40 protein-coding genes are annotated in these 42,349 nt (G+C 68.4%); 17 read left to right on the top strand and 23 right to left on the bottom strand.

Annotation, left to right across the window (positions count from 1 at the left end):
• From ACK5F2_RS17590 to acnA, 17 genes are all read right to left on the bottom strand, one after another.
• On the bottom strand, positions 1-835 hold an 835-nt coding region (locus ACK5F2_RS17590), incomplete at its 3' end, for a contractile injection system tape measure protein (protein ID WP_409867043.1).
• Complete coding sequence (locus tag ACK5F2_RS17585; protein WP_409867040.1) at positions 832-3,303, bottom strand: hypothetical protein; 2,472 nt, start codon at positions 3,301-3,303, stop codon at positions 832-834. The genes ACK5F2_RS17585 and ACK5F2_RS17590, both read right to left, overlap by 4 nt.
• Complete coding sequence (locus tag ACK5F2_RS17580; RefSeq protein WP_409867038.1) at positions 3,300-4,097, bottom strand: hypothetical protein; 798 nt, start codon at positions 4,095-4,097, stop codon at positions 3,300-3,302. The genes ACK5F2_RS17585 and ACK5F2_RS17580 overlap by 4 nt, the downstream gene beginning before the upstream one ends.
• The gene (locus ACK5F2_RS17575) at positions 4,094-7,921 is read right to left on the bottom strand and encodes a hypothetical protein (protein ID WP_409867036.1); all 3,828 of its coding nucleotides are present in this window, start codon (positions 7,919-7,921) and stop codon (positions 4,094-4,096) included. Before ACK5F2_RS17575 ends, ACK5F2_RS17580 begins: the two co-directional genes overlap by 4 nt.
• On the bottom strand, positions 7,921-8,328 hold the full coding sequence (locus ACK5F2_RS17570; protein ID WP_409867034.1) for a GPW/gp25 family protein: 408 nt from the start codon (positions 8,326-8,328) through the stop codon (positions 7,921-7,923). Before ACK5F2_RS17570 ends, ACK5F2_RS17575 begins: the two co-directional genes overlap by 1 nt.
• A 2-nt stretch (positions 8,329-8,330) precedes the next feature.
• A complete protein-coding gene (locus tag ACK5F2_RS17565; protein ID WP_409846089.1) occupies positions 8,331-8,630 on the bottom strand; it encodes a PAAR domain-containing protein in 300 nt (99 codons plus the stop codon).
• Positions 8,631-8,644: 14 nt separating this feature from the next.
• Complete coding sequence (gene vgrG / locus ACK5F2_RS17560; protein ID WP_409867032.1) at positions 8,645-10,429, bottom strand: type VI secretion system tip protein VgrG; 1,785 nt, start codon at positions 10,427-10,429, stop codon at positions 8,645-8,647.
• Positions 10,430-10,441: 12 nt separating this feature from the next.
• Positions 10,442-11,137, bottom strand: coding sequence for a peptidoglycan-binding protein (locus ACK5F2_RS17555; protein ID WP_409867030.1), 696 nt, complete (start codon positions 11,135-11,137; stop codon positions 10,442-10,444).
• A 1-nt stretch (position 11,138) separates the two neighbouring features.
• Positions 11,139-11,336: a DUF5908 family protein gene (locus ACK5F2_RS17550; protein ID WP_409867027.1), complete on the bottom strand. Its 198-nt coding sequence runs from the start codon at positions 11,334-11,336 to the stop codon at positions 11,139-11,141.
• Positions 11,337-11,350: 14 nt separating this feature from the next.
• Positions 11,351-11,839, bottom strand: a complete 489-nt coding sequence (locus tag ACK5F2_RS17545) for a phage tail protein (RefSeq protein ID WP_409867024.1) — start codon at positions 11,837-11,839, stop codon at positions 11,351-11,353.
• 32 nt (positions 11,840-11,871) lie between these two features.
• Positions 11,872-12,330, bottom strand: coding sequence for a phage tail protein (locus ACK5F2_RS17540; protein WP_133602717.1), 459 nt, complete (start codon positions 12,328-12,330; stop codon positions 11,872-11,874).
• A 38-nt stretch (positions 12,331-12,368) separates the two neighbouring features.
• Entirely contained in the window at positions 12,369-13,988 is a 1,620-nt protein-coding gene (locus ACK5F2_RS17535) for a phage tail sheath family protein (protein ID WP_409867022.1), read from the bottom strand.
• A gap of 18 nt (positions 13,989-14,006) precedes the next feature.
• Positions 14,007-14,699, bottom strand: coding sequence for a hypothetical protein (locus tag ACK5F2_RS17530; RefSeq protein WP_409867019.1), 693 nt, complete (start codon positions 14,697-14,699; stop codon positions 14,007-14,009).
• Complete coding sequence (locus ACK5F2_RS17525) at positions 14,696-15,271, bottom strand: DUF4255 domain-containing protein (RefSeq protein WP_409867016.1); 576 nt, start codon at positions 15,269-15,271, stop codon at positions 14,696-14,698. Before ACK5F2_RS17525 ends, ACK5F2_RS17530 begins: the two co-directional genes overlap by 4 nt.
• A gap of 81 nt (positions 15,272-15,352) precedes the next feature.
• Positions 15,353-16,078 carry a response regulator transcription factor gene (locus ACK5F2_RS17520; RefSeq protein WP_409867014.1) on the bottom strand — a complete coding sequence of 242 codons (726 nt, stop codon included), beginning with the start codon at positions 16,076-16,078 and terminating at the stop codon, positions 15,353-15,355.
• Positions 16,075-16,752 (bottom strand): sensor histidine kinase, encoded by a 678-nt coding sequence (locus tag ACK5F2_RS17515; RefSeq protein WP_409867012.1) that lies wholly within the window; start codon positions 16,750-16,752, stop codon positions 16,075-16,077. Before ACK5F2_RS17515 ends, ACK5F2_RS17520 begins: the two co-directional genes overlap by 4 nt.
• A 160-nt stretch (positions 16,753-16,912) precedes the next feature.
• Complete coding sequence (acnA, locus tag ACK5F2_RS17510) at positions 16,913-19,648, bottom strand: aconitate hydratase AcnA (RefSeq protein ID WP_409867010.1); 2,736 nt, start codon at positions 19,646-19,648, stop codon at positions 16,913-16,915.
• Positions 19,649-19,828: 180 nt separating this feature from the next.
• Between acnA and ACK5F2_RS17505 the strand changes: the two genes are divergently transcribed.
• From ACK5F2_RS17505 to ACK5F2_RS17480, 6 genes are all read left to right on the top strand, one after another.
• On the top strand, positions 19,829-20,473 hold the full coding sequence (locus ACK5F2_RS17505; protein WP_409867009.1) for a TetR/AcrR family transcriptional regulator: 645 nt from the start codon (positions 19,829-19,831) through the stop codon (positions 20,471-20,473).
• Positions 20,474-20,511: 38 nt separating this feature from the next.
• Positions 20,512-21,066 carry a YbaK/EbsC family protein gene (locus ACK5F2_RS17500; protein WP_409867006.1) on the top strand — a complete coding sequence of 185 codons (555 nt, stop codon included), beginning with the start codon at positions 20,512-20,514 and terminating at the stop codon, positions 21,064-21,066.
• The gene (locus ACK5F2_RS17495) at positions 21,063-21,302 is read left to right on the top strand and encodes a DUF1289 domain-containing protein (protein WP_409867004.1); all 240 of its coding nucleotides are present in this window, start codon (positions 21,063-21,065) and stop codon (positions 21,300-21,302) included. The genes ACK5F2_RS17500 and ACK5F2_RS17495 overlap by 4 nt, the downstream gene beginning before the upstream one ends.
• 28 nt (positions 21,303-21,330) lie before the next feature.
• Complete coding sequence (locus ACK5F2_RS17490; protein WP_409867002.1) at positions 21,331-21,981, top strand: 2-hydroxychromene-2-carboxylate isomerase; 651 nt, start codon at positions 21,331-21,333, stop codon at positions 21,979-21,981.
• Between the two features lie 194 nt (positions 21,982-22,175).
• Positions 22,176-23,867: an MFS transporter gene (locus ACK5F2_RS17485; protein WP_409867001.1), complete on the top strand. Its 1,692-nt coding sequence runs from the start codon at positions 22,176-22,178 to the stop codon at positions 23,865-23,867.
• Positions 23,868-24,083: 216 nt separating this feature from the next.
• A complete protein-coding gene (locus tag ACK5F2_RS17480; RefSeq protein WP_409866998.1) occupies positions 24,084-24,293 on the top strand; it encodes a hypothetical protein in 210 nt (69 codons plus the stop codon).
• A gap of 63 nt (positions 24,294-24,356) precedes the next feature.
• Here ACK5F2_RS17480 and ACK5F2_RS17475 read toward each other — a convergent pair whose 3' ends face one another.
• The 3 genes from ACK5F2_RS17475 to ACK5F2_RS17465 form a co-directional block, all read right to left on the bottom strand.
• Positions 24,357-25,937, bottom strand: a complete 1,581-nt coding sequence (locus tag ACK5F2_RS17475) for a sensor histidine kinase (RefSeq protein WP_409866996.1) — start codon at positions 25,935-25,937, stop codon at positions 24,357-24,359.
• A 201-nt stretch (positions 25,938-26,138) separates the two neighbouring features.
• Positions 26,139-26,978, bottom strand: coding sequence for a universal stress protein (locus ACK5F2_RS17470; protein WP_409866994.1), 840 nt, complete (start codon positions 26,976-26,978; stop codon positions 26,139-26,141).
• Between the two features lie 85 nt (positions 26,979-27,063).
• Positions 27,064-27,516 (bottom strand): Hsp20/alpha crystallin family protein, encoded by a 453-nt coding sequence (locus tag ACK5F2_RS17465; RefSeq protein WP_409866992.1) that lies wholly within the window; start codon positions 27,514-27,516, stop codon positions 27,064-27,066.
• A gap of 213 nt (positions 27,517-27,729) precedes the next feature.
• Between ACK5F2_RS17465 and ACK5F2_RS17460 the strand changes: the two genes are divergently transcribed.
• From ACK5F2_RS17460 to ACK5F2_RS17440, 5 genes are read left to right on the top strand one after another with little or no spacing between them, the layout of a single operon-like run.
• Positions 27,730-28,341 (top strand): thermostable hemolysin, encoded by a 612-nt coding sequence (locus tag ACK5F2_RS17460; RefSeq protein WP_409867045.1) that lies wholly within the window; start codon positions 27,730-27,732, stop codon positions 28,339-28,341.
• Positions 28,338-29,819: an AMP-binding protein gene (locus ACK5F2_RS17455; RefSeq protein ID WP_409866989.1), complete on the top strand. Its 1,482-nt coding sequence runs from the start codon at positions 28,338-28,340 to the stop codon at positions 29,817-29,819. The genes ACK5F2_RS17460 and ACK5F2_RS17455 overlap by 4 nt, the downstream gene beginning before the upstream one ends.
• 24 nt (positions 29,820-29,843) lie before the next feature.
• The gene (locus ACK5F2_RS17450; RefSeq protein ID WP_409866986.1) at positions 29,844-30,524 is read left to right on the top strand and encodes a TenA family transcriptional regulator; all 681 of its coding nucleotides are present in this window, start codon (positions 29,844-29,846) and stop codon (positions 30,522-30,524) included.
• Entirely contained in the window at positions 30,521-31,345 is an 825-nt protein-coding gene (locus tag ACK5F2_RS17445) for an SDR family oxidoreductase (RefSeq protein WP_409866984.1), read from the top strand. The genes ACK5F2_RS17450 and ACK5F2_RS17445 overlap by 4 nt, the downstream gene beginning before the upstream one ends.
• Positions 31,346-31,369: 24 nt before the next feature.
• Positions 31,370-32,020 (top strand): tetratricopeptide repeat protein, encoded by a 651-nt coding sequence (locus ACK5F2_RS17440; RefSeq protein WP_409866983.1) that lies wholly within the window; start codon positions 31,370-31,372, stop codon positions 32,018-32,020.
• A 34-nt stretch (positions 32,021-32,054) separates the two neighbouring features.
• On the opposite strand, the gene ACK5F2_RS17435 is transcribed toward ACK5F2_RS17440, so the two are convergent.
• From ACK5F2_RS17435 to ACK5F2_RS17425, 3 genes are all read right to left on the bottom strand, one after another.
• On the bottom strand, positions 32,055-33,410 hold the full coding sequence (locus ACK5F2_RS17435; RefSeq protein ID WP_409866980.1) for an ATP-binding protein: 1,356 nt from the start codon (positions 33,408-33,410) through the stop codon (positions 32,055-32,057).
• Complete coding sequence (locus ACK5F2_RS17430) at positions 33,407-34,099, bottom strand: response regulator (protein ID WP_409866977.1); 693 nt, start codon at positions 34,097-34,099, stop codon at positions 33,407-33,409. Before ACK5F2_RS17430 ends, ACK5F2_RS17435 begins: the two co-directional genes overlap by 4 nt.
• A gap of 101 nt (positions 34,100-34,200) precedes the next feature.
• On the bottom strand, positions 34,201-35,256 hold the full coding sequence (locus ACK5F2_RS17425) for a diguanylate cyclase (RefSeq protein ID WP_409866975.1): 1,056 nt from the start codon (positions 35,254-35,256) through the stop codon (positions 34,201-34,203).
• Between the two features lie 229 nt (positions 35,257-35,485).
• Here ACK5F2_RS17425 and ACK5F2_RS17420 point away from each other — a divergent pair, with 229 nt between their 5' ends.
• The 6 genes from ACK5F2_RS17420 to ACK5F2_RS17395 all read left to right on the top strand — a co-directional run bounded on the left by ACK5F2_RS17420 (position 35,486) and on the right by ACK5F2_RS17395 (position 42,303).
• Complete coding sequence (locus ACK5F2_RS17420) at positions 35,486-36,703, top strand: NAD(P)H-dependent flavin oxidoreductase (protein ID WP_409866973.1); 1,218 nt, start codon at positions 35,486-35,488, stop codon at positions 36,701-36,703.
• A 216-nt stretch (positions 36,704-36,919) separates the two neighbouring features.
• The gene (locus tag ACK5F2_RS17415) at positions 36,920-37,636 is read left to right on the top strand and encodes a cobalt ABC transporter substrate-binding protein (protein ID WP_409866971.1); all 717 of its coding nucleotides are present in this window, start codon (positions 36,920-36,922) and stop codon (positions 37,634-37,636) included.
• Positions 37,637-37,814: 178 nt separating this feature from the next.
• Entirely contained in the window at positions 37,815-38,150 is a 336-nt protein-coding gene (locus ACK5F2_RS17410) for a DUF3649 domain-containing protein (RefSeq protein WP_409866969.1), read from the top strand.
• A gap of 47 nt (positions 38,151-38,197) precedes the next feature.
• The gene (locus ACK5F2_RS17405) at positions 38,198-40,348 is read left to right on the top strand and encodes a TonB-dependent siderophore receptor (protein WP_409866968.1); all 2,151 of its coding nucleotides are present in this window, start codon (positions 38,198-38,200) and stop codon (positions 40,346-40,348) included.
• 2 nt (positions 40,349-40,350) lie between these two features.
• The gene (locus tag ACK5F2_RS17400) at positions 40,351-41,967 is read left to right on the top strand and encodes a PepSY-associated TM helix domain-containing protein (protein ID WP_409866966.1); all 1,617 of its coding nucleotides are present in this window, start codon (positions 40,351-40,353) and stop codon (positions 41,965-41,967) included.
• 3 nt (positions 41,968-41,970) lie between these two features.
• Entirely contained in the window at positions 41,971-42,303 is a 333-nt protein-coding gene (locus ACK5F2_RS17395) for a DUF3325 domain-containing protein (RefSeq protein WP_409866963.1), read from the top strand.
• Positions 42,304-42,349 lie beyond the last annotated feature (46 nt).

Here is a 42,349-nt window from a genome sequence, read left to right as displayed (position 1 = left end):
CTACCAGGCCGGCCAGCTGCGCCAACGCCTGCGGGTGACGGCCCTGCGCGCACTCTGGGGGCTGCGCGGCCCTTCCACCAGCCAGGTCTTGGCGCAGCGCTGTGAAGAGCGCCTCGCGCCAGGCCTGGCTGGTGGAAGGGCCGCGCAGCCCCCAGAGTGCGCGCAGGGCCGTCACCCGCAGGCGTTGGCGCAGCTGGCCGGCCTGGTAGGCGCCGAGGCGGCCGCTGTGCTGCAGCGGAGCGAGCCAGGCCTCGTCCAAGTGCGTGAGGCCCTGGGCCAGGTCGGGCTGCCGGGCGGCGAGCAGGGCCTGCAGACCCTGCGGCGGGCTGATGCGGCTCAGGCGCTCCAGCACCTGGCCAGCGTCAGGCAAGGCCTGCAGCCGACGCCAGAGCAAGGCCCCCTGCCGTCGCGCCAGGCTCTCCAGCCACAGCGACAGCCGCAAGCTGCCGGGCCCCGAGGCCATGGACCAGGGCAGGCTGCCGTGCTGCAGGAAGTGCAGGAACTGCGTCAGCTCCAGGGCCGAGGTCTTGAGGGGCGGTCCGGATTGCGGCAGGGCCCGGGCCAAGGCCAAGGCCAGCGCCTGCTCGAGCCGGGTCCGCCAGCGCTCCGGTGCATCGTCCAGGTTCAGTCGCCCCAGGTGCAGCTCCAGGCGCTCCAGCCGCAGCACTTGCTGGGGCGGTGTCAGACGGTCCAGCAGGGGGCCGAGCAGGGGCAGGAGCAGCTCATGCAGGCAGCGGCCCTGCTGATCTGCGCTCACGCACGCGCCGTTCCGGCTGCTCAGGCTGAGGCTCAGCGTTTCGATGCGATGAGCCTGGAGGGCGGGCAGCAGTTTCATGCCGGCTCCTTGGCGTGCTCTTGCCGCAGCCAGGCGCTCAATGCGGCGGCGCGCTCGTCGACCCGCCGCTGCGCGCCCGCGACGGCCTCGTCATCCAGCAAGGCCTGGCAATAGGCCCGCTTGGAGAGCAACCAGGCCAGCCACAGGCTTTCGAAGCGCTGCATTCCGGTGGCGTCCACCCAGAGCAGGCGGCAGCGCAGCTGCGCCGGGGCGGCTTCCTGGACACGCAGCCTGGCCAGGGCCCGCAGGCGGGGATCGGCGCAGCGTGCGGTCCAGCCGGGCAGGACGATGCTCAGCCGGTGCATGAAGAAGTCGTCCAGCGTCCGGGGCGAATCCGCCCCGTCGGTGGGGCGCAGCAGCAGATGCTCGACCAGGTGCAGGCCCTCGCTGTGCTGCTGCAGGCGGCACAGGCTCTGGTGCAGCGCCACGGCCCGGGTCCAGGCACTGGCCTCGTCTGCAAACTCGCCCAGCGACCACAGCCGCCCTTCAGCGTCGGGCCCCAGCCTCAGGCGGCACAGGCCCTTTTGTCGCTGGCAGCGAAAGGCCTCGGGCCGTACGGCAGCCCGCCAGAGGGCCGCATCATCGGCCGCCTCTCCCAGCCAAGCCTGCAGATCGGGCAGGGACGCAGGTTCGGCGGCATGGTCCGGGCTGGGAATGTCACGCGACAGGGGCTGCCAGTGGCCTGGCGGGTCGGGCTCCTGATGGCCGGCGGCATGGGGCGGCTCCAGCGGCAAGCGGCCGCTGACCTGAAGCCACTGGCTCAGGCGCGGGCCGGCCAGCAGTTGCAGCTGCAAGGCCAGCCGCCGCTGCAAAGGGGCGGCCTGGGTCAGCGAGCGTTCAGGCCCGGGGCGGCTGTAGTCAAAGCCGGCCTGCCGGTTCCCCGTGAACTCGGCGATCTGCTGGGCGTAGCGGCGCTTGCAGTCAAGCTGCTGCAAGGCCCAGGCCCGGGGAGCCAGGTAGCGTGGCACATCCTGCAGCGGCCCGAAGTCCAGGGCCTCGCCGTGCAGGGCCAGCAATTGGTCCAGTGCGCGGCCGCGTCGCTCGGCAGCGTCATCCTGGGCGTCCAGCAGGCCGGGTGAATCGGCGGCGGTCTCGGCCAGCCAGCTCAAGCCAGGCAGCTGTGTCGCGTCCAGCGGTTCCTGCCAGTAGCTGCGGGCCGAGGCGTTATGCAGGTCGTACAGCTTGGCGAGATGCCGCCGCTGGGCCCGCAGCTGGGCCAGTGGCTGTTCGAGCAGGGCCAGGTAGCCGGCCCACTGCTTGGTCTGGCCGGGTGGCGGGCGCCGCACCTGGTCATGGGTCCAGCGCAAGGCCTGGGGCTCGCGATACAGATCGGGGAGATGCTGGCAGGCCGGCACATAGCGTCCCGGCCTGCCTTCGTCAGCGAGCCGCGGGGCGGGCGGAATTTCGGTCCGGCCAGTCGCCGGCGCCGAGCGGCGCGCCAGGTCGCCGCTGCGGGCGCCGGAGCGTTCGCGGCGCAGGTCCTGCAGCAGCAGGAGCAGCTCGGCATGGGCCAGGGGCAGTCGTGCCCCGCTGCGTTCCACGACCCAGTCGGCGAGGTCCTGCCGCTGCTCCGGCCAGTGCAGACGCAGACCCCAGTCCTCGCCGCGCCAGGGCAGGCTGTCGCTCGGCGCTGTGGTCGGCTCGGTTTCGTGCGCGTTTGCGGTGCCGAGCTCATGCAGGCGCAGCAACTCGATGCTGCGCAGGCCCGGCAGGCATCGCAGGCTGCGCATCAGATCGCTGAGGTGCAGCTGATCGGCCCGAACGCGGAGCAACTCATCCGCTTCCAGGGACAGCGGCAGGGCAGCGATGTAGCGCTCGCTGGCCAGCATCAAGGGCGGCAGGACCTCGCTGAGCTCGGCGTCTTCCTGCAGCACCAGGTGCAGCTGCAGGCGCACCCAGCGGGGACGCAGCAAGCGCGGCAGGCTCCACAGGTCCTCGCCCAGATTGCGCTGCTGCCAGTAACGTTGGGCCAGATTCGCGGCCAGCCGCCGCCGCGCAGAGTCCCCGGCCTGGTCCGGGCCCAGCTGGCGCCAGGCCCACAAGCCCAGGGGCCGGCCCCGCGCGTCCAGCAGGGCGGCCAGATCGGCGTGTCGTGGGGCGGGGCGCTGTTCGTGCAGCCAGGCCAGCTGGTCCAGCTCGCTGCAAGGCCGGCCGGTCCGGACCTGTTCGGGGGGCAGCAGGGCGTAATGGTGGGCCGACTGCGCGCTGGCAAGCCCAGGGTCGTCCGGGTCCAGGCCAAGCAGGGCTGGCACACTGTCGCGCGCGGCATAGACCTCCTCCGTCAGGGCGTAGACCAGTGATTCCAGCAGGCTGACGCCCGGATCGTGCAGGTTGTAGTCGGTCCAGAGCTCGCCGCTGGCCTGTTGTACCCAGTCCAGCGCCTGCTGCCGCAGGCTGGCAAAGCCCAGCGCTTCGTCCTGGGCCTCGGGAGGCAGGCGCGGGATGCGCTGCAGGCTCGGACCCGTCACGGCGTTGCCTCCTGTCGGGGTTGGCTGTCGGCCATCGTCGGGTCGGTCCAGAGCTGGGTGAGCTGAACCTGGATGCGCTGGCCAGGCCCGAAGTCGCAGCCGCTGCGGATCTGCAGCCGGTACTCGGCCTCGCGGCCGTGGCTGCCGCACCAACGCAGTTCCAGGCGGTCGCAGCGCCGGCCCCACCAGGACCGGGTCTGGCGTATGCCGCGCCGTTGCTTGAACCAGGCCAGCAGACCGCCGCCGGGGTTGTAGGTGTTGAGCGCCACGGCATGCAGCAGGCTGAAGTGACCACTGCCCTGGCGACCAGCGCCGGCCATCACCTCGAAGCCCTGGCAGCCGTGCAGGTCCGGCGTGATGTCCTGCCATTCGCCATTGGCCAGCACGTCGGGGCGCTCTTCGTCCTTCCAGCGGCCGCGCCGGGCTTCGCAGGCCACGGTTCCACCCACATCCAGCAGATCGCGGGGTTTGGGCTTGCCGATGCCCACGCGCTGCTGCGCATCCAGGCTCAGCAACGCGGGTGTGCTCTCGCCGCTGCCGATCTGCAACTGGTCCTCGGTGCGGCCGAGCTGCACGCGCCAGAGCACATCGCCGGGTTTCTGATCGCGGTAGAAACTGATCAGGGCATCGTGTCCCATGGCCGCGTAGATCTCGTCCCCATGCTCGACGCTCTTGCAGAAGCCTTCGTCGTGCATGTTCAGCATGGAGTCGATCAGATCGACGAAATGGCCTTCGGTGGGCATTTCGCCCGCCTTGAAGTAGTTGCGCAGGGTTTCCCGGTTGCGGCTGCTCATGGGCGTGCTCCCGGCGCTGGCGTGCCGCCCTGGCCGATGATGAAGCTGCCACCCAGCCTGAGCAGACCCAGTCCCGTAGATCGGGCTCGTCCATCCTGGGTAGGCTCCTGCAGCTCCAGCAGATGCCCGCGCATGGGCAGGGCCAGGCTGCAGGCTCGGGCGGGTCTCAGCTCATGCTGTCGGGTATGGAAGCTGTCCGCCAGAAGATAGCGCCCGGCATCGCTGTGGGTGATGTGCAGCAAGGAGAGTCCTTGCACCGCCTCGACCCCGTCCTGCGCCCGCAACAAGGCCTCGACATCGTCCACGCGCACCCGCCAGTCGAAGCGTGCCGTGATGCCCCCGGCTCGCCAGGGTGACAGATAGTCTCGCAGACACTGATTGAGCTCGCGCAGGCGCTCACCGGTCTGCAGCCCTGGGCTCAGGCGCAGACGGCAGCGCACCTGGATGCGCTCATAGGCTGGGTTGCGAACCCGCAGCTGCAGGGCGGGCGGGCAGCGCTGGCGCAGGAAGTCGCGGATGCGTCCCAGGGTGGCGGCATCCAGGCGAGGCGCTTCGGTGCCGTCTACTTCCTGACCGGGGGCCAGTGCTGGAACCACCACCACGGTACACAGGCTCTCCCCCTTGTCCTCGGCGGGCAGGCAGATCAGCTTGAACACCTCCGGGAAGGCCTGCAGCACCAGACGTTCGAAATCCCAGGCGTTGAGCGCGCGGTCCCGGTGGCGCAGCAGCTCGCAGGCCCGCAGGCGCAGGGCGCGCTCGTCTTCGGCATCGCGGGCATCGAAACCGGGCTGCGTCTGCAGCACCTGGACCAGGCCGGGGATGGCCGGTGCCGCGGTCTGCACGCTGAGCGCTGGCAGCGGCAGGGCCTCGGCGCTGTCGGGGCTGCGGCGGGCGCTGATGGCCTGGGCCCAGACACCTTGCAGGGGGGCCAAGCGTGGCAGGCGGCCGCGGCCGGACAGACAGAGCCAGAAGAGGGCACCCGTGTCCTGGGCCCCGGGCGGCATGCGCCCTTCCAAGGCGGGACAGCCGCGACGCAAGCCCGCGGGCAGGTCCAGCATGATGATGCCGGTGCGCAGCAGGCCCTCGGTCTGGTCCAGCAGCACGCGGTAGGGCTCCAGGGACTGCCAGCCTTTGTGGGTCCAAGCCGCCCAGGCGAGCTGGGGCCGTTGATCGTCCAGCGCCTCTTCGGCCTGGCTGGGATCCAGCTGGAAGAGCAGGCTGAGCAGGCTGTCGGCCTCGCGCCCTTGCAGGCCGATGTAGAGCTGGCCATCACCGGGCCATAGGGGCGCGAGCGCTGGACTTGCCTCGCCGGGCGAGGGCTGCAAGGCGCTGCGACCGAAGGGGCCGATTTCGATCAGCTGGGTTTGCTGGGCTTGCATGGCGGCGGCGTCAGCGCGGCCGCCGTCCGCGGAGCGCAGTTCGGCCGCGGCAGCGCCTCGGTCCAGCACGCCCGGCACCGGGATCCGGGTGGCCGCGCTGTAGTGCAGGCTGATGCTGTCCAGCATGGGCGTGTAGGGCGCCTGGGGCAGCTCCCGCGGCCGCAGGCGCCAGCCACGGCGGGCGTTGTGGCTCAGCACCTCGGTGAGCAGGGGCGGGTAGAGCGCATGCCCGAAGGCGGGTGCCGTGAGCTGTAAACGGAAAAAACCCTGGCGGCTGCCGGCCCCGTAGTCCGCCTGGGCGGCGAGCTGGGCGGCACTGAGCACCTGGGGCCGGTGCAGGCGCAGCAGCTGGGCGTCACCCAGGTCCAGCTCACAGTCGCCGACGCCGGCTTCGGCATCTCCTACCCTGTCGCTGATCGGGAAGAGCGGTCGCTGGGGGGCTTCGCGCCAGCGGCCATCGCTGAGCACGGCGCGCCGCACCTGGAAACGCTGCGGCAGCCAGGGACCCTCGGGGTAGGCACGGTAATGATGTGCCAGGCCTTCGGCCGGCAGCCCCGCCCAGTGCATCTGCAGGCGCAGGCTTTGCAGCGGTTTGCTCATCAGTTCGGGGCTGCTGAACATCAGGTAGGACGAGGCGTCGGGCAGGGGACCGAAAGGGGCGAAGGGTTTGCTCGCGTCCAGGCGCCCGAGCTGGTTGTAGAGCCGCAGCTCTTTCAGCCCCCGCACCTCGACGCGAAGCTGCAGGGCCTGCAGGCGCAACTGCTGCAGCAGGCCCAGTCCGAAGATGCGGCTGCGCCGGCTCAGACACAGCTGGAGCACCGGCTGCTCAGGCCAGGCGGGGCCGTGCAGGGCGGGGCTGCAGGCCTGGATCGCCGGGTGCTCCGGACGCAGGCGCAGGCTCAGCTTCAGGCCGCCGCGGGCGCCGCGCTGCACATGAACCTCGTCCAGGGCCAGCCAGCCCTGGCTGCCGCTCAGCCGGGCCTGCCAGAGGCCGCGGAAGACGCGGTCGAACACCAGGTCACGCTCAGGCGGCTGATTGCCGGCCAGCAGGCTCAGCGGATCGTCCACATCCAGCCTGTGTCCGGAGGGCAGGAGCCGGCGGGTGCGGCGACGCAAGGCCGCCAGCATCGCAGGGTCGGGCTCTTCCTGGTCGCTGGCGCAGAGCCAGCAGGCGAAGATCTGGCCCAGCAGCACGGGCAGGCGGCTGCGGTCCCGGCAGCGCAGGGCTTGTTCCATCAGGGGGCTGAGTCCGGGCGCTGGCACGCCCGGCATGCACAGGGCCATGTCCAGATCGATGCGACGCTCCCCCCCGGCCAGGGCAAGCAGGGGCGAGGCCAGGGCCAGACCGATCTCGGCATCGGGGGCGCTGCCGCCACCCAGCACCGGCCAACTCGCGCAGCGAGGCAGGGCGGCCTGTTCGGGGGTGGGCGCTTCCATGAGATTGGCGCGGGCGCGGCTGGGATAACCCAGCTGATGCTCGGGCGAGATCATGGGATCGTGCTCCAGGCACAGGCTGGCCAGGCGGGCCACCTGCATATGTCCCACATCCAGACCCTGCTCGGCCAGCATGCTGCGGCTGCGGCCATCGGCCGTCTGGCCGGCCTGGAAGCGACTGCCTGGCAGGATGCGCACGGGCCGGGCGTAGCGCGGATCCCGGCGCAGCAGCAGGTGCACGCGGTCGCAGCGTGCTGGCAGGGGCCGGAATTGCAGGCGATCGTGGTAGTAGTGCTGGATCAGGCGCTCACCGAACTCGTTGAGCGGGGCGCGCGCCTGATCGATCAGGCGCAGCAGGCCCAACAGCAGGCCCATGGCGGGCTCGTGCATGCCGCCGCCCAAGCTGTCCGGCAGACACTGGCGGGCCAGGGCCGAGGCCTCGTCGTGCAGGCGGCTCAGGCCGGTCCGGAGCTCGCGCAGGCGTCGCGGCAGGAGTTCAACACCGGGCCGCTCCAGCGCGGCCTCCGGCGCCACCCTCCAGGCCGGGTGGCGCAGCCTTTGAGCGCCCTCACCATCCGGGAACAAGGGGTGGAGAGCCTCCAGCAGCGGGGCCAGGTGACTGGTGATGCGGGAACTCAGCAGGCTCTGCAGCGCCGGCTCGCCCTCCAGGCCCATCAGAAAGTCGTCCAGGCGGGCGGCAAGTGCCAGGCAGTGTCGCCACTGCTGTCGGTGGCCGCTGCCCGCGCCGGCATCCGGGGCCGCGTGTCGCGTGCTCAGCGCTGCGGCAGCCGCCAGTTCGGCCAGGAGCAGGCTGGGATCGCGCCGCAAAATGGGCGCCCAGCTGCCACGGATCTGGCCCGCCTCGTTCACGAAGGCCAGACGCTCGGCCAGATCCAGGCTCAGGGCCAGGCGCTGGGCCAGGGTCCACTCGTCGGGACGAAGGCTCTGGCCGTCGGGAGCGCTGGCCTGACGATCCTGCTGAGCGGTGCCACTGCGGCTGAGGTCTTGCATCAGCGCGCCTCCACCGCCTGGCTGGCCTGGTCCAGGTAGAGGGGATAGACGAGGTTGTGCCGGGTGTTGGTGCTGCGGATGCGGTAGTGCAGCCGCAGCTCCAGACGGGCCAGCTCGTCCTCGGCGATGCGGGCATCGATGTGCTCCAGCTCCACCCGCGGCTCATAGAAGAGCAGGGCCTTGGACAGCATGTCCTTGATAGCGGTGAGGGTCTGCTCGTCGGCCGTCTCGAACACCATGCGGTGCAGATGCGTGCCATAGCCCGCCTGCATCACGCGCTCGCCGCAGCGGGTGGCCAGCAGGATTCGCAGGCTCTCGGCGACATCGTCCTCGTTTTCCACCATCAGGACCCGGCCCTGCTCATCGAAACGGGGTGGGAAACTCCAGCCACGGCCCAGGAAACTCATCATCAGCCTCCGATGAGGACGGTGAAACAGCCCAGCACGATGCTGCCGCCATGGGCCGTGGGGTCGCCGATGCGCGCAGCCGGTTTGCTGCCGATCAGCACGGTGGTAGAGCCCATCACGATGGTGTCCGGCGGACCGACGCATACGGCGTTGTCCCCCACTACGGCGGCTGGCAGCTTGCCGATCAGCACGCTGGGCACACCGGGGCCGATGACCGGCCCGCCCACATGCGGGATGGGCGGCAGACCCGGCGTCTGCATGGGGCAGCTGTGCATATCGGTCAGGCGGGCGGCGGGGGGCATGGCGAGAGCTCCGTTCAGTTGATCATCACCAAGGCGCCCTTGACCGTGGTCTGGCCCGAGGCCGAGAGCTCGGCGCTGGCCGAACCCTTGGCGCTCAGGGCCATCTGGGCCTCGCAGCTGATGTTGAGTGCACTGGCCTTGAAGTCGGCCTGCGACTTGAGCGTGATGGCATTGACCGCCTCCAGTGAAATGCCCCCCTTGGCACTGAGCTTGATGTCATTGGGGCTGTCGAGCGCAATGCCCTCGCTGCTGAGCTTGATGCTGTTGCCGTGCTGATCCTTGATCAGGATGCTCTGGTCCTTGTCGTCCAGCACCAGCTGGTTCTTGGCGGGCGTCGTCAGCGTGATGATCTTGTCGGCCTCGTTGAACTCGAAGCGGTGCTTGCAGCGGGTCACCAGGGCCTTGGTGTCGTTCTCGGCGGCCAGGGCGTAGGGCGGCGTTCGTGCGCTGCTGTAGAGACTGCCCAGCACCACGGGGTGGCAGGGGTCGTCGTTGAGATAGCCCAGCAGCACCTCGTCGCCCACCTCGGGCAGGAAGAATGCGCCGAAGCCGCTGGAGGCGTGGAACTGCAGCAGGCGGGCCCAGACGCCTTCAGTCTCGCATTGCCAGGTGGGCAGGCTGACCTGGATCTTGTTCTGGCCCTCGGGATCACCATCAAGCTTGATCACCTTGCCGATCTGCAAGCCGCCGACGCCGGGCAGCAGACCTGCCCCCGGCGGGGCCTGCACATCGCCGCGCTGGGTGTGCAGCTCTGGATCCAGTCCGAACTCGGCCAGGCAGATCCAGTTGCCGTCGACCAGCTGGTGCTCGACCGCGCTCAGATAGACATCGCCCGAGAAGCGCGTGCCCACGCCGCTGAGCGCGACGACGACCCCGGGCTTAGCCAGGGCCGTGCCCTGGAAGCTCATGCGCCCCCGCACCCGGGCCAGGGCCGCGCGCAGCTGGGTCGCCTTGGCCCAGGCCTCCAGGGCCGCCTGTTCCTGCGGCGCACTGCTTTGCAGCTGCAGGATCGCGGGGCTGGCCACCGCCGACAGGGCGGCGCCATCAAGATTGCCCTGGCTGCCGACTGCCGTGCTGGCGCTGCTGGCGCTCTGCAGCAGGGCCTGGCTCGACAGGCTCCAGGAGGCGGCCTGCACCGCCTGCCATTGGCTGCGTGCATCGATGTCGGCCTGGAAATCCATCAGCTCATCGCCCCAGGCGACGCTCAGGGCAGCGCCGCCAGCCTCCGGCGGGGCGATATGCACCGCGCCGTCATCTACACGCACCACCATGCCCAGGGCTTGTGCGCGGGCCAGCATGAAATCCCAGTCGCTGCAGTAGTACTGCACCAGCTCCTTGTGACTGATGTCACTGGCCTGGACCGTGGCGCTCAGCCCGGCCCGCTCGATCAGCGCCTGGATGATGTCGCTGTCCTTCTGGTCCACATAGTTGGCGCTGCGCCGGCCCAGGGTCATCTTGCAGGCGGCATCGCGGCACTCCAGGACCAGGCGGGCGTCGTTGCCGGCGCTGATCTTGAGGCCATGGCGTACCAGCAGGCCGGCGAAGATCTGTGTGTCCTGGTCGCCATAGCCCGCGCGGATGGCGAGCTTGGCACCCGGCTTGAACAGCGTGGCGTCGCTTTGGGGCATCTTGCCCTCGGGCATGTCCCCGTCGGCCAGCACGATGCGGGCCCATGGCACGCTGTTCAGCGCCTTGCGGATCGTGACGCTGATCAGGGGCAGGCCCTCCTGGTCCTCACCGTCGCAGCTGAGCACCAGGCGCAGCGCGCCGTCGCTCTGATCACTGGGCTTGCTGGCCATGCGTAGGCGTCCTCAGGCCAGGGGCGGAAAGTGCAGGCGCAGGCCCGGCTGAAGCCGTCGGAACTCGCGCAGGCCGTTGAAGCGGGCCACCTGCGGGTAGTAGCGGCTGTCGCCATAGATGCGCAGGCACAGCAAGGGCAGGGTGTCGCCGGCGCAGACCTCCACGGTGTGACTGAGGTCGGGGGAGCTGCGATTGGCCGAGAGCTGGGCGTACTTGGTGGTGGCAAAGCCCAGGAAGCTCAGGTCCGACTTGGCCCGCAGCGGTGCGCCGCTGGGCTTGAACAGGGTGTAGCGTGTGCTGATGTTCTGCAGCCGGCCATAGAACAGCAGGGTGCCCCAGAGAATCTGTACGTGATAGGGCTCGTGCTTCTCGCCGTTGTAGTCGTAGATGATGCGGCTCAGGGCTTCGAGCTGGCCGCTTACGTCGGCCGGCGCCTCATTACCCGAGGGCACGGGCACCACGCCGGTTCCGTCGAAGCTCAGGCTGAAGCTGATCTTGTCCGGCTCCATGGCCGAGAAGCGCACAGGGTTGCCGGTCTGGCCCAGGGTGGGGCGGCGGTTGTAGCAGATGCGTCGCTCGTGGTTGAACTCCGAGGGGTTGATGACCATCTTGTAGTTGCGCTTGTCTTCCACATAGACCTTGCCGTCGCTGCCGATGCTGCAGCGGGTGATGGTCATGGCCTGCTTGGTGCCGTTGGCGGTGGCCATCTCAGCGTTCCCTCATCTGCTGCAGCTGCTCCTGCATCCAGAGCTTGCACTCGGCCAGGATGTCCTGCTTGAGCCGCTCGCGCTCGCCACCGGCCTCGCAGAAGTCTTCGTCCTCATCGCGGTCGTCGTCGAACCCGTCGTCGGTACGCCCTTGGGCGATCTCGGCGTCCAGCAGCAGTTGTCGAATCTCGAGCGGCATGGCGGATGCTTCCTTCAGCTGGGACTGCCCAGGGTCTGATAAGCCAGTTCGATGGTCTCGATGGCCGCCTCGTTCTTGTTTGATCCGAAGGCGTCCACCTCCCAGCGCACCGGGTAGGCGTTGCGGCACCACCAGACCAGCAGGGGCTGGCCGGCGGCATTGATCAGCTGAACCTTGACGCTGGCCAGCTTGATCGGTTCGGCAAAGCCGCCCTCCAGCACCTTGGCACACCAGGTGAGCAGGGGGGAGTTGCGATTGACCAGGGCCCGCTTGAGACTGAGCCGCCGCGCCTGCGGCTGTGTCGGGAGCTGGTGACGAAAGCGGTTCTCACCGCCTTCCTGCAACTCCTCGGTGTCCAGCTGGCTGCCCAGGCCCGATACCTCCTGAAAGGCCAGTTGCAGCGGACCGTTCTGCTCCGGCAGGCCCATGAACTCCACCTTGAAGGCGAAGGCCACCGGCAGATCGGCGCTGCCGCTGGTGGGGCTGGGGGCGCGGGTGGCCACGTGGCACCTTCGCAGGAGACCGCTGCCGCCGCTCAGGCGTTGGCGATGGTCAGGCCCTCGTGGGCGATCTCGATGGTCTCGACCGCCACCTCATTGCCCTCGGCCTTCAGATCGGTGCCGGTGATCTTGGTGGGCCAGGCATTGCTGAGGGTCCAGACCATGGTGGGCTTGCCGGCCTCGTCCAGCAGACTGATCGTGACGGGCACCCGCTTGATGGTGTTCATCTTGATCTTGTTGAACCAGTCCCAGAACTTGTTGTCCGACTTGAAGACGCCTTTCTTCATCGTGACATTGCCGTACTTCTTCAGCCCTGGCATCTTGGTGGGCGCGAAGATGGGACTGTCGCCATGCCGGTACTCGATGGGTTGCGCCTCCACATCGAGGCCAGAGACCTCTTCGAAGGACAGGACGGCCGAGTCCCATTTCACCTGGAAGTAGAACTTGGGCAGGGGCCAGACATTGGTCGATTGCTTGGAGCCGTCATCAGCCATGTGATTTCTCCAGTAGGTGGTTTTTGCTGTTCAGTGCCTCAGGACTTGGGCATCTGCTGCTGGAAGGTGATCTCGATGAATTCGGCCGGCCGCACCATGGCCACCAGGACCGTGACACGCAGAATGCCTTCGAGAATGTCGTCGGGCGTCATGGTCTCGCCCAGGCCCACATGGACGCTGAAGGCGTCCTCGGGGACGGCGCCCATCAGGCCGCCGCGCTTCCACACACTGGTGAGGAAGTTGCTGATCATGCTCTTGATCGTCACCCAGGTATTGGCCACATTGGGCTCGAAGACCATGGCCTTGGCCGCCAGACGGCAGCTTTCCTCCAGCATGATCATGGTGCGGCGCACATTCACATAGCGCCAGTCCAGGCTGTTGCCATCCAAGGTGCGGGCGCCCCAGACCAGCACGCCCTCGCCGATGAAAGCGCGGATGGCATTGATGCTCTTGCCTTGGGCCGTGACGTTGAGGTCTTCCTGCTGCTCGGCCGAAATGCTCACGGTGGGCGAGATCACGCCAGCCAGGCTCACATTGGCCGGCGCCTTCCACACGCCCCGGGTGTTGTCCACCATGGTGTAGACACCTGCCATGGCGGCGCTGGGGGGCAGGGTGTTGAGCTGGCGGCGTGCCTCGCTCAGCACGGTGTTGAAGACCGAGCTCAGTCGGGTGAGGGTCTTGTTGAGCAGGCTCTTGCGGGCCAGCACGGCGGCATCCAGTTCATCCTTGCTCAAGGGCTTGTCATCGGGCTTGAGCTCGGACTGCACCTGTTTGCTGAAATCGGTGGCAATGCCGTCCACCGCGTCATACAGCGCCTTCAGTCCCGGCTTGGCGTCGGCTGGCGCCGCAGCCTCGAGCTTGAGCTCGGCACGCAGCAGGGTCTGGAGCTGGGCGACGCTGCCGCTGTCGATGTTCTCGAAGCTGAGCTCCTTCTCACCCACCACGGTCGTGTTGAGCCAGGGGTAGTAGGCGGCCGCGAAGTCCAGGAAGTTGATACCCAGGCCATTGCGGAAGTCCGCCACTGGATCGCCCGCGGGAAAGGTGCGCGGCTTGTCGCCGTTCCAGACATCCAGAATCGCCACACGGTTACGCATGGCGTAGCCGCAGTGGGACAGCATGGCCTCCTGCAGGTCATAGCAGACCTCCTTGTCCAGGCGCACCGCTTCCGGGATCAGCAGCATGGTGGGCTCCTGCTCCTTGAGCAGCTCCAGGATGCCGGCCTTGAAGGCGTCGGGGTCGAGGTCGCCGCCGTAGCCGCCCACCGAGACGATGTAGCAGGGGCCACCACCGTTTTGGAAGAAGTGGCGCAGGGCGTTGTAGAGGCCGTAGTTGCCGCCCGCGCTGCCGGCGATCTGGGCGATGGTGAAGCCGGCCTCGCTGTCGGGCTTGTCGGCCGTGGTCAGCGCGCGGAAGTGGCCGTCTTCTTTCTTGGCCGCCTGCGTGATTGAGAACAGGGGCTTGGGTGGGCCGCCGAAGTACTGGTGGTACTCGGCCATGGAGCTGATGCGCCAGGGCTTGAGATTCAGCGGTGTGTTGTGGTTGTCGGCTTTCTCGGTGTAGCCGACGAAGGCCGGCACCGCGGTGGCGACTTCGACCACCGAGTTGGGGAAGGCGTTCTTCTCGACGATGTAGACGCCCGGGGTTTTCATCACTCCCATCGGTTTCTCCTGCTTGGGTCAGCGGCTGACGAAGATTTCCGAGACCGGCGTACCGTCGGGCTCGCGTTGCAGACCGCCAGGGGCGGCCACGGGGAGCCGTGCCATGAGCAGGCGCGGCGGGTGAGCGTTGGCATCCCGCAGCTGGAAGCGCGGGACGGCACGTTCGGCCAAGGGCAGGGCGCTGCCGCTGCGGATGGCCAGGGCGCTGCGACCATCCCCCAGTGCCAGGGGCGTGGCGGCTTCGAACTGCACCAGACCCAAGGGATCATGCAGCTCGGGCTGTTGACCCGACCAGTCGCCCAGCAGCAGGTACTTCCAGATGGTGCGTCGGGCGGCCAGCTGCAGGTGCTGCTGGCGCGTCGGGCTGTGCAGCCAGGCCGTGAAGTCTGCATGCTCGCCCTCAAACAGTGCCAGACTCAGCGTAGGCAAGGCAGCAGCCTCGCGATACAGAAGATGCGCCGGGTCATCGCAGCTCAGACTGAAGTTCAGCGTGGCGGGACGTCTGGCGGCCCAGAGTCTCTGCAGATCACGCTCTTCGCCCAGGACGGCGAGCTCGGTGCCATCGCTGCGGCAAACCAGCCCGTAGGCACGCAGGACAAGCTGGCTTTGTGCATCGGGCAGGAAGCGCAGCAGGCGGGCTCGGCCGTCCGCGTGGTATTCGCTGCCAATCGTGGCGCGGGCCAGAAGGTGGTAGCGATCCATGCGGCTCATGAAAGACCCCGGGTGTCGATTTGCTGCACCCTTGGCAAGCGCAGCTCGATGTGGCTGCCTTCCACGCTCACCATGCGCACCCGGTACAGCACGGATGGCAGGTAGCGGCCGCTGTGTATGCCCCAGAGACTGTGCATCTCGGAGCTGCTCAGGTTCTCGATGTTCAGAATCAGCCGCTCCAGGCCCTCATGCATGCCGGGGCTGTTCTGGTGGTCCAGCACCGGATGGCTCTGGAAGAAGCTGATGGCGCCGGAGAGGAACTTGAGCGCCTCGGGGTAGTTGCTGCCGCTGAAGTTGGCGGCACACATGAGCAGCAGATTCAGGTAAACCGGTGCCGGGCTCTGTAGCGCGGGCGCCGGGCTCAGGCCGGGCGCGTTGCCGGCACGATGTGCCATGCTGTCGCGCTCGACGCCGGCCAGGAAGAGCACCAGCTTGTTGGCGACCAGGGGCACCAGACTGCCGTTGAGCTCGTGCAGATTGGACAGCACGGCCAGGTCCTCGTCGACCTGGAAGCGGCGGCGCAGGTGTTCGTTGAGTTGCCCGGCCAGATGGCTCAGGGCGGCGTCGATCATGGTGCTGGCTCTCCCTGTGATGCTGGGAGAACCTTAGGCCCCGCCGGCCTCAGGCGCCATCGGCCGGCGGCTGAATCCGCCTCAGCAATCTGCTGATGGGGAAAACCCGGGGCGGGTGTCTCGCTGAGGAGGCTCGGCCTCCAGGCTGCTCAGTCCGGCACGCAGCGCAAAGCGGGTCAGCTCCGCAATGCCCTGGATCTGCAGCTTGGCAAACACATGCTCGCGGTGTGTGGCCACGGTCTTGGCGCTCAGATGCAGCTGTTCGGCGATCTGACGGGCGCTGTAGCCCTCGGAAAGCAACCTCACCATCTGGCGCTCGCGGGCGGTGAGTCGCTCAAGCGGTGAGGCGGCCGGCAGGGGGGCGGTGCCCAGGCGCTGCTGCTGGTGCGCCAGCAAGTCCGAAGCCAGTTCGCTGCTGAGGAAGAGCTGGCGGGTCGCCACCCGGCGCACCCCGCGAGCCAGATCCTCGAAGGAGTTGTCTTTCAGCACAAAGCCGCTGGCACCGGCCTCCAGGGCGGCCATGACCTGCTGCAGGTCGCGGTGGGCGGAAAGGCAGAGCAGGCGACAGTCCAGGGCTTCCGAGCGCAGCCGCCGCAGAGCCTCCAGCCCGCTCATGCGGGGCATGGACATGTCCACGATCGCGACATCGGGTTCGAGCTGGCGCGCCAGGCGGACCAATTCCATGCCGTCGCGAGCCTCGGCCAGCAGGTCCAGATCGGGCTCCCGGCGCAGCAGGGCGATCAAACCCTCACGCACGAGATGGTGGTCATCGGCCACCAGCACGCGGATGCTCTGGCCCGGGCTCATGTGCGCAGCGCAGCACTGGTGCGCCAGCGTATGCTGGCCTGCACGCCCAGACCGTCGGCCCGCCAGCGCAAGCGTGCCCCCACAGGGGCCAGGCGACTCCCCAGGCTGGACAGACCGAGACCATGGCCCGAACGGGCTTGGCTCAGGGCCTTGGCCAGTCCCGGCCCGCGATCGGCCACCAGGATCTGGACTTGCTCTGGGTCCCCTCCGTCACCCAGGCGCAGTTCGACCGGCGCGCCGGCTGCATGACGGCAGGCGTTGAGCAGCAATTCGCGGGTGGCAGCCAGCAGCACCTGGGCAATTTCCGGGGCGGGCTGGGCCGGGTTGCCAGAGCGGCTGAAGGCCAGGGGCGTGGCGCTGGCTCGACCCAGCCGCTGGGCGCAGCGCTGCAGCGCCCGTGCCAGATCCTGGCTGCGCGGCCCGCGTCCAGTTTTGGGCACTGCCGCGTCTTGCAGCCGCGCCAGCAGGCCGCGGGTGCTGCTCAGGGCGCCTCCCACCAGACCGCGGGCGCGCTCCAGGGCCTCCGGGTCAGCGCCGTGGCGGGCGTAATCCAGCTGGATCATGGCCAGGCTCAGCAGCTGGGCCAAATCGTCATGCAGGATCTCGATCAGGGGGCCGGCGTCCTGCTTGATGCTGCCGGACAAGCCTTGGTTCGCCATGGGTGGCTGGACCATTTTCTACTCCCTTCGCGGCTGCGCAGTTGGTTGCTGCGGGCCGCAAAGGGTAGAAAGCCCGATCCGGGCTCGTCAAGCTGTCAGAAGCTACTAGTGCAGCCTTGGCGGCTCCCGGTTCGGAATTACGTTGAGACAAGCGGCCTTGAGCCTGGCGGCCTGCTCAGGCTGCCAGCAGCTGTCTCAGCACAAACGGCAGGATGCCGCCGTGGCGGTAGTACTCCACCTCGATGGGCGTGTCGATGCGCAGGATCAGCGCCCGCTCGAAGCGGCTGCCGTCGGCGCGGGTGACCACCAGGGTGGCTTCGCGCTGGGGCTTGAGTTCGCCCTCGAGGCGGATATCGATCAGCTCGTCGCCCTTGAGTCCCAGGCTCTCCCAGCTGTCCCCGGTCTTGAACTGCAGGGGCAGCACGCCCATGCCCACCAGATTGGAGCGGTGGATGCGCTCGAAGCTCTTGGCCACCACGGCCTTGATGCCCAGCAGCTGGGTGCCCTTGGCGGCCCAGTCGCGGCTGGAGCCGGTGCCGTATTCCTCGCCGCCGAAGATCACGGTGGGCACGCCCGCGGCGATGTAGTCCATGGCCGCGTCGTAGATGTAGCGCTTCTCGCCCGAGGGTTGATACAGCGTCCAGCCGCCTTCCTCGCGGCTGCCATCGGCCTTGGGCGGGATCATCAGATTCTTGATGCGCACATTGGCAAAAGTGCCGCGCATCATCACCTCATGGTTGCCGCGGCGTGAGCCGTAGCTGTTGAAGTCGGGCTTGCTCACGCCCTGGGCCAGCAGGTACTGGCCGGCGGGCGAGCTGTCCTTGATGGAGCCGGCCGGCGAGATGTGGTCGGTGGTGATGGAGTCGCCGAACAGGGCCATGATGCGCGCGCCCTGCACGCCGGCGGCCGTGAACACCGGCTCCTGCGTGAAGCCCTGGAAGAAGGGCGGCTGCGCGATGTAAGTGCTCTGGGGCCAGTTGTAGACCTGGCCCTCCACGCCCTTGATGGCCTGCCAGAGCTTGCCCGGCTTCTTGTCCACCTGTTCGTAGTTCTGCTTGAAGGCCTTGGGGTTCATCGCGTACTTCATCAGCGCGTAGACCTCCTCGCTCGTGGGCCAGATGTCGCCCAGGTAGATGGGCTTGCCTTTCTTGCCCAGGCCCACCGGCTGCGTCATCAGGTCCACCGTCACATTGCCGGCGATGGCATAGGCCACCACCAGGGGCGGCGAGGCCAGGAAGTTGGCCTTGAGATTCGGGTGGATGCGGGCCTCGAAGTTGCGGTTGCCCGAGAGCACGGCGGCACAGACCAGGTCGTTGCCCGTGATCACCTCGTTGAGCTCGGGGGCCAGATCACCGGCATTGCCGATGCAGGTGGTGCAGCCGTAGGCGGCGAGGTTGAAGCCGAGCTTTTCCAGATAGGGCAGCAGGCCGGCCTTCTCCAGATACTCGGTCACGATGCGCGAGCCTGGGGCCAGCGAGGTCTTGATATGGGGTTGCACCTTGAGCCCGGCCTCTACCGCCTTCTTGGCCAGCAGGCCCGCGGCCAGCAGCACGCCGGGGTTGGAGGTGTTGGTGCAGGAGGTGATGGCGGCGATCAGCACATCGCCGTTGCGGATGTCCAGGCCGCTCGTGGTCTTGAAGACCTGGCCCAGCTTTTCGGCGGGCTGGTTGAAGCCGTTCTCGGCTACCGGCTTGCTGAAGAGCTCGCTGAACTTGCCGGAGAGATGGCCGATCTCGATGCGGTCCTGCGGGCGCGTGGGGCCGGCCAGGGAGGGCGTCACCGTGCCCAGGTCCAGCTTGATCACGGCGCTGTAGTCGATCTCGCCGGCCTTGGGAATGCCAAAGAGTTCCTGGGCCTTGAAGTAGGCCTCGAAGGCCTCGATCTCCTTGCCCGTGCGGCCGGTGCCGCGGAAGTAGTCCAGGGTCTTGTCGTCCACCGGGAAGAAGCCCATGGTGGCGCCGTACTCGGGGGCCATGTTCGCGATGGTGGCGCGGTCGGGCACCGAGAGGCTTGCCGTGCCCTCGCCGAAGAACTCCACGAACTTGCCCACCACCTTGGCCTGGCGCAGGATCTCGGTGACGGTGAGCACCAGGTCGGTGGCGGTGACGCCCTCGCGCAGGCGGCCGCTGAGCTCGAAGCCCACCACATCGGGCGTCAGGAAGTAGACCGGCTGGCCCAGCATGCCGGCCTCGGCCTCGATGCCGCCCACGCCCCAGCCCACCACGCCGATGCCGTTGATCATGGTGGTGTGGCTGTCCGTGCCCACCAGGCTGTCGGGGTAGTAGACCTGGCCGGCCCTTTTGCCGGTTTTTTTGCCGGTCTTGTGCACGCCGCGGGCCAGATACTCCAGATTGACCTGGTGCACGATGCCGAAGCCCGGGGGCACGACGCCAAAAGTGTCAAAGGCCTGCATGCCCCACTTCATGAACTCGTAGCGCTCGCGGTTGCGCTCGAACTCCAGCTTCATGTTCAGGTCCAGGGCCTTTTTGCTCCCGTAGTGGTCGATCATGACCGAGTGGTCCACCACCAGGTCTACGGGCACCAGGGGTTCGATGGCCTTGGGATTCTTGCCCTGTGCCGCCGCCACATTGCGCATGGCCGCCAGATCGGCCAGCAGGGGCACGCCGGTGAAGTCCTGCAGCACCACGCGGGCCACGACAAAGGGGATCTCCTCGTTGCGCGCGGCATTGGGCGCCCAGTTGGCCAGCTGGGTCACATGCTCGGGCGCAACCTTCTGGCCGTCGCAGTTGCGCAGCACCGACTCCAGCACGATGCGCAGCGAAACCGGCAGGCGCTTCACGTTCGGATGCTGTCGGGCCAGCTCGGGCAGTGAGTAGTAGCTCCCTGTGCGTCCCGACGCGGTCCTGAACTCGCTGAGGGTGCTGGCAAAGGCGTGCTGGCTATTGGGCATGGGCTTCTCCAAACTGGAACGGTGGTGGAGGCAAAGCATGCCTGAAACGCCCGTCCTACTGCTACCGGGGTCTTGAGTCGGGCTCGCCATAATTCGGCCATGTCTCGTAGCAGCGATTCTTCCCCGCGGCGCCGTAGTGCCGAGTCTTTGGCCCAGGGGGCGAACCCGTCGTCGGTCCTGTTGGCATGGGTGCCACCGCCGGCGCCGCGACCTCGCGCGGCCCGCCTGCGCAAGGAGGCCGCCATCTGTGCCGAAGCGGAACGCCAGTTCGCGCAGTACGGTTTCGAGGGTGCGTCGCTTGAAAGCATTGCCGCGGCCTTGGGTCTGAGTCGCCACAACCTGCTGTACTACTACCCCAGCAAGGAACTGCTCTACCGCACCGTGCTGGATGGGGTGCTCGCCGAATGGCTGGCGCGCATGGCGGGCATCGTCTCCGGTGCCGACCCCGAGGCCGCCCTGCGTGAGTACATCGCCGCCAAGCTGCGCTTCTCGCGCGAGCGGCCGGCGGGCTCCCAGGTGTTTGCCCGCGAGGTCATGGCCGGTGCCCCGCGCTTCAGGGACGCGATCGAGGCCCAGGTCCTGCCGGCCCTGAATGCCGATGTGAAGACCTTTGAGCGCTGGGCGCGCGAGAAGCGCATCGCCCGCCTGGACTACCGCCACCTGATGTTCACCATCTGGGCCAGCACCCAGGCCTATGCCGATCTGGCGCCGCAGTTCGCTCTGCTGCTGGGCAAGCCGGCGCTGGAGGAGGGCGACTACGCGGCCGCCGAAGGTCTGATCTGCCAGCTGGTGCTGGGCGGGCTGCTCGTGGGCACGAAGGCCTGAGTCCGGGTGCAGGCTCTTGGCTGCGAGACAATCGCGGCATGCAAGTTCCTCAAGACACCACTGAAGTGACGCCATGCCAGGATGGCCGGCCGCCGGGTTTCCAGCGCGTCAGCGCCGCACTGCAGGCGCTGAACCATGCCCATGCGCCCCTGTGGCTGGAGGTGGCCGCCCGCACATCGCAGGAGGCCGCCGAGGCCCTGGGCGTCAGCCTGGGCCAGATTGCCAAGTCCGTGGTGTTTCGGCGCAAGTCCGATGATCGCGCCGTGCTGGTCATCGCGTCCGGCGACCGGCGCATCGACGAGAAGAAGCTCAAGATCCATACCGGAGCGCTGGCGCGCGCCGATGCCGACTATGTGAAGGCGTGCACCGGCTTTTCCATTGGCGGGGTCTCGCCGCTGGGCTTCGCGCCCGCCGACGGTCTGGACGTGCCGCTTCTCTTTGTCGATCGCGAGCTGTTTCGCTTTGAGGTGATCTGGGCCGCAGCCGGTCATCCCAACGGGGTGTTCAGGATGAGCCCAGCCGAGCTGGAGGCCCTGACGGGCGCGCCCGTGATTGATGTGGTGCAGGCCCAGGTCTCGGAGTTGCTGTCATGAGCGTCAGCTGCCCGCCGCCGAGTCCCAGCCAGGTCAAGTCGCCCTGTATCAATATCTGCCGCATGCACGCGCCCACGGGTCTGTGCGAAGGCTGCGCGCGCACCATCGAGGAGATCGCGGCCTGGTCGCGCGCCGATGATGCGACCCGCCTGGCCATCCTGGCACGCCTGCCCGAACGCCGTATCCAGCTGGTGGAGCAGGGCGTGTTCAGCGCTGCCGAAACCGGCTCGATCTGAGTCCGCCCCTATTCCTCTGCGAGTCGCCATGAAAACCCTGAGCTTCTACTTCGATCCCATCTCGCCCTATGCGGCTCTGGCCTTCGAGCGCCTGCCCGAGGCCCTGGCAGGCTGCAGCTACGAGGTGGAGTACCGCCCGGTGCTCTTTGCCGCCATCCTGCACGCCCTGGGCCAGAAGGGTCCGGCCGAGATCGAGAGCAAGCGCCACTGGACCTACCGCCAGGTGGCTTGGCTGGCACACCAGCAGGGCCAGGTGCTGGATCTGCCGGCCCAGCACCCCTTCAATCCGCTGCCTCTGCTGCGCACGGCCTGGGCCTGCGCTTCGGGGCCTTCGGGCACGCCCAATCGTCTGGTGGTGGAAAAGATCTTTCACCATGTCTGGCGCGCTGCCGGTGCCGACGCCAACGACGCAGCCCGCCTGGAGGCCCTGAGGCAAGACCTGGCCCCTGCGCAGGATCCCGAGAGCGAGCCTGTCAAGCAGCGCCTGCGGGATGCGACCGAGCAGGCCATCCAGCGTGGCGTTTTCGGTGTGCCCACCTTCGAGGTGGATGGCCGCCTGTTCTGGGGGCAGGACGCCCTGCCCATGCTGGCCGCTTACCTGAAGGGTGACCCCTGGTTCGCCAGCGGGGCCTGGGAGGCTGCCGCGGGTGCGCGGCCCGGCGTAGCGCGCCGTCACTGAGCTGCAGTCGCCCCCTGGGGCTTTCCCGCAAGCCTCGCGCCATCTCACATCGAGGAATGGCGGCCTAGGGTTGCTACCGGTTTTGTCAGCCAGCGTTCAGTCTCGCGTCAGAGAGCGGTCAGAGCCGGCGCCCATAGTCTGTTGCAAGGATCACCGGGCGGTGTTCCCCTCACACAAGCAACGGAGACAACACCATGGCGACAGCTACCGCGGTGTCCACCAACACGCCGATGACGGCCGAGGAGAAGAAGGTCATCTTCGCCTCCTCGCTCGGCACCGTGTTCGAGTGGTACGACTTTTATCTCTACGGTTCCCTGGCGGCCATCATCGCCAAGCAGTTCTTCTCGGGACTGGATCCGCAGGCCGCCTTCATCTTTGCGCTGCTGGCCTTTGCCGCGGGCTTCATCGTGCGCCCCTTCGGCGCGCTGGTGTTCGGCCGACTGGGCGACATGATCGGTCGCAAGTACACCTTCCTGGTCACCATCTTGCTGATGGGCCTGTCGACCTTCATCGTCGGCATCCTGCCCACCTATGCCTCCATCGGCGTGGCCGCTCCGGTCATCCTGATCGTGCTGCGCATGCTGCAGGGCCTGGCCCTGGGCGGTGAGTACGGCGGCGCTGCCACCTATGTGGCCGAGCATGCGCCGCATGGCCGCCGTGGCGCCTACACGGCCTGGATCCAGACCACCGCGACCCTGGGTCTGTTCCTGTCCCTGATGGTCATTCTGGGCACCCGTACCGCCATCGGCGAAGAAGCCTTTGCCGACTGGGGCTGGCGCGTTCCCTTCATCGTCTCCATCCTGCTGCTGGGCATCAGCGTCTGGATCCGCTTGTCGATGAACGAGTCGCCTGCCTTCAAGAAGATGAAGGCCGAGGGCAAGACCTCCAAGGCACCGCTGTCCGAGTCCTTCGGTCAGTGGAAGAACCTGAAGATCGTGATCCTGGCCCTGTTCGGTCTGGTGGCCGGTCAGGCCGTGGTCTGGTACTCGGGCCAGTTCTATGCGCTGTTCTTCCTGTCGAACGTGCTCAAGGTTGACGGGCCGACGGCCAACATCCTGGTGGCCGTGTCCCTGATCATTGGCACGCCCTTCTTCGTGGTGTTCGGCACCCTGTCCGACAAGATCGGCCGCAAGCCCATCATCATGGCGGGCCTGCTGCTGGCCATCGTGACCTACTTCCCGCTGTTCAAGGCCCTGACCGAAGCTGCCAACCCCAAGCTGGCGGCAGCTCAGCTCAACGCCAAGATCACCGTGAGCGTGGATCCGGCCCAGTGCTCCTTCCAGGGCAGCCCCATCGCTCGCGATGTGGACTTCACCTCCAGCTGCGATATTGCCAAGCGCTCGCTCGCTCAGCAGTCCGCCAGCTACGAGACCGTGGCGGCACCCGGCACCAATGCCAAGGTGCAGATCGGCGATAAGGTCATCGAGGCGCCCACCGGCGTGCTGACGGCCGGCGGCCACAAGTTCGACGAGGCTTCGGGCAAGGCCATCGCGGCCTTCAAGAAGGAAGTGTCGGAGGCCATGAAGGCCGCCGGCTACCCAGCCAAGGCTGACCCGATCAAGCCGCTGTCGGCCAGCTGGTGGAAGATCGTGGCCATCCTGTCCATCCTGGTCATCTATGTGACCATGGTCTACGGCCCGATCGCGGCCATGCTGGTGGAAATGTTCCCCACCCGCATCCGCTACACCTCCATGAGCCTGCCCTACCACATCGGCAACGGCTGGTTCGGTGGCCTGATGCCCACCATCGCCTTCGCCATGGTGGCCCAGAACGGCAATATCTACTACGGTCTGTGGTACCCGATCATCATTGCCTCCATCACCTTCGTGATCGGCATGCTCTTCGTGCGTGACACCAAGGACGTGGACATCTACGCCAAGGACTGATCCTCGCATCCTGGCGAACGCTTGCCGCGCGAGCGCGGCAGCACAGCAGGGCGGCCCTCGGGCCGCCCTTTTTCATGGCCCGGATCGGGGGGCAGGCGCGCTTGCGCGGGTGCTGAGGCTGTGTGTGAAAGGCGTGCTTGGCTGCATGCCAGCCAGCCTGCCGTCAGCTAGGCGCGCAAGAATTGCCGTCATCAACAAGCAAAGGAGACCCCTGGTATGTGGAAAATTGTGGTTGGCTTCGCCGTCTTTGCAGCCCTGGCCCTGTATGTGCTGAGCATGGGTGGTGATATCGATATGGGCGGTGAGAAGCATGGCATCGACCATCCGCCGGAGGCCGCATCCGCCGCTGCTTCCGCGCCCCAGGCTGCCAGCGCCGTGGCGGCCGCCGCCAGCGCCCTGGCGCCTGCATCCGCAGCTTCCAACTGAGCCCCAAATGAACAAGGCCGGTGGATGAAACCACCGGCCTTGTTGCGGTTCGGGGCCTTGGGTTCAGAGCATGGACTCGCCGGCAGCGCGCTGCGGGGCGATGCGGGGCATGCGTATCAGGGTGCGGGTGCCCACGCCGGGGCTGGACAAGACCTCGATCTGACCGCCCAGCACATTGGTCACGATGTTGTGCACGATGTGCATGCCCAGACCCGAGCCCCCGGTACCCAGCTTGGTCGTGAAGAAGGGATCGAAGATGCGGCGTCGCACCGACTCGTCCATGCCGCGCCCATCGTCCTGCACTTCCAGCTCCACCATCTCGGCGTCATCGGCCACGGGGGCGCAGCGCACGCTGACCTGACCGCTGTCACGCTTCTCGAAGCCGTGCACCAGCGCGTTCATCAGCAGATTGGTGAGCACCTGGCCGAGGGCGCCGGGGTAGGAGTTCATGGCCATGCCGGCCGCCAGCTCGGTCCTGATCTTGAAGGGCGTGTGTTTGAAGCTGGGCTCCACCATGACCAGCACATCCTCGATGACCTGGGCCAGCTCAAAGCTGCGCCGCGAGTCCGTGGTCTGGTCAATGGCCACCTGCTTGAAATCCCGCACCAGATCGGCCGCCTTCTGCACATTGCGGTGCAGGATGTCCTGCCCGCGGCGGGTGTCTCGGGCCAGCTCCTCCAGCAGACTTCGGCGCATGGGTGTCTGGCCGCTGAGCATGGTTTCCAGCTCGCGCCAGCGGTCTTCGAGGGCCGAGACCACGGTCAGTGCATTGCCCAGCGGGGTGTTCAGCTCATGCGCGACACCCGCCACCAAGCGGCCTAGCGAGGCCAGCTTCTCCGATTCCACCAGCTCCCGCTGCGCCGTCTTGAGCGTGGCCAGGGCCTCGGTCAGCTCCGAATTGGTGGTGGTCAGCGCGGCCGTGCGTTCCGCGACCTGCGACTCCAGGGTGTTGGCGTGCTGACGCAACTCATCAAAGGCGGCCAGCAGAGCCTGGCGCATGCGCTCCATGGCCTGGCCGACTCGGGCTATCTCATCATCGCCCTCCAGATCCAGGGTCTTGTCCAGGGACTGGTCCAGGCGGCCCGCCGCCAATCTGGCGGCCGCATGGCTGAGGCGATCCATGGGCTGCAGCACCCGGCGCTGCATCACCAGCAGGATCAGGGCCAGGGACAGGGTCAGGGTCAGGGCGCTGCGCCACAGGGTGCGCAGCATGTCGGCGTTGCGGCGCTCCAGCAGGGGCGCCGCGCTCATGGTGACCGTGATCTGGGCGATCTCGCGCCCATCGCGCATCACGCCGCGGGTCTGGCTCAGTGTCAGCTCCGGTGAGCTGCTGCTGCGCTGGAACTCCAGGAAGGGGCGGGGCGAGGAGGGCTCCATCACCAGCACGGAGACAAAGCGCGGATCATCGACCTGGGCCTTGATCATGGGCTCGGCCAGATCGGGCGAGACCTGCCAGATGGGCTCCGAGAGCGACAGGGCCAGGATCTCCACCACCCGGGCCAGGTCGCGGCGCAAATCGTCCATGGCTTCGCGGCGCTGTGTCTGCAGGTCATACATCAGCACCGCGCCCGTGGGCACCAGCAAACCCACGACCAGGGCCAGCACAACCGCGTTGCGCAGTGAAGATCCGGCCAGACGTTTCATGGCGCAAAAGGCCCGTGGCCAGCGCGGCGCTTACAGGTGGGCAGCAGCATGGCGCTGATTATGGACACAGCACCGCGCCGCACGCCAGTTCTTTGGGTGCCAGGTCTTGAGGAAGCGCGGGCCTGGGAACGGAAAACCACAGCCGCCTTGCGGCGGCGGCTTTGGGCGACCTGGGGTTTCCACCTGTCTTGCGCTCACCGCTCAGTGTGACATCAGTACCGGCATGGTCATGGCATCCAGCATGCCGCGGGTGGCGCCGCCCAGGATGCGCTCGGTCCAGCGGGCACGCCCGTAGGCACCCATCACGATCAGGTCGGCGTCCAGATCGGCGGCGCGTGAGAGCAGCAACTCGCCGACCGCCTGTGTGCCGCCGGTTTGCTCATGGACTTCGGCCGTGACCCCCTGCCACATCAGCCACTGCTGCAGGGCGGACAGCCTCGCCGCCAGCGGCTCGTCCAGGGGGCTCTCGCGCCAGCTGAGCACTTGCACCTGCTCGGCGCGGCGCAGCAGGGGCAGGGCGTCAGCCAGGGCGCGCGCGGCTTCGCGGCTGTCATCCCAGGCGACCAGGGCGCGTCGCCCCAGGCTGTCGCCCGTCCAGGCATAGGGCAGGATCAGGCCAGGGCGCGCGCTGTGCATCAGCACCTGCTCGCTGGCGCTGCGCCGCTGTGCATGACCGGCTCGCTCCGGATCGGACTGCCCCAGGATCACCAGATCGGAGCAATGGGCGTGACGCACCAGGGACTCGGCCACATCGGCGGTGTCCACCACCGCCTCGCAGGACTTGAGCCCCGCTTCCGCACAAGCCTGACGAAAGGCCTGGGCCGTGCTCTGGGCCTGCTCAAGAAGCAGATCCCAGGCCATGGTGTTGAATGACTCCAAGGCGGCCGCGGCCTCAAGGGCCAGGGGCATGCGCAGCAGGCCGGTGGGGGCCAGGCCCACCAGATGGGCTTGCATCAGCTTGGCCAGGGCTATGGCCTGCTGCACGCGCGCGGCACAGGTGGGGGCATCATCCAGGTGGACAAGCAGACTGCGATAGCTCATGAGGACTCTCCCTGCGGCAGTATCCGGGCATCTTGCGGGCCAGCGTGCCCCGGCTGCTTGATACAACGCAAGCGCTAGCGCCACCTCATGGGCGGGCTTGCTGTACGGCGATGGTGCGGCTGCTCGTGGCCTCACGCTTGGGAAGGACCAGGTTCAGCACGCCGTTGTCGTAGCGCGCCTGCACCAGACCGGCGTCGATATCGTGGGCCAGGGAGAAGCCGCGCGTGACCCGACCCTCGCGGCCCTCGCGCAGCAGCACGCGCGCGGCCGCTTGCCCGGCCTCCAAATCGTCCTCATGGGTGGGGATGTCGGCGGCAATATTGACGAAGTTGCGATCAACGGTGACTCGCACACTGTCCTTGTGCGCGCCCGGCAGTTCGGCGCGCACCCGGTAGTCCTGGGCGGTCTCGCAGATGTCTAGGCGTATGCCGTCGCCCAGGGCATCGGCGTCCATGGCCGCGCGCAGGGCCGGCATCAACTGCTGCAGCAGGCCGGGCATGGCCGCGTCCTGAGAGCTGCGGGGCGGATAGGCGCTCATCGTCGGTTCCTCGCTGGCTGCGTCGGGCGCGACGTCCGGTGCCGCGCCCTGGATGAAGTCTATGCAGCGAGACCGCAGCGAGCTTGTCAAGGATCAATCACTGCGGTCACTGCCGCGGCGCTTAAGGCCTTGTTAATCGCCCGGGCTGAGCATTCGCTCCATGGGAGGCCTGTCGGCCCTCCCCAAGGAGTTGTCTTGTTGTTGAATGCCCAGATGCCGGAGCCTCGCCCCAAAGGGTTGGACTTGGCGGCGCAGCTAAGGGTTTGCGGACCTGCAGATCCCGGTCGCGCCGAGCTTGAGACCTTCGTCCAGCGGGTTTTCTCCCAGCGCTATGGCGCGGTAGTGGATGATTTCGCCCCCGTCCTGGTCGGCCTGTACGACCCGCTCGAGGGCCTGGTCGCCGTCGCCGGCTATCGCGGCGCAGCGGGCGGGCCCTTGTTTCTGGAGCGCTATCTCGCGGCGCCCGTCGAAGAGCAGCTGTGGGCTTGCGCCGCCTCACCCCTCGGGCGCGAGGCGATCGTGGAAGTGGCGCATCTGGCAGCCAGTCGCGCGGGCGAGGGGCGCCGTCTGATTGCGCTGCTGGGCCAGCACCTGGCCTTGCAAGGCTTTGAGTGGGTGGTCAGTACCTTGACGGCCGAGCTCCGGCACCTCTTTGTGCGCCTGGGTGTCACACCGCTGGCCCTGGGCGCGGCCGACCCGCAGCGCCTGGGCGAGCTGGCCGCACGCTGGGGCAGCTATTACGAACACCAGCCCGTGGTATTGGCCGGCAATCTGTCGCAGGCCCTGAACCAGCTGGCCCGCAGACTGGCTCGGGAGCGTTCATGAGCAGCTTGCAGATACCGAGCCAAGCTGATGACTGGGCCTGGATCGGGCGCCAGGCCGAGCTGGGGGACGGCGAGCATCTCTTCACGCGTGAGCAGCTGATGGCGGAGGTGCACGCACTGGCGCTCAAGCTGCGCAGCGCCGGCACGCGGGTGCTGGCCACCTTGCTGGACAACGGCCCGGCCTGGGTCATCGCCGACCTGGCCGCGCAGGATCTGGTCCATGTGCCCCTGCCGCTCTTCTTCAGCGCGGCCCAGCGGCAGCATGCGCTGCAGCACTGCGGCGCCGACAGTTTGATCCTGCCCGCGAGCCTGGCCGATGCGATGGGCGGCCTGCCACGGGAGCCCCTGACGCTGGCCGGGCAGGCCCTGTGCTTGCTGCGTCTGCCCGGCCGTGCCCCTCTCATGCCGGAGGGCACGGCCAAGATCACCTTCACCTCCGGCACCACCGGCGCGCCCAAAGGTGTCTGCCTGACGAATGCGGCGATGCATGGCGTCGCGGCCTCGCTGGTGCAGGCGCTGGAGCCTCTGGATCTGCAGCGGCATCTCTGCGCCCTGCCGCTGGCCGTGCTGCTGGAGAACATTGCCGGCGTGCTGGCGCCCCTGCGCCGCGGCGCCACGGTTCTGCTGCCTCCCTTGTCGCAGCTGGGCCTGAGCGGATCCTCGGGCTTTGACGTTCAGCGCTTCGACCAGTGTGTGCGACAGTTCGCGCCGCACCGCCTCATCCTGCTGCCGCAGATGCTGCGCGCCTGGGTGGCCTGGCTGGCGCGCAGCGGCCAGCAGGCGCCGCCTGGCTTGAGGCTGGTGGCCGTGGGGGGCGCCGCGGTGGGCCAAGCGCTGCTGTCCCGGGCTCGGGCCCTGAACATACCGGCCTATGAAGGCTATGGCCTGTCCGAGGGCAGCTCCGTGCAGACGCTGAATCTGCCCTGGGCCGATTGCCCCGGCAGCGCGGGGCGCGCGCTGCCCCATGCCCAGATCCGCATTGCCGGCGATGGCGAGATCGAGTTGCGCGGCAGCCTGTTCAGCGGCTATGTGGGCGAGAGCACGGCCGTGCCCGCATGGTGGCCCAGCGGAGATCTGGGGGAACTGGATGCCCAGGGCTTTTTGCATATCCGTGGCCGCAAGAAGCATGTGCTGATCACGAGCTTCGGGCGCAATGTGTCGCCGGAGTGGGTCGAGACCGCGCTTCGCAGCCAGGACGCGATTGCCCAGGCCGTCGTGTTCGGCGAGGCCATGCCCTCGCTGTGCGCCGTGCTCTGGCCAAGCCATGCTGCCGTGGATGCCGCGGCGCTGGAGGCGGCCGTGGCCGCCGCCAATGCCACATTGCCCGATTACGCCCGCATCGGACGCTGGTGCATGGCCCAGGGCGTCTTCGGGCCCGAGTCCGGACTGGCCACGGCCAATGGCCGGCCGATCCGGGCGCAGATCTGGCACGCCCACCGCGAGTTGCTGGGCGATCTGTCCGACGCCTTTTCTTCCTGACCCCGACCTACGGAGCAAGTTTCCATGAGTTTCCATGCCCGTCTGCTTGCCGAGACCGCGTCCGAGCGCGCGCTCATGCAATCCGTTCCCATCATCCAGGGCTGCCTGCGCGGCGAGGTGTCCCTCGCCAGCTATGTCGCCTTCCTGCGTGAGGCCTTCCATCATGTGCGGCACACCGTACCGCTCTTGCAGGCTTGCAAGGCGGCGCTACCGCCACGTCATGCCTGGCTCAGGGAGGCGCTGGACGAGTACATCGAGGAAGAGGCCGGGCATGAGGAGTGGATCCTGGCGGACATCGCCGCCTGCGGCTGTGACGCGCAGGCTGCGCGCGCCTCGCGCCCCGGCGTGGCGACCGAGCTGATGGTGGCCTATGCCTATGACGGCATCGCGCGCGGCAACCCGCTGAGCTTCTTCGGCATGGTGCTGGTGCTGGAGGGCAGCAGCGTCGCGCTGGCGCTGCTGGCGGCCGAGGCCATCCAGAAGCCGCTCGGCCTGCCCGACGCGGCCTTCACCTACCTCAGGTCGCACGGCACCCTGGATCTCGAACACACCGCCCATTTCCAGCAGCTCATGGACCTGATTGAGGACGAGCGCGACCAGGCCGACATCATCCACGCCGCCAAGCTCTTCTACCGCCTGTATGGCGATGTCTTCAGAAGCCTGCCCTTGCCCCGTGAGACTGAAGTGGCCGAGGTGATGGCATGAAGGCCGAGCAGGCCCGGGTGCTGCTGACGGGCGCCTGCGGCGGCATCGGTCGAGCGTCGGTGGATGTGCTGCTGGCAGCCGGCGCCTCGGTACTGCTGGTCGGACGCGACCCCGTGAAGCTGCAGCAGCTGATGGCGCACTCCGCCCAGCGGCATGAGGGCGCGGCGGCACGGCTGGCCTGGCAGTGCGCGGATCTCCAGTCAGACCAGGACATTGCCGCTCTGGCCGGCGTGGCCGCCGACTGGGGCTGCAATGTGGTGGTGCATGGCGCGGGTGTTCCGGCCTTCGCCCCCCTGCCATCCCTGGATGCCGCGACCCTGCGCGGCCTCATGCAGACCAATCTGCTGGCTCCGATGCTGCTCACCCAGTCCCTGCTGACGCATCTGATGCGCCTGCCCAAGGCGCAGATCATCTGCGTGGGCTCGGCGCTGGGGCGTATCGGCCTACCTGGCTTCAGCGCCTACTGCGCCAGCAAGTTCGGGCTGCGCGGCTTTGCGGAAGCCCTTCGTCGCGAGGTAGCCGATACCGGCGTGCTGGTCCAGTACCTGGGGCCGCGCAGCACGCGCACCGAGTTCAATGATGCCGCGGTCCAGGCCTACAACCAGGCCACCAAGACGGCCATGGATGCACCGGAGCGGGTGGCCCGCGAGCTGCTGAGCTTGCTGGTGCACGAGACGCCGGAGCGCTTCATCGGCTTCCCGGAGGTGCTGGCGGTTCGACTCAACGGCCTGCTCGGCGCAGCCATGGACGGAGCGTTCGTGAAGCACGGCCGCAGCCTGGGGCGGCCGGCCGTGCCGCAGCGGCCTGTCACCAATTCCTGAAACTATTTCATCCAGAGATATCACATGGACAAGTTCAAGGCTGCGCTCCTGATCACGGCCGTGCTGGGCGCATCGCTCAACCCCCTTCAAGCCGCACTGGCCGGTGCGCTGGAGGACGGCATCACTGAAATTCAGCAGGATTGGGCGGTGATCCGCTACCAGACGCCCGCGGCCGAACGTGAGCGTCGTTTCGAGGCCCTGGCGGCCAAGGCGCACAAGCTCAGCGAGAGCCATCCCGGGCGCAGCGAGCCCCTGGTCTGGGAGGGCATCGTCGTGAGCTCCTGGGCCGGCGAGAAGGGCGGGCTGGGGGCCCTGGGCCTGGTCAAGCAGGCCAAGACGCTGTACGAGCACGCGATCAAGATCGATGGGCAGGCCCTGGATGGCTCGGCCTACAACAGCCTGGGGGTGCTCTACTACAAGGTCCCCGGCTGGCCGCTTGGCTTTGGCGACAAGGACAAGGCGCGTGAACTCCTGCAGCGGGCCTTGCAGATCAATCCCAAGGGCATTGACGCCAATTTCTTCTACGGCGAGTTCCTGATCGAGAGCAAGCAGACGGCCGAGGCCGTGAGCTATCTGGAGCGCGCGATGGCGGCGCCGGCCCGCCCGGGCCGTCAGGTCGCGGATACCGGCCGCCGTGAAGAGGCCCGGGCCCTGCTGGAGAAGGCCAGGCACTGAGCGGTGCGGCGGCGGGCGTGCCGGCCGCAGGGCCTCAGGTGGAGCCGTCGCCGGACTGGCGCGGCGGGGCGAGATGCAGGCTGGCGCACACACCCTGGCCGTCAGCGCAAGGGCCGAAGTGCAGCGTCAGCCCATGCAGTTCCGCAATGCGCCGCACGATGGATACGCCGAGTCCGCTGCCGCCTTCGGTCTGCCCGCTGGGCCGGTAGAAGCGCTCCCCCAGGCGCAGCAGCTGCTCTGCAGGCAGCGGCGGCCCCTGGTTCTCAACCCGCAGACCATCGCTCTCGAACGCAAGTCGGACCGCGCAGCCCTGCGGGCCGTAGCGCAGGGCGTTGTCCAGCAGATTGCGCAGCATGACGACCAGCAGATCGGCGTCACCCTGCAGGGGCAGGGCGGCCGCGCCGTCGCCGGGCCAGTCGCACTGCAGCTCGATATGGCGCCGCTCGGCCAGGGGTAGCAGGTCGACCAAGGCCTGCTCCGCCACCTGTCGCCAGTCCACCACGGCACGACGCAGGGGCTCCGCGCCGGACTCCAGTCTGGCCAGCGCCAGCATCTGGTTCACCAGCCTGTCCATGCGTTCCAGACCGCCGCCCAGGCGGGCCTGCGCCTCCAGGCGCTCTTCGTCCGTGCGCGATCGTCTCAGCACATCCCACTGCGCGCGCAGAACGGCCAGGGGCGTGCGCAGCTCATGCGCTGCATCCGCGGTGAAACGGCGCTCGCGCTGAAGCTGGGTGTCTACCCGTTGGAACAAGCCGTTCATCGCGTCCAGCAGCGGCCGCAATTCCTGCGGGGCCCGACCGGCATCCAGGGGCTGCAACTCGTCCGGGCTGCGCCGGCGCCGCTCCGCACTGAGCGTCTGCAAGGGCTGCAGCGCCCGCTTCACGCCCCAGGCGCTCGCCAGCAGAAGCAGGGGCAGCACCATGAGCCAGGGGGCCAGTTGGCTGCTGGTCAGGTTGAACACCATTTCCTGGCGCTCGTAGACGCGCTGCCCCGCGGCCACCAGCCAGGCGCCGTCGAAGGATTGCAGGTAGTAGACCCGCCAGGGCTCGTGTTCCAGCTCGATGTCGGCAAAACCGGCGGACTGGCTCTGACGCGGCAGCAGCACACCCTCCCGATCGCTCATCAGCAGCTGCCCCTGTGCATCCCACACGGCAATGGCGAGATCGCGCACATCGGCCTCGCCCATATCCGTTCCCGGCCTGGGGGCATCGCCCGGCATCTCGGGGCTGCGCAAGGTGGCCTGCACCTGGCGCGCGAGGCGGATCATCTCCGAGTCGTACAGCTCGTTGACCTCGTGCCGCGCCCGGTCCACCGAGATCCACAGCGCCAGTGCCCAGACCAGCGGGGCGCTGAGCAGCAGATAGAGCAGCAGGCGTCGGCGCAGGCTCATCGGGCGGCTTCCGCGCCAGCGTCCGGAAGGCATGTGCCCAGGGCGTAGCCCAGACCCCGGACGGTGCGCACCACGCTCGGTCCCAGCTTGCGGCGCAGATGATGGATATGCACCTCCAGGGCATTGCCCTCCGGGGCCTCGTGGCCCCAGTCGTAGAGCTTGTCCTTCAGGGCTTCCTTGCTCAGCACGCGCTCGGGGTGGCTCATCAAGACCTCAAGCAAGGACAGCTCGCGGCCGGTGAGCTCCACCGACTCACCGTCCCAGCGCACCTGCTTGGCGGCGATGTCGTACTCAAGCAGGCCTTGCTGCCACAGGGTCTGGGCGCGTCCGCTGGCCCGGCGCAGCAGCGCACGCAGCCGGGCCGCCAGCTCGTCGATGGTGATGGGCTTGATCAGGTAATCGTCCGCACCGGCATCCAGGCCGGCAATCCGCTGTTCGATGCCATCTCGTGCGGTGAGCACCAAGACCGGCAGGGTTCGGCCGCGCTGGCGCCAACGTTTGAGCCAAGAAATCCCGTCGCCACCGGGCAGGCCCAGGTCGAGCACCAGGGCGTCGTAGGCGGTGCTGGCCATGGCCGTGTCGGCGCTGGTGCCATCGCGAAACCAGTCTACGGCGTGGCCCAGCTGGCGCAGTCCCAGACTCAGGGCCTCGCCCAGCTGGGCGTCGTCTTCGGTCACTAGGAGGCGCATGGTCGCTGGGTCTTTGTCCTTGCGGCCATCATAGACGGGCGGGCGCGTACCAGTCCTGCATCAGGGCCCCGCGCCAGGGCCCTGCATGAGGGCCTTGTGGATCAGGCCGCGCGCGCTGCCAGTACCGTAACGCAGTTGCGGCCACTGCGCTTGGAGGCGTAGAGCGCCCGGTCGGCACGTTCAAAGAAGTCATTGGCACTTTCGCCGGGGGCCAGCTGGGTGACCCCCAGGGACAGGGTCACGCGTTCCGCCGCCTTCTCCCCATTGGCCCGGCGTATGCTGCTGCTGGCAATGGCGGTACGCAGCTGTTCGGCCAGCTGGCGGGCCTGCAGCAGCGGCGTATCGGGCAGCAGCAGGGCGAACTCCTCGCCGCCCACGCGGGCCGCCAGTCCGGGTTCGCTGATCATGCGCTGCATGCTCTGGGCGACGGCGCGCAGCACCTGATCGCCGAAAGAATGGCCGTAGCTGTCATTGACGCGCTTGAAGAAATCGATATCGCCCAGGACCAGGCACAGCGAGGGCTCCTGCGGGCTTGCCGGGGCTGCATCGCCCGTCAGGCAGCTCGCGAGCCGGCGCTCGAAGGCGCGGCGGTTGGCCAGGCCGGTGAGCGCATCCACCAGTGCCTCGCTGCGGGCCTGGCTGACTTCCTCGCGCAGCGCGGCGATCTCGCCGTGGCTGGCGTCGAGGCGCTGCTGCAGGGTGCTCATGGCCTGGCGCATCTGGCGCGTCTCGTCCATCAGGGACTGCAGTTGCTCACGGGCCCGGGCATTGAGCGTGCTTTCGTCCAGCAGCTGACGACTCCATTCCAAGAGGGACTGGTCGAAGCGCGCGGTGCGATCCCCCGCCTCGGCGGCGGTGCTGGCCATATTGTCCAGAACGCGGCTCAGCCCCTCGCTGACCCGCCGCGCATCCTCGGGGTCCAGCAAGGGCTCGGCCAGGTGCTGACGGTACAGGGCCGCCGTATCGTCTTCCTCCAGGACGCCGCCGTCGCGGGTGCGCTCCTGCACGGCCTGCATCAAGCCCGGGTTGCGGCCGCTCACGAACTCGTACCACACCGCATAGCTGATGGGGTGCAGGGCCGTGCGTTGACGTGTCATCAGGGGCAGGGCCAGCCGCAGGTATTCCGCGCTGCGCGCCATGCTGTCCGGGTATCGCATTGAATCCCTCCTGTGCATAGAGGCCAAGCCCCTTGGGCGCGACCCCCCAGGGTTGCGCCACATGCCTCGCCTCGTTCTTGCACCGCTGTTTCGGCGCATCGGCGGCGGCCTTGATGGTCCGCGGGCCGCCGCCCTGCACGGATCTGCCTCAAGCGTGATTTCCGTCAACGTTTTGGGGGGCGACGCGCCTTAGGGTTCGCCATCCTTGCTCAAGCCGCGAGTGCTGCCCATGTCCCAGAACGCCCGGATCGACCCTCAGATGAATGACTGGCTGGACCGTTCCGGCCTGAGCCCTCTGCGCTTGCGCGGTGGGCGCAGCCTGCTGCCCATCGTGCAGGGCGGCATGGGCGTGGGCGTCAGCGCCCAGAGCCTGGCGGGGGCCGTCGCGGCCTCCGGGGCCATGGGCACCCTGAGCTCGGTGGACCTGAGGCGCCTGCATCCCGATCTGATGGCCCGCTGCGAGGGCCTGCATGCCGGTGAGGAGGCCAAGCGCGTGATCGAGGCCGCCAACCAGCAAGCCCTGGTGCGCGAGATCGCTGGTGCGCGCGAGCGCAGCCAGGGGCGTGGCCTGCTGGCGCTCAATGTGATGCGCGCGCTCAGCGACTATGCGGCCTCGGTGAAGACTGCGCTGCGTGAGGGGATCGATGCCCTGGTCGTGGGCGCAGGCCTGCCCCTGGATCTGCCCGAGCTGGCTCAGGATCACCCCGACACCCTGCTGATCCCTATACTCAGCGACGCCCGGGGGGTGCAGCTCATCGTCAGGAAGTGGGAGCGCAAGCAGCGCCTGCCGGACGCCATCGTGATCGAGCATCCGCGCCTGGCCGGCGGGCATCTGGGGGCGGCCAAGGTCGCCGATCTGAATGACCCGCGCTTTGACTTCGAGCGCGTGATCCCCGAATGCCTGGAGTTCTTCGAGAAGGCCGGCATTGCGGGGCGCATTCCCCTGATTGCCGCCGGGGGCATACGCAGCCATGCCCAGATCCGCCATCTGCAGGGCCTGGGTGCCGCCGCGGTGCAGCTGGGCACGCCCTTTGCCGTGACCGAGGAGGGCGACGCCCATCCCGAGTTCAAGCGCGTGCTGGCCGAGGCCGAGGAAGCGCAGCTGGTGGAGTTCACCAGCGTCGCCGGTCTGCCGGCGCGCGCCGTGGCCACGCCCTGGCTGCGCAACTACCTCAAGGCCGAGCCCCGGCTGCAGGCCGTGGCCCAGGTCAAGGCGCGCTGCACCAAGGCCTTTGATTGCCTGGCCCAGTGCGGCCTGCGCGACGGGCTCAAGGGCTGGGGCCAGTTCTGCATCGACAACCAGCTGGGCGCGGCCCTGCGCGGTGACCTCAGCAAGGGACTGTTCTTTCGCGGTGCAGGCGCCTTGCCCTTCGGCCCTGAGATCCGCACGGTGCGGGAGCTGTTGCAGCGGCTGCTGGAGACCGAGCCCGCGCCGGCCACGGCATGACGGCAATACCTGACCCTCGGGTATTTGCCGACAGCGCAGTTTTGATTACAATGCGAATCATTCGCAAATAGCGGAGCGGACTGCTTCAAGGCAGTCCTCTGCCAGCTTCAGGGTCTGCGGACCCTCCGCCAGCATCCAAGCCCCGACCTCCGAAGTCGGGCCGATGGCGGCGGTCAGCGTTCGCCATCCTCTCAAACCTCGTTAGGATTGCACGCCATGCTGAAGAAGAAGCTGCTGCTCTTGCCCCTGCTGTTGTGGATGGCCGCCCAGGCCCAGGCCCACCAGATCTGGATTGAACAGGACGTCCAAGGTGCGCGCCTGTACCTCGGTGAGTTCGGCGAAAACCTGCGCGAAACCTCGCCGGGCATGCTGGACAAGTTTGTGCAGCCTTCGGCCACCCTGCTCACGGCCAAGGGAGACATTCCCGCCGCGCTGAGCAAGCGCGCCAATGCCTTCGACATCGATGGCCGGGCCATCAGCGGCGAGTCCCTCATCGCCCAGGAAAACGCCTATCCCGGCTGGGAGCGCAAGCAGGGCGACAAGGTCGAGCGCCATGTCTGGATCCCGGCCGCGCGCTGGATCAGCGACTTCGTCGCCCGCCCGGCACGCCTGACCCTGGACCTGGTGCCCACCGGCAAGCCCGGACAGTTCCAGGCCTTCTACAAGCAGCAAGCCCTGCCCGAGGCCAAGGTGCAGGTGTTCACGGCCTCCGGCTGGGGCCGCGAGTTCGTGGCCGACAAGAGCGGCCTGCTGCAGCTGAGCCTGCCCTGGAAGGGCCGCTATGTGCTGGAGCTCAAGCACACCGACAAGCAAGGTGGTGAGCGCAATGGCCAGGCCTGGGACGTGGGGCAGTTCGTCACCACCCTGGGCTTCAGCCTGAGCCAGGGCCTGGAGCCTTTGCCTGCGCTCCCGCCGGCCAAGCCTAGCCCCTGAGGTGGCTTGAGCCCGGCGCCCCGCCGGGCGCTCTTCCCCTGATACCGAACCGCTCCCTGGTCTGATCCGCGCGTGAAGGCCTGAGTGCGAGCCGCGGCATGCCTGTGCGGCGTGTCTTCGGTGTCAGCACCCATCCATCTCGTCTCCGGCGCCTTGCGGCTGCCGGTGGGGCTTGGCCATGTCCAAAACATCTGCGGGCGCTCAGCCGGCCCGCGGCCGATCTGCGGCCGCCTGGCGCTATCGCGGCGCCGTCTTCTCGCGTGCCCTGGCGGCTCTGCTGGGCGGCTATCTGCTGGCTGCCGCGGTGGCGACCGCCTGCGCCGTCCATCTCCCCAGCCTGCTCGGTGCCGCGCGCAGCGAGGCCACCGTGGGTGGCGCCATGCTGGCTTATCTGGTCTATGCCCTTGCCTTCATGGCCGCCTTTGCCTGCCGTAGTGCCTGGCGTGCCTGGGCCTGGATTCTGGGGGCGGCACTGCTGCTGGGGGCCGGCGCGCTGCTGCCGCGCTGGCTCTGAGCCCCGCTTTCCCTTTTTCTTCTTCCACCTACCCCCTGTTCCACACGATGAAAACACCGCATCCCCTGAGCCTGAGTCTCCTGGCCCTGCTGATTGGCACGGCCTGGGCCGACGAGGCCCCACGCGTGGCCGACGCTGCCGAATCCACCAACACCTTGCCGCTGGTGCGCGTGCAGGGCAGCAAGGAAAGCGCCACCGGGCCGGTGCCCGGATTCGTGGCGCGGCGAGCCGGCAGCGGGCTCAAGAGCGACATCCCGCTGATCGAGACGCCGCAGTCCATCGCCGTGGTCACGGCCGACCAGATCGAGGCCCAGGGCGCCACCACCCTGCGCCAGACCGTGGGCTACTCGGCCGGCGTGGTCTCGGCCTATTTCGACAGCCGGGTGGACAGCATCAGCGCCCGCGGCGGCAGTGTGGCCCAGTACCAGGACGGCCTGCTGCGCAGCTACGGCACCTACAACACCGCAAGACCCGACCCCTTCACGCTGGAGCGCGTGGAGCTGGTGCGCGGCCCGGCCTCGGTGCTCTATGGCCAGGGCAGCCTCAACGGGGTGCTGAACCTGGTGTCCAAGCGCCCGCAGTTTGAAAGTCGGCGCGAGCTGCAGCTGCAGCTGGGCAGCCATGAGCGCAAGCAGCTGGCCCTGGATCTCACCGGCCCGCTCAGCGAGCAATGGGCCTACCGCCTGGTGGCCATCAAGCGCGACAGCGGCACCCAGGTCGACCATGTGAAGGACGACCGCCTGCTGCTCGCGCCCTCGCTCACCTGGCAGCCCAGCGCGGCCACCTCGCTCACCCTGCAGGCGCTCCACCAGCGCGACCAGAGCGGCTCCCTGATCGGCTTCTTCCCCTGGCAGGGCACGCGGCTGCCCAATGGCAGCCAGGGCCAGATTCCCACCTCCACCTTTATCAGCGAACCCGGCTGGGATGCCTATGACAGCGACCAGGACTCGGTCGGCTACCTCTTCAGCCACCGCCTGAACGCCGACTGGACCCTGCGCCAGAACCTGCGCCACACCAAGAGCGCGGTGGACTACCGCACCCTCTACACCAGCTTCAGCACCACGGCGCGACGCCCGCTCTTCAATGCCGACGGCCGCCGCGTGGAGCGCGATATGGTCTGGCAGCTCAATGGCGGCAGCATGTCCCTGCTGGACACCCAGCTCGAGGGCCAGCTGCGCATGGGCGCCTGGAAGCACCAGCTGCTGCTGGGCCTGGACGCGCAGAAGAACGACAGCACCCAGCGCAGCGTCCGCGGCCGTGCGCCGGCCATCGATGTCTATGCGCCGGTCTATGGCAACTTCACGCCGCCGGCCGCCAGTGCCCTGGTGGCCCAGCCCACGGTGGACCAGCGCCAGCTGGGTCTGTACCTGCAGGACCACATCAAGTTCGACGAACGCTGGGTCGCCGTGCTGGGCCTGCGCCATGACCGCGCCAAGACCGAAACCCAGGGCCGCCCCGAGGCCAAGGTCGATGACAAGGCCACCAGCAAGCGCGCTGGCCTGCTCTATCTGGCTGACGGCGGTTTCTCGCCCTATCTGGCCTACACCGAGTCCTTCCTGCCCCTGGGTGGGGTGGACTTCTACGGCAAGCCCTACAAGCCCCAGGTGGGCGAGCAATGGGAGGCAGGCCTGAAGTGGCAGCCGGCCGACAAGCGGGTCTCCGCCACCGTGGCGCTCTACGATCTGCGCGACACCAACCGCAAGACCAGCGACCCCAGCCAGCCGCTCAACAGCCTGCAGATCGGCGAGGTGCGCGTGCGCGGCCTGGAGCTGGAGAGCGCCGGCAGCCTGGACAGCCGCCGCTGGGGCCGCTGGGACTGGACCCTGGGCTATGCCTACACCGATGCCAAGATCAGCCGCAGCAATGCCGGCGATCAGGGCCAGGCCGTGGCCGGCGTGGCCCGCCACAACGGCTCGGCCTGGCTGACGCACCACTTCAGCCTGGGCGGGCTCAGCGGCTTCAGCGCGGGTGCGGGCCTGCGCTATGCGGGCGGTTCCTGGTCCGGCACGCCCTTGATCAGCACGCCCGCGGCCACCCTGGTGGATGCCATGCTCGCCTATGAGCAGGGTGACTGGCGCCTGGCGCTGAATGCGGTGAACCTGGCCGACAAGGTGCAGATCACCCAGTGCCTGGCGCGTGGCGACTGCTTCTATGGCCAGCGCCGCACGCTCAACGCCACCCTCAGCTACCGCTTCTGAGCATGAGAGCCGACGGCGCGCGCGAAGGCCTGCGCCAGGCCATGGCCTGGCTGCACACCTGGGTGGGCCTGCTGCTGGGCTGGTTGCTGTTTGCGATCTTCCTGACCGGCAGCCTGGCCTTCTTCAAGCATGAGCTCAACCACTGGAGCCGGCCCGAGCTGCTGGGCCACGGGCTGGCCGCGCCGCTGGATGCGGCCCAGCTGGCCCTGGTCGAGGCGCGGGTGCACGAGGCTGCGCCGGGCGCGCAGAGCTGGCGCCTCACCGCCGCGGACGAGCGCAGGCCCCTGGTCCAGCTGGGCTGGCGCGAGGCGGCCGCGCCGGGCCAGCGCGCGCGCTTGGAACAGCGCTGGCTGGACCCGGCCAGCGGCCAGCTGCTCAGGCCGCGCGAGAGCTTTGGCATCGGCGAGTTCTTCTACCGCTTCCATTTCGAGCTGCGCTCGGCCCAGCAAAGCCGCTGGATCACCGAGGGGCGCTGGCTGGTGGGGCTGGCCACGCTCCTCATGTTCGTGGCCCTGATCAGCGGCGTGATCACGCACCGCCGCATCTTCAAGGATTTCTTCACGTTTCGGCCCCGGGCCAAGGCCGCGCAGCGCGCCTGGCTGGATGCCCACAATGTGAGCGGCGTGCTGGTGCTGCCCTTCTACCTGGTGATCACTTTCAGCGGACTGATGATCATGCACACGCTCTACATGCCGGCCGGCATCGCCGCCGTCTACGGCCTCAAGGGCGGCACGTATTTCAACGAGCTCTCAGGTGACCCCTTGCCGCGCGGGCGCGGGCTGAGTGCGGCGGCAGGGGAGGGGCAGGCCTTGCCCCGGCTGGGGCAGGCGCGCTGGGAGGCCCTGCTGGCCGAGGTGCGGCGCGAGTGGCCGGCCGGGGCGCGCAGCCGCATCGAGGGCGTGGCCCTGCTGCGCGAGGGTGGCCAGACCCTGGTGGAGTTCAGCCGCCATGAGGGCGACCGCCTGCAGTACCGCAGCCCGCGCCTGATCTTCGAGGCCGAGAGCGGCCGCCGCCTGCATCTGGCCGATACCGCCGCGCCCGCGGCCCGGACCTATGGTGTGCTCTACGGTCTGCACATGGCGCGCTTTGCCGATTGGCCGCTGCGCTGGCTGCTCTTCGGCCTGGGCCTGCTGGGCAGCGCCATGATCGCCACCGGCCTGCTGCTGTGGAGTGTCAAGCGCGCGGCCGAGGAGGCGCGCCGCGGTCTGGCCCGGCCCCTGGGGCGCCGCCTGGTGGACACGCTCAATCTGGTTGCCATCGCCGGCCTGCCCCTGGCCATGGCGGCGCTGTTCTATGCCAACCGCCTGCTGCCCCTGGATCTGGCGCAGCGGCCCGATGTGGAGCTCCAGGTCTTCTACGCGGTCTGGGGCCTGAGCCTGCCGCGGGCCGCCGCCTGGCCGGACCGGCGCGGCTGGCGCGCGCTCTTCGGCCTGGCGTGTCTGGGCTTTGCCGGCCTGGCCCTGCTGTTTGCCGGGCCCTGGCCCGTGCGCCTGGCCCTGGGCGTGACGGCGCTGGCGCTGCTGGGCCTGGCCTGGCGCTGCGGGCCGCGGCGCGGGGCGGTGGCAGGTCCGGCGCCGGCCGCCAGCGCATCCCTGGCCACAGCCGGGCAGGGGGGCTGAGCCATGGCGTTTGCGCATCAAGTGCTGTGCAGCCTGCTGGGCTTCGCCCTGCTGTGCCTGGCCATGGAGCGGCATCATGAGGACGCGCTGGGCCAGACGCCCAGCCGGCGGCGCCAACAGGGCCTGCGCGCCCTGGCGCTGCTGGCCGGGCTGGCGTCCACCTGGAGTCTCTGGGGGCGGGCGGACTGGGGCCTGGCCTGGGCTGGCTGGGGCGCCCAGCTCTCCCTGGGCGCTGTGGCCGTGGTGGCCCTGGCCACCTGGCGCGCCCGCTGGCTGCCCGCGGCCGGCCTGGCCGCGGCGGCGGCCGTCTTGCTGAGCCTGGGGCGCTGGGGCTAAGCTCGGCGGACCACACCCGTGGCGTTGCCCGGCCGTGAGCAAATGC

Origin of the sequence: Roseateles sp., assembly GCF_046300915.1 — a bacterium.
Taxonomy (GTDB): Bacteria; Pseudomonadota; Gammaproteobacteria; order Burkholderiales; family Burkholderiaceae_C; genus Kinneretia.
Note: the sequence above shows the minus strand (reverse complement) of the source record. Positions and strands in the feature narration are given on the sequence as shown.

Excerpts from the sequence above, each read along its gene's own strand:
- ACK5F2_RS17495 (WP_409867004.1), top strand. The coding sequence starts at position 21,063 with ATGAGCGTCAGCTGCCCGCCGCCGAGTCCCAGCCAGGTCAAGTCGCCC.
- ACK5F2_RS17490 (WP_409867002.1), top strand. The coding sequence starts at position 21,331 with ATGAAAACCCTGAGCTTCTACTTCGATCCCATCTCGCCCTATGCGGCT.
- ACK5F2_RS17515 (WP_409867012.1), bottom strand. The coding sequence starts at position 16,752 with ATGGTCCAGCCACCCATGGCGAACCAAGGCTTGTCCGGCAGCATCAAG.
- ACK5F2_RS17460 (WP_409867045.1), top strand. The coding sequence starts at position 27,730 with ATGCCGGAGCCTCGCCCCAAAGGGTTGGACTTGGCGGCGCAGCTAAGG.
- ACK5F2_RS17400 (WP_409866966.1), top strand. The coding sequence starts at position 40,351 with ATGAGAGCCGACGGCGCGCGCGAAGGCCTGCGCCAGGCCATGGCCTGG.
- ACK5F2_RS17485 (WP_409867001.1), top strand. The coding sequence starts at position 22,176 with ATGGCGACAGCTACCGCGGTGTCCACCAACACGCCGATGACGGCCGAG.
- ACK5F2_RS17425 (WP_409866975.1), bottom strand. The coding sequence starts at position 35,256 with ATGCGATACCCGGACAGCATGGCGCGCAGCGCGGAATACCTGCGGCTG.
- ACK5F2_RS17575 (WP_409867036.1), bottom strand. The coding sequence starts at position 7,921 with ATGCAAGACCTCAGCCGCAGTGGCACCGCTCAGCAGGATCGTCAGGCC.
- ACK5F2_RS17580 (WP_409867038.1), bottom strand. The coding sequence starts at position 4,097 with ATGAGCAGCCGCAACCGGGAAACCCTGCGCAACTACTTCAAGGCGGGC.
- ACK5F2_RS17500 (WP_409867006.1), top strand. The coding sequence starts at position 20,512 with ATGCAAGTTCCTCAAGACACCACTGAAGTGACGCCATGCCAGGATGGC.
- vgrG (WP_409867032.1), bottom strand. The coding sequence starts at position 10,429 with ATGGCCAGCAAGCCCAGTGATCAGAGCGACGGCGCGCTGCGCCTGGTG.
- ACK5F2_RS17410 (WP_409866969.1), top strand. The coding sequence starts at position 37,815 with ATGTCCAAAACATCTGCGGGCGCTCAGCCGGCCCGCGGCCGATCTGCG.
- acnA (WP_409867010.1), bottom strand. The coding sequence starts at position 19,648 with ATGCCCAATAGCCAGCACGCCTTTGCCAGCACCCTCAGCGAGTTCAGG.
- ACK5F2_RS17415 (WP_409866971.1), top strand. The coding sequence starts at position 36,920 with ATGCTGAAGAAGAAGCTGCTGCTCTTGCCCCTGCTGTTGTGGATGGCC.
- ACK5F2_RS17525 (WP_409867016.1), bottom strand. The coding sequence starts at position 15,271 with ATGATCGACGCCGCCCTGAGCCATCTGGCCGGGCAACTCAACGAACAC.
- ACK5F2_RS17440 (WP_409866983.1), top strand. The coding sequence starts at position 31,370 with ATGGACAAGTTCAAGGCTGCGCTCCTGATCACGGCCGTGCTGGGCGCA.
- ACK5F2_RS17555 (WP_409867030.1), bottom strand. The coding sequence starts at position 11,137 with ATGGCCACCGCCAACGGCACCAAGCAGGCCATGACCATCACCCGCTGC.
- ACK5F2_RS17565 (WP_409846089.1), bottom strand. The coding sequence starts at position 8,630 with ATGCCCCCCGCCGCCCGCCTGACCGATATGCACAGCTGCCCCATGCAG.
- ACK5F2_RS17430 (WP_409866977.1), bottom strand. The coding sequence starts at position 34,099 with ATGCGCCTCCTAGTGACCGAAGACGACGCCCAGCTGGGCGAGGCCCTG.
- ACK5F2_RS17530 (WP_409867019.1), bottom strand. The coding sequence starts at position 14,699 with ATGAGCCGCATGGATCGCTACCACCTTCTGGCCCGCGCCACGATTGGC.
- ACK5F2_RS17520 (WP_409867014.1), bottom strand. The coding sequence starts at position 16,078 with ATGAGCCCGGGCCAGAGCATCCGCGTGCTGGTGGCCGATGACCACCAT.
- ACK5F2_RS17420 (WP_409866973.1), top strand. The coding sequence starts at position 35,486 with ATGTCCCAGAACGCCCGGATCGACCCTCAGATGAATGACTGGCTGGAC.
- ACK5F2_RS17405 (WP_409866968.1), top strand. The coding sequence starts at position 38,198 with ATGAAAACACCGCATCCCCTGAGCCTGAGTCTCCTGGCCCTGCTGATT.
- ACK5F2_RS17470 (WP_409866994.1), bottom strand. The coding sequence starts at position 26,978 with ATGAGCTATCGCAGTCTGCTTGTCCACCTGGATGATGCCCCCACCTGT.
- ACK5F2_RS17480 (WP_409866998.1), top strand. The coding sequence starts at position 24,084 with ATGTGGAAAATTGTGGTTGGCTTCGCCGTCTTTGCAGCCCTGGCCCTG.
- ACK5F2_RS17450 (WP_409866986.1), top strand. The coding sequence starts at position 29,844 with ATGAGTTTCCATGCCCGTCTGCTTGCCGAGACCGCGTCCGAGCGCGCG.
- ACK5F2_RS17395 (WP_409866963.1), top strand. The coding sequence starts at position 41,971 with ATGGCGTTTGCGCATCAAGTGCTGTGCAGCCTGCTGGGCTTCGCCCTG.
- ACK5F2_RS17535 (WP_409867022.1), bottom strand. The coding sequence starts at position 13,988 with ATGGGAGTGATGAAAACCCCGGGCGTCTACATCGTCGAGAAGAACGCC.
- ACK5F2_RS17435 (WP_409866980.1), bottom strand. The coding sequence starts at position 33,410 with ATGAGCCTGCGCCGACGCCTGCTGCTCTATCTGCTGCTCAGCGCCCCG.
- ACK5F2_RS17550 (WP_409867027.1), bottom strand. The coding sequence starts at position 11,336 with ATGCCGCTCGAGATTCGACAACTGCTGCTGGACGCCGAGATCGCCCAA.
- ACK5F2_RS17445 (WP_409866984.1), top strand. The coding sequence starts at position 30,521 with ATGAAGGCCGAGCAGGCCCGGGTGCTGCTGACGGGCGCCTGCGGCGGC.
- ACK5F2_RS17455 (WP_409866989.1), top strand. The coding sequence starts at position 28,338 with ATGAGCAGCTTGCAGATACCGAGCCAAGCTGATGACTGGGCCTGGATC.
- ACK5F2_RS17465 (WP_409866992.1), bottom strand. The coding sequence starts at position 27,516 with ATGAGCGCCTATCCGCCCCGCAGCTCTCAGGACGCGGCCATGCCCGGC.
- ACK5F2_RS17570 (WP_409867034.1), bottom strand. The coding sequence starts at position 8,328 with ATGAGTTTCCTGGGCCGTGGCTGGAGTTTCCCACCCCGTTTCGATGAG.
- ACK5F2_RS17475 (WP_409866996.1), bottom strand. The coding sequence starts at position 25,937 with ATGAAACGTCTGGCCGGATCTTCACTGCGCAACGCGGTTGTGCTGGCC.
- ACK5F2_RS17540 (WP_133602717.1), bottom strand. The coding sequence starts at position 12,330 with ATGGCTGATGACGGCTCCAAGCAATCGACCAATGTCTGGCCCCTGCCC.